The sequence below is a fragment of the Ruegeria sp. AI2 genome (assembly GCF_056541275.1).
On sequence record NZ_JBQFYB010000005.1, the window covers coordinates 1 to 55,026 of the forward strand.

A 55,026-nucleotide genomic window follows, 5' to 3' on the forward strand; every position below is an offset into this window, starting at 1 on the left:
AACCTCAACCTCAGATGCCCACCGTCTCTCCGGTGCGTCTCAACCGTCTTTCCAGTCCGTCAGGCCAACCTCAGCTGCGCCGGTGAAGGGGTATTTACGGATTAGGCTTCCGACCTGCAACCCCCATTTTGAAAAAACTTCACATTTCTCACTATTCTCTCATTTAAGTGTTGTAAAACAATAGTTTAATCAGATATTTCGCGATTCCCATCAGCCATTTCAGGTGCAGGCTCATCAGAAGAAGAGGGTGAAATCTGTACTTTGGCCGGAATCGTCGACCCCGTCAGCAAACGACGACATCGATATCCGTCTTGAGTCACTCGATCGACGCGGGCGTACCGTTTCGCTGAATGTCGAAGAACACTTGGAAACTGACTTCAGGTCACAATTGTTTTTTTACTCAATTGACGCAGTCTCAGGGAAGTCTGGCTCGGATGACGAACAGCGGACCGGCACAATAATGGTTCTGATAGTAGGGAAGCCAGCATGGAGTTCGACTATATCATCGTGGGCGGCGGTTCGGCAGGATCCGTTCTTGCAAACCGCCTCACCGAGAACCCGGCTTCACGCGTTTGCCTGCTCGAAGCAGGTGGGAACGGAAACGGCCTGACTGTCAGGGTGCCGGCAGCTGTCGTGGCAGCCCTTCCGGGACGACCCAAAATCAACAACTGGGCTTTTGAAACCATACCGCAACGCGGGCTGAACGGACGCCGGGGATATCAACCCCGCGGCAAAGCACTGGGTGGTTCGAGCGCGATCAACGCGATGCTTTATGTCCGGGGTCAGCGGCAGGATTACGATGGGTGGGCCGATCAGGGCTGCGACGGCTGGGATTGGGACAGTGTATTGCCTTATTTCAAACGGTCCGAGAACAATGAGCTTGGCGCAGACAGCTGGCATGGTGACAAGGGCCCGTTACAGGTGTCACAGCAAAAAGAACCTCGCCCGATCACCCGCGCGTTCATTGAAGCCGCGCGGCAACTCCAACACCGTCATACTGAAGATTTCAACCGAGGCGATAACGAAGGTGTCGGGCTGTATCAGGTAACGCAGTTTCATGATCCGGCAAAGAATGGAGAGCGGTGCTCAGCGGCTGCGGGTTACCTGTTCCCGATTGCCAACCGTCCGAACCTGACGATCATTACACATGCCCATGCGAAAGGGCTGGTCTTTCAGGGTAAGCGCGCAACTGGCGTTGTTTTCAGGGTCAAAGGCAAAGAGGCAGACACTACCGTTACCGCCACTCGCGAAGTTCTGCTGTGCGCGGGAGCATTAAAAACACCGCAGCTGCTGCAAATCTCTGGGATTGGAGCAAGCGCTGATCTTGAACCGCACGGGATCGCTGTTCTCAACGAACTACCGGGTGTAGGGCGGAACCTGCAGGACCACCTCGACTTTACTCTGACCTACCGGACCAAAGACACGAACAACTTTGGGATCGGCGCAACAGCGGCAGTGCGACTGCTGAAGCACATCCATCAGTGGCGCAAGACCGGTGTGTCAATGGCGGCCACTCCGTTTGCCGAAGGCGCGGCGTTTCTGAAAACCTCACCCGAGCTGGAGCGCCCGGATATCCAGCTGCATTTCACCATCGCAATGGTCGATGATCACGCCCGCAAACTGCATTACGGTTACGGGTACAGCTGTCATATCTGCAAGCTTCGCCCGGAAAGCCGGGGAACCGTTGGCCTGAGCTGCGCCGACCCAATGGCAATGCCTGTCATCGACCCGGGATTTCTTGCAGATGCACGCGATCTGGACACCATGATCAAAGGCGCGCGAATGACGCGAGACATCCTGCAAGCGCCAGCTTTGGCCAAATATCGGCATAAAGAGATGTTCGGAACCGATACGGCCAAATCTGACGCCGATTGGGAGGGGCATATCCGCGCCCGCGCCGATACGATCTATCACCCGGTCGGCACCTGCAAGATGGGTACCGACGATCTGGCGGTTGTGGATCCCGAACTTCGGGTGCGGGGGATTGAGGGGCTGCGTGTAGTTGATGCGTCGGTGATGCCAACGCTGGTGTCGGGAAACACAAACGCGCCAACAATAATGATCGCGGAAAAAGCCTCGGACATGATTAAGGCAGCCGCGCAGTAAAGAACCTACCGGTCCTTCATTAGCGCCTCCAACCCCACCCGGTAGTTCGGGTAGATCAATTCGACACCCAACTCATCCTTGATCCGGTCGTTTCGGACGCGTTTGTTCTCGTTATAAAAACTGCGCGCCATCGGTGTCAGATCGGCCTCGTCAAATGAAACCGCCGGGGGCAGAGGAAGCCCCTGCAACTCGGCGGCATACCCGATGACATCTTGTGGTGGGACAGGCTCATCGTCGCAGACATTGTAAACACTGCCCGGATTCGGCCTTGTCATCGAGGCTTGCAGAACCTGCGCAATGTCATCCACGTGGATACGCGAAAACACCTGCCCCGGCTTGATGATGCGCCGCAGCCCACCGCGTGTGAGTTTAGAGAACGGCCCACGACCCGGACCGTATATCCCTGCCAGACGGAAGATGTGAACAGGCAGGCCCGGCACAGCCGCCCATTGCTCTTCAGCCAGCATGCGCCACTTTCCACGCTTGGCGGTCGGTGTTGGCGGGGTGTCTTCGTCAACCCAGCCGCCCTGGTGATCGCCATAAACAGCTGTTGTCGATAAATAGCCCACCCAAGTGAACTGACTTGCTCGTTTTCGGATCTCGTCGCCAAGCGCCGCCAGTACCGGATCGCCCGCCTCGCCCGGTGCCGTTGAGATCAGCAAATGCGTCACCCCATCCAGATTTGGAACCTCGCCGGGCCAGATCAGCGGGTCCGCGCCAGAGGCACGTATCGCATCTGTGCCTTCGCCATCTCGTGTGGTGCCAAAAATCTGCCAGCCTTTCGGGGCAAGAATTCGGGAAAGGGCCTGCGCAGAATAGCCGTGGCCAAATGAGAAGAGTGTCTTGGTCATGCACCGTTGATGGGCTTCAGCGCATCGGGATGCAAGCGCCGCATGGACGCACTTGAATCGAATCTTCTGATGCGCCTTTCTGTGGATATGAGCAAAAAGAAACCAGACCTGCATTCTGCCTACGCGCTGAGCTCTCCGGACGAAAACAAACGCCTTTATGCGGAATGGGCCGGGGACTATGACGACAGCTTTGCCGTGCGTGAGGATTATCAGCTTCATATCCATACCGCGCGGGCGTTTGTGGGCGCGGGCGGTCAGGGGCCGGTTCTGGATGTCGGTGCGGGAACGGGCCTGTGCGGCGCGGTGTTGTCTGGGCTTGGTGTTGGGCCGATTGATGCCACTGATATCAGTTCAGAGATGCTGGAACAGGCTATGCGCAAGGATATCTACCGGGACGCGATCGAGGCTGACCTTACCCATGGCATCCCGGTTCCGCCAGACAGCTATTCCGGCATCGTGTCATCTGGCACGTTCACACACGGTCATCTGGGTCCCGAAGTGTTGCCTGCGCTGCTTCGCGTCGCACGGTCAGGCGCTACGTTCGCCCTGTCAATAAACGCCCGCCATTTCGAAAAGATGGGCTTCAAGGGCAAGCTGCACGAACTGGAACAGGATCAGATCCGCAACCTGACCCTGCCCGAGGTTCGCATCTATGGCGATCTTGCTGCAGGACCCAATAAGGATGACACGGCCTTCATTGCATTGTTCGAACGAGTTTAGTCCCCGGACAGAACCAGCCACTTCAGGTGTACATCTGCTTTTTGTAGGCCCTCGTGCGTGTCGTCGCTTCGGCTGAGCCATCGTGATAGGTGCCAAACCACTTGTCGAACGGAATTTCGGATGTGCCGTAGTTGCACTCGAAATACCTGTGGTGGAGCTGGTGAAAAAAGTCGCCCGCCCGCGCGGCTTCGGTCTCACCGGCCTTTAGCTTCTCGAACCCAGAATGGGACAGTATCGGGCTGACCTGCTGGAACGAGCTGTGAAACAACACATGCAGCGGATGGGAAGGCACGATCAGGTGGATGAAATACGTCGTGAAATACAGCATGTTTTCATACCAGTGATTCGAAATCCCTGACCATGGCCCGGTATTGACATTACGGTGATGGACCGCGTGCACATGTTTATAAAGCCTGGGATGATGTTCCAGCCGGTGCACCCAGTAAAAGTGCAGACCGGACCACATGGGAATAAACAACATCCAAACCACGAACCACACCAGCGAGCTGGCCCAGGTAATCGTCGGAACCCAGCCATTTGCCATCGCCCAGAAGATGACCCACTGGTAAATGGTCGCCACCGTCATGGCGCTGCCCAGCGTCCACCAGATGTTATCCCAGACCTGATTGCGGAATGTGAATGTTCCGTTGTCCCGTGTCAGGTCCCTGCGATCAAACTTTTTGTACATCCCCTGCCCTTTGCGCATGTACAGCCACCAGTGCAGGCTTCCTGCCACCAGAGTTTGCGGCACCATGTTCAGCAACCAGATCCTGAACATCCACCCGGGTGCAAAGCTTCTCATCGTCTCTAATGCGGGGAAAAAGAACGCATAGGCGATGACGGCCAAGGTCATGCACAGGGTCAAGGCGGTGATTTGCAACCACGCTCCGCCGTACCATTTCAGCACGGCCGCCGGACGTGGTGGCCAACTGAACAGCGGGTTGAGACCCACTGGCCCGTCGGGGTGGTAATGCCAGCGGGCAGCTTCGGGGTCCTGCGTGGAATCTCGCATGTCGGTCACTCTGTCTTGCATTTAGGTTGCGTAATCCGAGCCTTCTGCATCGAGTATTGCCTTGATCTCTCGCAGATGCGCTTCGGCCTGATCGGGGTAGTCGTCCAGTTCCTGTGCTGTTTTCTCGGCAATCTCATCCGACAGCACCCGCAGGGGCAGGCCTGTTTGCAGCGCCCGGATGTAAGTTTCGGCAGCGCGCTCGAAATAATAGAGCCTGTTAAACGTATCTGCAGGGTCGCTGCCAGTGATCAGAACCCCGTGGTTGCCCATGATCATGACTTTCTTCTTCGGATCAGCCAACATCCCGGCGCACCGCTCGCCTTCGCTTTCAAAAGCCAATCCGCCAAATTCTTCGTCAACAACGTAGCGGTTGTAGAAGGTCGCGGTGTTCTGGTCGATTGGCGGAAGTGTACTGTCGGCCAGTGACGCCAGAACAGTTGCGAAAATCGAATGCACATGCATGACGCAACGCGCGTGCGGGCAGTGGCGATGGATCGAGCCGTGCAGGCCCCAGGCCGTGGGATCAGGTGCGCCGGGCTGTGACATCACATCCGGATCGTTGGCGTTCAACAGCAACAGATCAGACGCGCGAATACGCGAGAAATGCGCCTGATTGGGGTTCATCAGGAACTGCGTCCCATCTTCGTTCACAGCAAGGCTGAAGTGGTTGGCGACGGCTTCGTGCATGTTCAGCCGGGCCGTCCAGCGAAAGGTTGCGGCCATGTCCACACGTTCTGACCAATGATCGATATTGGGACGAAGGTTGGTGAGACTCATGTGACGCGTCCTTTGGTATCTGCGAATGACCAAAGCCTGCATTTGGTCCGGCAATTTGACCAACGAAAAAAACGGAACTATCCCATTAGCTGAACTTATGCCGGAGTTATGTAGATGCAAAACAGGCTTCCCCCGCTTGGCTGGCTGCGCACTTTCGAAGCCGCAGCCCGCCATCTGTCATTCACCGGTGCGGCGCGGGATCTGAACATGACGCAAAGTGCGGTCAGTCAGCAGATCAAGTCGCTGGAAGGCCATCTGGGTCAGCCACTGTTCCTGCGACGCCCGAAGGCGCTTGAGCTGACAGAGGCCGGAATCACCTATTTGCCGGTGGTGCGCGAGGCGTTTCGGACACTGATACGGGGCACTCAGGCGGTAACTGGCGCGCAACAGAATGCGGTCCAGGTGCAGTGCAACATCAGTTTCGCCGTGAACTGGCTGGCCCCGCGTCTGCCATTATTTCAGGCTGAACACCCGGATGTTCAGCTGAACATCTTCACCGAGTTGTGGGAACCGCGCGAGATGGCTGAAGGCGCGGCAGTCGAGATCCGGTTTTCCCTTCGACCCTCAGATACAACCCGGACAGAGATGCTGCGCTCTGAATATTACTATCCCGTCTGCGCGCCGGGATATCAGGTGTGCCTGCAAGACCTTCAGGAAAAACCTCTGTTCGACTGTTCCAACCTGTTGACCAACTGGGCGACGTGGGCTGAAGATCAGGCTCTGAATTGGCAGAATCCGCCTATTACCTACGCGACAACCTATCTGGTTTGTTTGTCAGCTGCGATGGCCGGAGGTGGCCTGTGCCTGGCCCATGACACCATCGCAGGTCATTTGATCGATCAGGGACGACTAGCCGCACCATTTGAGCATCGCGCCCCGATGCCCGAGGCGTATTATCTGCTGCTCTCCCCTCAGGCCGAGGACACGCCCGGAGCGGTTACCTTTGCGAACTGGATACGACGAGAATTCGGGTCCGAAACGTAAACCCGGACGGGTTCCTGCGCGCTGTCGGCGCCTATGTCAGCTTTCGATGACCGGGTCTGGCAGATTTGCAGAATTGTGATCCGTCGGCAGTAGTAAAGAACCGGGGTTGCACCCGCGCGCGCATTCGTGAAAGTTGAGCCATGGAAAACACACCCTTCCCAACTTGGCCCGATGTCGCCCCCCGATTGATCGCAGTTGCTGCCGGACGTGAGGCAGCAGATATGGTAATAAAGGGTGGGACTTGGGTAAATGTGCACAGCCGCGAACTGCTGCCGAACCATTCAGTTGCAATCGCTGCAGGCCGTATTGCATTTGTCGGTCCCGACGCCTCGCATTGTACCGGACCAGAGACACAGGTTATCGACGCGCAAGGCCGCTTTATCCTGCCCGGCTTATGCGACGCGCATATGCACATCGAATCGGGGATGCTGACCCCTGCCGAGTTTGCCCGCGCAGTTATCCCCCATGGCACAACCAGTATGTTCACCGACCCGCACGAGATCGCCAATGTGTTGGGGCTGGACGGTGTGCGCATGATGCATGACGAAGCAATGATGCAGCCGGTCAACATCTTCACTCAGATGCCGTCCTGCGCGCCCTCTGCACCGGGGTTAGAGACGACAGGCTATGAAATCACCCCCGAAGACGTGGCCGAGGCGATGAATTGGCCCGGGATCATCGGCTTGGGGGAAATGATGAACTTCCCCGGCGTGATTCACGGAGATCCCAAAATGCTGGCCGAGATTGCGGCCACGCAGCGGGCAGGCAAGGTCGTCGGCGGACATTACGCATCCCCTGATTTAGGGCCTGATTTCGCGGCTTATGTGGCTGGTGGACCTGCCGATGACCACGAAGGCACCTGCGAAGCGGATGCCATCGCACGGGTCCGTCAGGGAATGCGGTCGATGATGCGGTTGGGTTCGGCCTGGTATGACATTGAAAGCCAGATTACCGCGGTCACCGAAAAAGGTCTGGATGCGCGCAATTTCATCCTGTGCACGGATGACTGCCACTCTGCCACACTAGTCAATGATGGGCATATGAACCGCGTCGTGCGCCACGCGATTGCCTGCGGTTGTGACCCGCTTGTGGCCGTGCAGATGGCGACGATCAACACCGCCACGCATTTCGGTCTGGAACGCGAGATCGGATCGGTCACGCCGGGACGACGGGCAGACATCATCCTCAGCTCTGACCTGACCGAATTGCCGGTCGAACTGGTCATAGCGCGCGGGAAGGTTGTTGCGGAAAATGGGGTGATCAAGGTTGATTGCCCCCATCTGAACTGGCCCGACAAGGCACGTCGCACCGTTCATCTGAAGCAGGAACTGGCCGCGTCCGATTTTGAGATCGCGGCGCCGAAGGGTGCAAACAAGGTAAGGGCCAACGTCATTGGCGTGGTAGAAAACCAGGCCCCCACTAAAGCCCTGAAAGCCGAATTGCCGATAATCGGCGGGCTTGTTGAAGGTGAGGGTGACGTATGCCAGATATCACTGGTCGAACGACACCAGGCGACAGGGGGCGTCACCAACGCCTTTGTCTCGGGGTTTGGATATCAGGGAAAAATGGCCATGGCCTCGACCGTGGCGCATGACAGTCACCACATGATCGTCGTCGGCACCGACCGTGAACAGATGGCGCTGGCCGCGAATCGACTGGCCGAAGTGGGTGGCGGCATCACGATCTTCCGGGACAGCCAGGAACTGGCGATGGTCGAACTTCCCATTGCCGGTCTGATGTCTGACAGCCCGGCCGCTGAAGTTGCGGCAAAGGCGGACAGGATGGTTCAGGCTATGCAGGAATGTGGCTGCAATCTGAACAACGCGTATATGCAACATTCGCTACTGGCGTTGGTCGTCATACCGGAACTCAGGATCTCTGATCTCGGGCTGGTTGACGTGCGCACATTCGAAAAAATTGATCTTCTGGAACCCTTGGCATGACGACACTCCTGACACCTGAAGCCCTTTCGCCAGAACAGTTCACCGATCCCGCAGCCGCAGTTGCGCGACTGGAGGAGCTTTACACTCAAGCAACGGAATTTCTGTGCGACAGCTTCTCGAAGGTACTGCAAGATGGTGCGCCAACTGCCAGATACAGAGCCTATTACCCAGAGATTCGCATAAAGACATCGACCTATGCACAAGTCGACAGCCGCCTGAGTTTTGGGCATGTGTCAGAGCCCGGCGTTCACGCTACAACCGTGACGCGCCCGGATTTGTTCCGATCCTACCTGACCCAGCAGATTGCCCTTTTGATCAAGAATCACGACCAACCGGTGACGATTGCAGCGTCGGACACACCGATTCCGGTGCATTTTGCCGTGGCAAATACGTCAGATCTGGTTGTGCCGCATCAGGGTGCGGCTGCTTTCACCCTGCGTGACGTGTTTGACGTGCCGGATCTGACCACCACGAATGACGACATCGTCAACGGTGTGCATGAAAATGAAGACGCCGTCGGGCCTTTGTCATTGTTTACTGCCCAGCGGGTCGATTATTCACTTGCGCGACTGGCACATTACACAGCGACAGATGCCCGGCATTTTCAGAATCACGTTCTGTTCACGAACTATCAGTTCTATGTCTCGGAATTCGAAAACTACGCTCGCGAACAGTTGGCTGATCCCAGCAGCGGGTATACCAGCTTTGTCTCGACCGGGAATGTCGAAATCACGCAGCCGGACGCAGAAATCGAGCAGCCGCTGAAACTGCCGCAAATGCCAACCTATCATCTGAAGCGTGAAGACGGTTCGGGTCTTACTTTGGTGAACATCGGTGTCGGCCCGTCGAATGCCAAAACAGCAACCGACCATATCGCGGTTCTGCGCCCGCACGCGTGGTTGATGGTTGGCCATTGCGCCGGGTTGCGCAACACGCAGGCATTGGGTGATTTCGTTCTGGCCCATGCATATCTACGTGATGACAAGGTTCTGGATGATGACCTGCCGGTCTGGGTGCCCATCCCGCCCCTGGCCGAGGTTCAGGTCGCGCTGGAACGCGCCGTGGCCGAAGTGACCGAGCTGGAAGGGTATGAACTGAAACGGATCATGCGGACGGGAACAGTTGCATCGGTCGACAATCGCAACTGGGAACTGCGCGATCAATCCGGACCGGTTCAGCGCCTCAGCCAGTCGCGGGCCATCGCGTTGGATATGGAAAGCGCCACAATCGCCGCGAACGGCTATCGCTTTCGCGTTCCTTACGGCACTTTGCTGTGCGTGTCGGACAAGCCCCTGCACGGCGAACTGAAGCTACCGGGCATGGCCTCGTCCTTTTATACCACTCAGGTCGGGCGTCATTTGATGATCGGGATACGCGCTATGGAGCACCTGCGCGGCATGCCGTTGGAGCGTCTGCACAGCCGGAAATTGCGTTCCTTCGACGAAACTGCCTTCCTCTGACGCAAAAAAGCAACGTTTTCCCCATATTTTTAGGGGTTTCTGCGCTACTATTCGTTGTGTTTGGCCACAATATCCCGTTACAGTTACGCGGTGAGGCCCTATAGATCGGGCACGTTAAGGAGACCAAGAAATGGCAAAACCTATGACAAAGACTCAGCTGGTTGCTGCTCTCGCTGAGGAAATGGGAACCGATAAGAAATCCGCGAACTCTGCGCTTGAGGCCATCACCGGCTTGATCACGCGCGAAGTTTCCGCAGGTGGTGCAGTGACCCTGCCCGGTGTCGGCAAAATCTACTGCCGCGAACGCCCCGAGCGTCAGGTCCGCAACCCGGCAACCGGTGAAACCTTCACCAAAGAAGCCGACAAGGTTGTGAAAATGACCATCGCGAAAGCACTGAAAGACAGCGTGAACGGCTGATCTCAAGCGCTTGGAACCATGTAAAGGGGTGGCGGTTACGCGGCCCCTTTTTTTGTGTCTAAACTTTACATCCTACGGCCCGCGCAATTATGTGATAAGGTATCAGGCTGTAACTAAAGGCTACAATCCAACACTGGATGTTCTTGGAACGTTTTTTACGGACAACCCTTTGATTTCCTGCTTGGCCCGCTAAATCCCAGTTCTATGGAACAGGATATAACCTTCACGCGACTGCCCCTCGTCTCAGCACCTGAGATACTGGCGCATATGAGAAATCCAATTCTTGCCGAACACATGCCTCTCCTGACGCAGGATTGGGATGAGGAAACAGTCGCCGGTTTCATTCACGCGAAAGAGTCGTGTTGGGCGCGGGACGGCCTAGGTCATTGGGCAATTCTGCACCGCGGGCAATATGTGGGATGGGGTGGTTTTCAAAAAGAAGGTGAAGAGTGGGATTTCGGGTTGGTCTTGAAGCCCGGTGCATTTGGACTGGGTGCCAAAATAGCACGTCGGGCCATCACATTCGCAAAGCAGGACAATCGTATTCCGTTCGTGACATTCTTGCTGCCGCCTTCACGCACGAAACTGCGCGCAATGACCAAACTCGGCGCTTATTTTGTTGGGCAAGTAGACTACGCTGGCCACAGTTTCCTCAAATATCGTCTCGACACGAACTGAAGTGAACGACAAGGAATGAGGGCCGGATCGGGCATTGTCCAAAAACGGCTGCGGGCCCCAATGTCGGGGCCCGCTTTTGGTTTGGTAGGTTCGAAACAATCAGTGAATCGTCTCAACCTTGTGGAAGTCCAGATCGCGATCTTCCGGCATGGCGTCGATACTCATCACCTCTTTGCGCTTGGTGACCAGGATATAGACCACGCAAGCTAGGTAGAGAGCGACTACGACGGCTCCGATCCACTGGATTTGCAACCACTGACTCTGGAACAGCAGCGTCAACACAAACAGCAGCGCGACGTTGCCAGCGACATAGGTCGCCTTGCCAAACCGCTCGGCGGTCATGTTCAGGTTGTCCGTATAGAGCCTAATCAGCGAGTCCAGCGAGTTGATAACAAAGGTCACGCCCACGATTACCATCGCGATATTGGTGATGCCTGCGGTGCTGATGCCGTTCAGGTGATAGTAGTAGAGAACGGTGAACCAAATCCCCAGCGGGATCGACGGGAAGATCAACAACGCCGCCAGCAGCTGCCAGGTCTTCAAACCGCCCACAAAGCGCGAAGTAAACTGGCCAATCATGATTGACCACGCAAACCACCAGAACAAGTAGAAGGCATGATAATCGGTCAGCGGCAGGACAAATTTGTGCACATTGGCGAAATAGGCACCAATGTTACTGCCGGTTTCGATAAACCCGGTCATTCCCATGCCAGCGGCCGCCCACATACCCAGAATCAGTGCAAGGAACAGAAAGGTCGAACCGACCGACAGGATGCGCACATATTTCAAATCGGTCGACGAGTATGCCGCCGCCAGAATGACCACAAACACGATGACGTAGAAGGTGGTAACGACAGATTCTCCATCTCCGACCTCTGGCAGGTAGCCAGGCAGGTAGATCAGGAACAGGCTGGCGGTAAAGGCGCAGGTACCGATGATGACGACGTTGTTGATCAGCTTGACCAGCGGAATCTCGAAGAAGTTCACGCGGGGTTCGATCACGCAGAAATAGAAGGCTGTCAGGAAGTAAAACGCCCAGATCAGAAATCCCCAGAAACCGAACTCGATCGCCAGTGGATTGGCAAAGGCATAGGCCGGATCTTCGGCATAGCCACCAAATTCTGTCAGCGGGAACATGATCAGGCCAACATCCAGACCGGACGTAAACAGGATCGCGATGAACGTGAAAAGGTGGACAGGTGTAACGCCAACGCAGCGCAGGTTCCACCACTTCACTACGAAGAACGCGACCAGGCCCAACGCCAGCAGAACGCCAAAAGATAGAATGTACTCCAGAAGCACCGACAACCCTCCCTTGATATGTCAGATCCCGGAGCCGATAACTTTAATTGTTCAGTCAATCAATAAAAACATCCTTGTGACTTTCGTTGCATCACGGATGTGTCTTTTTTGACGCGCAGCGCTTGCGACCCATCGGAAAATCGGGGACAGTCCGCGCAAAGTGACAGGGGGTCTCCATGGATCTGCGCGCCATAGCCATGGGGCTTACTTTTGCCCTGATCTGGTCGTCTGCCTTTACCTCGGCGCGGATCATCGTGGCAGACGCCTCTCCCTTGTTTTCGCTGGCTCTGCGGTTTTTGATCTCAGGGGGTCTGGGGGTTCTGATTGCCCGGGCGATGGGGCAAAGCTGGCACCTGACCCGGAACCAATGGCGGGCGACAATTCTGTTCGGTATCTGCCAAAATGCCCTGTATTTGGGTCTGAACTTTTACGCGATGCAAACGGTCGAGGCTTCGGTTGCGGCGATTATCGCGTCCACAATGCCCTTGTTGGTGGCGCTGGCAGGGTGGCTGATTTTTGGCGAGAAACTGCGTCCTCTCGGGATTTTGGGATTGTTTGCCGGATTCACTGGCGTCGCCCTGATCATGAGCAGCCGGATCAGTTCTGGTGTCGACATGTTCGGCATCGCGTTGTGCGGCATCGGAGCTTTGGCGCTGACCTTTGCCACCCTCGCGGTCCGCGGTGCGACTTCGGGCGGTAATTTCATGATGGTCGTCGGTCTACAGATGCTTGTAGGTTCAGCCATGTTGTTCGTGGCTGCTCCGATCTTTGAGGCCATCTACATCCACCCGACGCTGCCATTGGCATTGGCGTTCACTTACACAACCCTGTTTCCTGGGCTGCTGGCCACTCTGATCTGGTTCCTTCTTCTGGATCGCATCGGCGCGATCCGCGCAGCCACGTTCCACTTTTTGAATCCGGTATTCGGTGTCACGATTGCGGCCCTATTGTTGGGCGAAAAACTGGGCGCGATGGACGCAATTGGCGTTTCAATCACGACATTGGGTATTCTTGCTGTACAGCTTTCACGCCAACCTGCCAGCAAAACGACTTCGGCCTAACACAAGGACCTCAGTGTATGCGTCTGACCGACCACACGACTGTGAGAGCGCTTTGAAATATCGCTTTGCTTTCTGTACGGCAGCCCCCAGATAATGGCACAAACGTCAAATCAGCCGGAGGATCCATGACACGCTACACCAAAGACCCCACGGTTATTGCGGCGCTTTCGCCCGAAGAATTTCACGTCACCCAACGCAACGGCACCGAACGGCCGGGGACAGGCAAGTATTTGCGGAACAAGGAACCGGGTATCTACGTGGACATCGTGTCAGGCGAACCACTGTTTGCTTCGACCCACAAATACGAATCCGGATGTGGCTGGCCCAGCTTTACCAAGCCGATCATCCATGAGCATGTGGAAGAATTTCGCGATACGACATATGGTATGATCCGGACCGAGGTTCGATCGAAACACGGCGACAGCCATCTGGGACATGTCTTCCCCGACGGCCCGCGAGAACATGGCGGCCTGCGATATTGCATCAACTCGGCCTCGCTCAGGTTCATCCATCGGGATGAGATGGAGGCTGAAGGTTACGCCGAATTCCTGATCCACGTGGAGGAAATCCAATGACTGAACACCGTGCTGTACTGGCCGGAGGCTGCTTTTGGGGTATGCAGGACCTGATCCGCAAGCTGCCAGGCGTCTTGCGAACTCGGGTGGGCTATACCGGAGGCGATGTGCCCAACGCCACCTATCGCAACCACGGCACCCACGCCGAAGGGATCGAGATCTGGTTTGACCCATCGCAGATCAGTTTCCGCGACCTGCTGGAATTCTTCTTCCAGATTCACGACCCGACCACGGTGAATCGACAAGGCAACGACCGAGGCATGAGCTATCGTTCCGCGATTTACCACGTCGATGAAGCCCAAAGAGCAACCGCCCTGGATACAATCGCAGACGTGAATGCCAGCGGCTTGTGGCCGGGAAAAGTCATAACCGAAGTCGAACCCGTCGGCGATTTCTGGGAGGCCGAACCCGAGCATCAGGATTATCTTGAGCGTATCCCGAACGGATATACCTGCCACTTCCCGCGCCAGGATTGGGTTCTTCCCAAACGTGCCAGCGCCGCAGAATAATGCACCACCTGCCCGGCCCCTCTGAACGAGTCAGAGGGGCTAGCCCGCCGCAACCCGCGGTCGCCCGCTAGCCTCGACCGTGATCATTGCTTCGACAAACACATCATTGGCCTCGACCCGCGCGGTTTTGATGTCGCGATCCACGATCACCCGGATATCTTCTGCACCGGCTTCGCGCACCGCGCCTTCAGCTTCCGACCTCAGAACATTTTCCAGCAAAGCCAGCGCATCTTCTGATGCGGAAAAATCCTTGGGCCCGCCCTCGAGATGTACACGATACCGCCCTTCGGCAGGACTTGTCACGGTGCCCGTTCGCCGTAAGGTCAACCGCCCGACGACAGCGCCAATCGCATTGGCTACGCCCGCATGTTCCGGCAGTATCATCCGGCAGCGAAGCCGTTCACCAACCGCCGGGTAATAGCTGGGGGCAGATGCCCCAAGTCCCACAACATCAACGTTCAGGGCTGCGGTCAGCGACAACAAACCGCGATGCTGCGCCAATCCGCGCTGTGTCAGGATATGCCGCGCCAGCTCCTGTGGCGAAAGCCCGAAACTGTCTGGCTCCTCATCAAAAGCAGCCTCTAACAAGGTCAAACTGGTCTGTTCTGTCAACTGGTCCACGATCATCTTCGCCAGCGCTTCGGCGGAATTTGCCAACATATCTCCGGACCCGACCCGTTTGCGCGCGACCAGTTCAAGTGCCTTACGGGCGGCGTCCGCATCCCAGGCATCCACCCGCCCCAGTACATGGCTGGCATCCGACGGAGTCACGCCCGAGATCTGAATGATCCCGCGGTCCACCAACCGGGTCAATGCGCCGCTCTCCATTCGGGACCGAAGCAAGGAACCGATCGGCAGAACCTGATCTCCCAACCGCTCCAACAGGGCTTCTTCTCGCACATCTATACCGTCGTCACGTATTCCCGGCACGCGACGGGCAAAGCGCGTATCGTGCTCACCCACCGTCGTGGCCCGCAATTGATCGTCCAGAACGGCATGGACGATCTCGGGCGCTTCCGAGGCGATCAGGGACACCGGAAGAACGCGGCGCGGCCCCAGAAACACACCGCCCTGCAATCCCTCGGTCACGACATGCACCTGACTGTCACCTCCAAGGCCATGGGTGCGCATCGCCACCGCTTCGACCATGGTGCGGAACCCGCCAACCTGTGCCCCTGCCGAGTCTATCGCGGGCTTACCGTCTCGGATCAACGCCACGTCGGTTGTCGTACCGCCAATATCAGACACCAACGCATTCTCTGTGCCGGTCAACCAGCGCGCGCCTACAATTGACGCGGCTGGTCCGCTCAGGATCGTTTCAATGGGGCGTTCACGCGCCTGTTCAGCACTCATCAACGCCCCATCACCGCGCACGACCATCATCGGGGCCATTATCCCCAACTCGCGCAGCTGGTCCTGCGCCCGCCCGATCAAACGGTCGATCATCCCGATCAGCCGCGCATTCAACACGGCCGTCACGGCGCGTTTCGGCCCGTTCAGCTTTGCCGACAAGTGATGCGAACATGTGACCGGAGCCCCGGTTCTTTCCGAAACGATCCGTGCGGCTTCCAACTCGTGCGCGGGATTTCGTGTGGCAAACTGAGCGGCTATGGCAAAGCCTGATATGCCCTTATGAGAGCCTAAAAATTGCTCCAGCGCGGCAATATCCAATGGCGCAGCTTCGCTGCCTGAATGGGAATGCCCACCAGACATAACCAGGGCCGGGTCCCCTTTTAACGCGTCCTTCAAACCGTGCTTTTCAAGGTCGCTGTCTTTGAATCCGATATAGATCAACGCAACGCGCCCGCCCTGCCCTTCGACCAAGGCATTAGTCGCCAATGTTGTGGACAAAGACGCCATTGAAATCTGATCCGGCGCAACTTTTGCCTGCTCCAGAACGGCAGAAATCGCCTTGCCCACACCAATTGCCAAATCCGCGCGTGTGGTCAGGGACTTGGCCGAAGCTATCACCTCTTTTTCATCCCGGACCAGTACCGCATCGGTATAGGTTCCACCCGTATCCACCCCCAAAGCCAGCGCCATCGGGTTCTCCTTACTGTTCGCTGCAGATTGGTGTAGCGATTGGGGCCGACACGTCCAGCCTGTTTGCGGCAATTATGAAAGTTGTTCCACCGCCCAGCGCGCTGCGTCTGCCACGGTTTCATCCGGGTCATCTGTCAAACTCTGGGCCGCAGCCTTCAAATTCGGGCGCCCCGAGTTTCCAATGGCATAAAGCACGTTGCGCACAAACCGGTCGCGCCCAATCCGTTTGATGGGTGAGCCAGAGAACTTCGCTCGAAACGAAGTATCATCAAGCGCCACCAGCTCTTCCAGCGCAGGCGCTGCCAGATCTTCACGCGCGGCATAGCGTATGTCACTTGCGGCAACCGCAAACTTGTTCCACGGGCATGCTGCCAGGCAATCATCACAGCCGTAGATTCGATTGCCCAGCTTTCCGCGAAGTTCAGGCTCCACAGGGCCTTTATGTTCGATGGTCAGATAGGAAATGCACCGCCGTGCATCCAATTGATACGGGCCTGGAAAGGCGTCCGTGGGGCAGCTGTCCAAACAGGCCCGACAAGACCCGCAGCGATCAATCTCAGAAGAATCAGTGGGTATGTCCAATGTTGAAAAAACAGACCCTATAAAGGCCCAATTACCCCATTCCCGACTGACAAGATTTGTGTGTTTCCCCTGCCAGCCCAACCCGGCGGCCTGCCCCAAGGCTTTCTCTGGCACGGGTGCAGTGTCAACAAACACCTTAACCTCGCCGCCCGCCTCGGCAATCAGCCACCGCGCCAGACGCTTCAGTCGCTTTTTGACCAGATCATGATAGTCTTTGTTCTGCGCATAGACAGAAATCGCCCCGTGGCCGCGTTGCTTCAAGACGTCTGTCGGGTCATGTTCCGGCGTGTAACTCTCGGCCAGCATGATCACTGATCGCGCCTCGGGCCAAAGGGCCGCAGGATCACCGCGCCAATGCGTTCGTTCGGCCATCCATCCCATCTGCCCATGATACCCGGCGCCCAGGTACGCGGCCAGACGCTCGGGAACTTCTGGAACATCCCACGGGCGGCAGACACGGCACGCAACAAACCCTTCGTCAAGGGCCTGCTGTACCAGCTTTTCCTTCAAATCAGATCCGTTCTTCATCTGGCTAAAAATATCCTCGGGGGGAATCGCGCAGATGCGCGATGGGGGGCAGACAGCCCCCCGGGCGCACCCTATCAGAAATCCAGATCCGCGTAATGGGGCGGCGGCCGGAAACCCGGCACCTGATCCGCCAGAATAGAGCGAAACGCAGGGCGTGATTTGATTTTCGCATACCAGTCCTTGACCACCTGACTGCGGTTCCAATCCACGTCCGAGATATAGTCCAGCGAAGACAGGTGCGCCGCTGCCGCGAAGTCAGCCAGTGTCATCTGGTCACCGGCCAACCACCGGCGGTGATCCAGCAGCCATGCCATATAATCCAGGTGGTACTTGATGGCCTTGGCACCCTGTTTGACGTTCTTGCTGTCCGGATAGCCCTGACCCGTCACTTTTTTGTTTACCCGTTCGTACAGCAGCTTCGACGTCACCTCATGGTGGAATTTGTCGTCAAACCAACCAACAAGGCGCCGCACTTCGTATCGGGCTTCGGGGCTTTTTGGCATCAATGGCGGTTCGGGGCGGGTTTCTTCGATGTATTCACAGATCGCTGCGCTTTCCGACATCATTTGTCCGTCCAGACGCAATACTGGTACTTTACCCGCGGGGTTACGGCGCAAAAAGTCGGGGTCCTGTTCCCAGTATCGCTCTTCGACAAGCTCAACCTCGATCTTCTTTTCCGCCAGAGACAGCCGAACCTTGCGGCAATACGGAGAGAGGGGAACATGAAACAGACGCGCCATGGGCTTCCAATCGAACCAGTGAGTACCCGACAGATTTAGCCTTTGCAGGCGACGGGTTTCAATCCTCGAAACAATCTGCGCGACCATCTGCGCGGATGGTGGCCGCCCCATCCAGAATAGACGCCGCCCGCCTGCGCGTTTGCGCCGTCGGGTCAGTGACCGATCTGTTGCGCGGTGACGGCAGAATGGCGGCAATCCGCGCCGCCTGAACCGAGGTAAGCTTTGAGGCGCTGGTGTTGAAATACCGTTGCGCGGCAGCCTCGACCCCAAAAACGCCATTCCCGGTTTCAGCAACGTTCAGATAGACCTCGAGAATTCGCTGCTTGCTCCAGAAAATCTCGACCACAGGTGTGATCGAAGTTTCCAACGCCTTGCGTATCCAACTGCGCCCTTGCCAAAGAAATACGTTCTTCACAACTTGCTGTGTAATCGTCGAGGCGCCGCGATTCCCGCCATCCTCAAGCGCATCGCGAATGGCCTCTACGTCAAATCCCCAGTGCAGGCAGAAATTTGCATCCTCTGCTGCCACGACCGAACGCGCCATGATCGGAGCCATGTCCTCGATCGGCACCCATTCGCGCTCAACCTTTCCCAAACGGCGCCATTCCGACCAGATCGTATGGGTTACGGGTGGGTTCACAACCGAATACAACAGGATTATCGCAAGCAAAGCTCCGGCAATTGCCGTAACCGCACGAGTCAGCCAACGGCGAATGTAGCGCACCGTAGGTGTTTTTCTGCTGGATGCCTTGTTTTTCTTACCGCTTGATTTGCGGGCTGCTTTCTTCGCCATGCCTCAGCTATACGACGCGCCGTCCGGGTTTGAAACGGCCTAAATCGCGAAAGTGCGTGCCTCCCGTGGGTGAACAACCGGGCGCGCGGTTTCTACCGACATCGGATCATGACCTGCCAGTTCAGGGAACAAATGCAAGACCTCGCTCTGCGTCTCGCGGTCCGAGGCCGACAACGCATGCCCCGGATAATAGCTTTCGCTTTTGGCGCCATTGGCGATGACGATCTCGTGCTGCTTGAACAAAAGGTGGAAATACTCCACTTCACCGCCTTCCACCCGGGCCACCGTTTTTCCATTGACCAGAGCATGTGCCGGAATCAGCGCTTCAGCGTGCCCGGACAGGTACGAGGCCCGCCAGTCTTCAACCAGCATCCGATGCTGAGGCGAAACAAGCAGCGGACGATCCAGGTCGAACACTCCGGCCTCAAACCGGATCGGGGCCAGCTTTCCTTCGGCGGCCACCACTGTACGCCCAACCCAGATCAAAGGCTGGGGGCCATGATCTACGGTCGTGACCAGATCGCCGACTTTAAGATCTTCTACCGCACGTTCGCCTTCCGGGGTCGCTATCATGGTGCCCGGCGTGAAACAGGGCGGACCCAGATTGCCGACATTCAGCGGCCCCTGTGTGTTGACGAAGGTGGCTGAAACAAATGTTCCCGGCTGCAGGACCTGGCCGTCTGTCGGTGTGAAAACCCGAGATCCGTCAGCCAGATAGAACGTGGTGCCGGTATAGGTTACGTTCCCGACGCCCGCGACGTTGATCGTGACAGTGTCTCCCGGCCAGGAATTCGTGACGTCCTGACCGTTGACGGTATCGCCGCTCGGTGCATCAATTTCGTTGTCATCATCTGCATCGATCAAAGTGAAGCTGCTAACAGTGACTGCCGTTCCCGCAGGTGGCGGGTTTGCTGGATCGAAAGTATAAAACTGATCCTGATACGGTGTTGGCATCCAGTTGCCCCTGTTTGCTTATCATCTGGTGCCTAGATCGGCCCATGATTGTCGCCTGAGTGTGAAGAAAGATTGGCGATTTTCGGATAAACGGGCAAGACCTACACTGAAACGTCGTTAACATACGAACCCCGCGTGGTGCAAATGACACGCGGGGCTTTTAGAGACAATAGGTTTCGGCTTATTCCGCCGGAACTGCTTTGGCTTCAATACTCAGCGGGTGGCTGAGCTTGTTCAGCATTTCCTTCGGGCAAACCTGCAGGAAGCTGCCTTTTTCCACTTCCCAGTGCTGAAGAATGTCAGTGGCCTTGCGGCTTTGCGATTCAGCAGCATGGCGCATGATGAGCGTTTTCAACTGCTCTTCCCAGTGATCCACAGTGACCGGGCAAGTGACCAGCGTTTCCCTGTTCATCAGCGCCTCAGCCTTGCCTTCGGGATCATACAGATAGGCCATACCGCCTGTCATGCCTGCACCAAAGTTGGCTCCGATCGTTCCAAGGATAACGGCGACACCGCCGGTCATGTATTCACAGCCGTTGGAACCGCATCCCTCGACAACAACCTTGGCACCAGAGTTCCGGACCGCGAAGCGTTCACCGGCGCGACCGGCCGCGAACAGATACCCGTCGGTGGCGCCATAGAGCACCGTATTGCCAATGATCGTGTTGTCATCTGCTTTCAGCGGGCTGACCTGTGGTGGGCGTACGACGATCATGCCACCCGACAGGCCCTTACCGACATAGTCATTGGCATCGCCCGACACTTCCAGCTTCAGACCAGGGGCCGCAAAAGCTCCCAGCGATTGCCCGGCCGAGCCTTGCAGTTTCACATGCAGATGGTCGTCCTGAAAGGTGTTCCGCATCCCGAAATTCCGCACAATATGGCTGGACACTCGGGTTCCAACGGTCCGGTGTGTGTTCTGCACTGCATAAGACAGCTGCATCTTTTCACCATCCTTCAGGAACCGGGCCGCATCACGAACGATTTCGGCGTCCAGCGTATCCGGCACCGCGTTGCGCTCTTTGTCGCGGTTGTAGACGATGTTATGTGCCCCATCGACAGTGATCAGCAGCGGGTTGAGGTCCAGATCATCCAGATGAGCCGATCCCCGGCTGACCTGAGCTAACAGGTCGGCTCGGCCGATGATCTCGTCGATTGATCGCGCGCCGAGGCTGGCCAGCAACTCTCGCACTTCCTGCGCATAAAAGGTGATCAGGTTTACTACCTTGTCCGCATTACCGGTGAACTTGGCGCGCAGGGATTCATCCTGCGTACACACGCCCACCGGACAGGTGTTCGACTGACACTGACGCACCATAATACAGCCCATGGCGATCAGTGCGGCGGTACCGATGCCGTATTCCTCGGCCCCCATCATCGCGGCCATCACAATGTCGCGCCCCGTGCGCAGGCCACCGTCGGTCCGCAGGGTGACGCGGTCGCGCAGGTTGTTCATTGCCAGAACCTGATGCGCCTCGGTCAGGCCCATCTCCCACGGCAGACCGGCATATTTGATCGAGGTCGCAGGCGACGCGCCTGTACCGCCATTGTGACCCGAAATAAGGATAATATCCGCTTTCGCCTTGGCCACACCGGCGGCAATTGTGCCAACGCCCGACGACGCAACAAGCTTCACCGTCACCTTGCAGCGCGGGTTGATCTGCTTCAGGTCGTAGATCAGCTGCGCCAGGTCCTCGATCGAATAGATATCGTGGTGCGGCGGCGGTGAGATCAGCGTCACGCCCTTGGTCGAATGGCGCAGGCGCGCGATCAGGTCGGTAACCTTCATACCCGGCAACTGACCACCTTCGCCGGGTTTTGCACCCTGAGCGACCTTGATCTCAAGCTCCTCACACTGGTTGAGGTATTCCGCAGTCACACCAAACCGACCTGAAGCCACCTGTTTGATCTTGGCCGAAGGGTTGTCGCCATTGGGCTCAGGCACGAAATGAGCCGGATCTTCGCCACCTTCGCCGCTATCGGATTTCGCGCCGATTCGGTTCATCGCCACGTTCAGTGTCTTATGCGCTTCTGGCGACAATGCGCCCAGCGACATACCTGGTGTGACAAAGCGTTTGCGGATCGAGGTGATCGATTCCACCTCTTCGATCGGCACCGGTTTGCCCAATGGTTTGAAATCCATCAGGTCACGTAGATGAATTGGCGGGTTCGACTGCATCTTGGCCGAATACTGCTTCCACAACTCATACGAGGCCTTGTTGCAGGCCATCTGCATCATGTGCATCGAGGTCGCTTCCCACGCGTGGGTCTCGCCCGATTTACGCGCCTTGTAGAAACCACCGATGGGCAGCACATCCAGACCGCTGCTCCAGCCCTTGGCATGGATTTCCTCGGCCTTGGCCTGAATACCTTTGATGCCTATGCCCGAGATACGGCTGGTCATACCGGGGAAATACTCGGCCACCATGGCACGGCTGAGGCCAACGGCCTCAAAGTTCAGACCACCGCGATAAGACGAAATGACCGAGATGCCCATCTTGGCCATGATCTTCAGCAAGCCCTGATCGATCGCCTCGCGATAGCGCGCGACGTTTTCGGTCAGGCTTCCGTCCAGCAAACCGCGGTCGATACGGTCAGCCAAAGAATCCTCGGCCAGATAGGCGTTCACCACAGTCGCGCCACAGCCGATCAGAACGGCAAAGTAATGCGGGTCTACACATTCAGCCGAACGGACGTTCAACGAACAGAAGGTCCGCAAACCCTGACGCGTCAAATGGGAATGCACAGCGCTGGTCGCGAGGATCATTGGTATCGCAATCCGATCCTCGCCCGACCGCATATCAGACAAGACGATATGCCCGGCACCGGATCGCACCGCCTCTTCGGATTCGGCTCTGATACGGGTCAAAGCCGTGCTTAATGCGCCTTGACCAGCCTCGAAGGTACAGTCGATTTCCGCCAGCGGCGCATCAAAGTTCTCAACCAGCTTGTCCCATTGCGCGTTACCGACAAAGGGGCTTTCCAGAACCACGATCTCGGTCTGGCTGCTGTCTTCATCCAGCACGTTCTTGAGGTTGGCAAACCGGGTTTTCAGCGACATCACGCGGTATTCACGCAAGCTGTCGATCGGCGGGTTGGTCACTTGGCTGAAGTTCTGACGGAAAAAATGGCTGAGCGGGCGGTATTGTTTTGACAAAACAGCCGAGGGCGTATCATCACCCATCGATGCCAAGGCTTCCTTGCCGTCTTCCGCCATCGGAGCAAGGATTTGTTCCAGCTCTTCCACCGAGTATCCCGCAGCAATCTGGCGCTTTCGCAACTCGCCACCCGCAAAGATCGGCGCTTCAGCCACACCCGCAAGCGTTTCGTCCAGATCGTTTATCTTGCCAACCCATTCGCCAAATGGCAGCGCGCGGGCCAGTTTGTTCTTGATTTGGGTATCGCGGTACAGCTTGCCCTTTTTCATGTCGACCGCCAGCATCTGACCCGGCCCCAACGCGCCTTTTTCGGTCACGGTAGCTTCGTTGATCGGCACCATTCCGGCCTCGGATCCTGCGATGACAAGGCCATCGCCAGTCACAACGTACCGCATGGGGCGCAGCCCATTCCGGTCCAGGCCGGCGCAGACCCAGCGCCCATCCGTCATCGCCAGCGCGGCCGGGCCATCCCATGGCTCCATCACCGAGTTGCAGTAGGAATACATGTCGCGCCACGCTTGCGGAAGTTCGACCGCCTGCTTGGACCAGCTTTCCGGAACCAGCATGGTTTTCGCCATCGGGGCCGACCGTCCTGCGCGAACCAGAACCTCGAAAACCGAGTCTAATGCGGCAGAATCTGACGAACCACCTGCGATGATTGGCTTGATATCTTCAGCATAGTCACCAAAGGTTCCGCTGGCCATCCGGATCTCATGGCTTTTCATCCAGTTGACGTTGCCCTTGAGGGTGTTGATCTCGCCGTTGTGGGCCAGCATGCGGAATGGCTGCGCCAGCCACCATTGCGGAAACGTGTTGGTCGAATAACGCTGGTGGTAAATCGCGAATGCCGATTCAAAGCGTTCGTCCATGAGATCGGGATAGAATACAGCGACCTGTTCGGCCAACATCATACCCTTGTAGATGATCGACCGGCAGGACAGCGACGCAAGATAAAGACCCGAGATACCCGACACCAAAGCCGCTTTTTCGATGCGGCGACGGATGACATAGAGCTCGCGCTCGAAAGTTTCTTCGTCCACACCCTTGGAGTTCGAGATTAGGATCTGCTCAATCTCGGGGCGGGTTGCGTTGGCCTTTTCTCCCAGGCAAGTCACATCGACCGGCACGTGTCGCCAGCCATAGATGTAGTAACCCATACGCAGAACTTCGCTTTCGACGATGGTCCGGCACCGCTCCTGCGCGCCGAAATCGGTGCGGGGCAGGAAAACCTGACCAACAGCAATCAATTCATTCAGCTTGGGTTCATGACCCGTGCGGCGGACCTGATCATAGAAGAAGGGAACCGGAATCTGCACATGGATGCCCGCGCCATCGCCGGTCTTGCCATCCGCGTCAACGGCCCCGCGATGCCAGATCGCTTTCAAGGCGTCGATTCCGGCATCAACCACCTTGCGCGACCGTTTGCCATCCACGGACACAACAAGGCCCACACCGCACGAAGAATGCTCTTCTGCTTCGGAATAGAGACCATTTTCGGCCATCCACTTGCGTTTTGCTTCTTCTGCCCGCACCCAATCGGCATCATATTTGGTCATTGGCTGTCTCCTTCGTCAGAGGGGGAATACATGGCTTCGACCTCGGCTTTGGTCATTTGCCGACGTTCACCTGCGAACGCGTATCCCTCGGGCTTTTTGTCGATATAAAGTTCAAGTTTCAGCGGGTTACCTGCTGCATTTTCAAACAGGCCAGCCGCCATTTGTGTCTGTCCGTGCATCTCACCCGGCAGCGTGATCCGATACCAGAGTGAGGATCCGCAATCGCCGCAAAAAGCACGTTCTGCCCAGTCGGACGAGGTAAATGTCTTGACAGGGCCCAACGCGGCATAGCCTTCTTTCGCCTGAAAGGTCACCAGCATCGAACTGGTCCACCGACGGCATTGATCACAGTGACACGCCCCCAGAGCATCCCGCGCAGGGGTGGCGGTGACTGTGACCGCACCACACATGCATTGGCCTTGAAGTTCCGACATTTCGAACCCTCCTGAAAACTGGGGTTATTCCGCCGCCACGGCAGTTTTGGCGTTGAACCGGTCGATGATCGCGTCAGCGCAGTCGCGCCCGTCGCGGATCGCCCATACGACCAGAGAGGCACCGCGCACGATGTCCCCGATCGCGTACACACCATCCATTTCGGTTTCCCCGGTCTGGAATGCTGCCCTGACCGTTCCCCATCGGGTGACGGGCAAGTCGGGCTGCCCGAACAAGGTGGGCAGGTCTTCAGGCTCAAAACCCAATGCCTTGATCACCAGATCGGCGTCCTCGACATAATCCGCGCCTTCGATCACTTCGGGGGCCTGGCGACCAGATGCATCGGGCTGACCCAGACGCATCTTCTGCACCATCACGCCGGAAACCTTGTCGTCGCCCGTGAATCCCTTCGGTGCACTGAGCCATTCGAATACCACGCCTTCTTCCTCGGCGTTCTGTGTCTCGCGCTGCGAACCCGGCATGTTTGCCCGGTCACGACGGTACAGGCATTTGACCGATGTCGCGCCCTGACGGATCGACGTACGCACACAATCCATCGCGGTGTCACCACCACCGATCACGACAACCTTCTTGCCCTCGGCATTCAGCCGTCCGTTGTCGAAATCCTCAACAGTGTCACCAAAGCTTTTACGGTTTGATGCAGTCAGGAAATCGATTGCCTTCTCGATCCCGGCAAGACCACTGCCTGGCATGGACAGATCCCTCGACTTGTAAACGCCCGTTGCGATGATGATCGCGTCATGCTTGGCGTGAAGTTCAGCGAATGTTGCGGCGTCCACGTCGCAGTTCAATACGAACTCGACACCGCCGTCCGCCAACAGGTCGTTGCGCCGCTGGACGATTTCTTTTTCCAGCTTGAAGCCCGGAATGCCATACATCAGCAGACCACCCGCACGGTCGTAGCGGTCATAGACCGTGACCTGAACACCGGCCCGACGCAGCATGTCTGCCGCGGCAAGACCACCCGGCCCGCCACCGATGATGCCGACGCTTTCACGGCGCTCTGTCGCAGGGACCACTGGCTTGACCCAGCCTTTGTCCCACGCCGTGTCGGTAATGTACTTTTCGATCGTGCCGATGGTGACCGTTCCGTGGCCGGATTGTTCGATCACGCAATTTCCTTCACACAAACGGTCCTGCGGACAGATTCGGCCACAAATCTCGGGGAAGGTGTTTGTCGCCTGGCTGGTTTCGTAAGCCTCTTCCAGCCGTCCGGTTGCAGTCAGCCGCAACCAGTCGGGAATGTTGTTATGCAGCGGGCAGTGCGATTGACAGTAGGGCACACCGCATTGACTGCACCGGCTGGCCTGTTCTGCTGCTTTCTCGGCGGCGAATTCGGCATAGATCTCGTTAAAGTCTTCTCTGCGGTCATTGGCGGCACGCTTTTCCGGCATGACGCGGTCGATCTGCACAAATTTCAGCATCGGTTGCTTGGCCACGGGTCAGACTCCATGAATTGGCTTGGTTGGATTTCTTTATGCGATGCGCAAACGGATGAAAAGTCATATATACTGACATATTGTGGGAATTTTTTACCCTCCCACTCGAAATCTGCAATTCTTAAAGGAATTTTAGGTACGGTTCGGACCTATATGAAGACTTTCCTTTTCCCCACCACCCTTATAGCCATACACCACATAAAAAACGTGGCGGCAGCACGGCAGGGCAGATGAGTCTTTTCCACCTGATTCTCGTGGCAATCATTCAGGGAATAACTGAGTTTTTGCCCATTTCGTCTTCGGGTCACCTGATCCTGCTGCCGAACTTGTCGGGCCTTCAGGATCAGGGTCAGACCATAGACATCGCGGTGCACGTGGGAACTCTTGGTGCGGTCGTTCTGTATTTCTGGGCGGATGTGAAGCAGGCTCTTGCCGGGGTGCCGCGCGCCCTGACCGGCCGGACAGATACACCGCAGGCCCGTTTGGCTCTGGGCCTCATCATTGCGACACTTCCAACCGTGATTGCAGGTCTGATTCTGCATCTGACCGGGTTAAGCGAGGCCATGCGTTCGATCGCTGTAATCGGGTGGACGATGCTGGGCTTTGGCCTGCTGCTCTATTGGATTGACCAGAAAGGCCCCCAAAAGAAAGAGGCGTCTGATTGGGGTATTCGCGATGCTTTCGTCATGGGGCTGTGGCAGGTTCTTGCGCTGATCCCAGGAACATCGCGGTCCGGGATCACCATTACAGGGGCACGTCAACTGGGCTATACCAGAGAAGACGGCGCGCGGATTGCCATGCTGATGTCAATCCCAACCATTCTGGCCTCTGGCACACTGCTTGCACTGGATGTGATACGCGACGCTGATGCGCAACTGGCCCGGGATGGGGCCATTGCCGCGGCATTTGCTTTTGTCTCAGCACTATTGGCGCTTAGCCTTATGATGCGACTGCTGCGCAGTGTCAGCTTTACGCCCTATGTGATCTACCGCGTCATTCTGGGCGCGGCATTGTTGTTCATGGCCTACAGCTGATCAGATACGCAGGTTTTTCGCCGAGTTCTGAATGTCGTCATACTGCCCCGATGGGCGGAACTTCCACAGATATTCCGGCAGCACCGATTCCAGAGTGGTCGGCGCAATGCCTAGGTCCGCAAAGGACTTGGCCCCGTCAGATACCACGTTGTCATGACGCAGATTCCTGACCTGATCGCGGGTCAGAATGTTGTTTGGAAACAGCTGGAAGCTGACGAATTTCGCAATATCCAGCACGCCCGCCATAATCCGGGCAGCAAAAAACGGCAGACCGACAATGATGCGCCGCCGGTGGATCACTTCAAGCATCTGCTGCATCAGGGCGCGGAAGGTTTTCACTTCCGGCCCGCCGAGCTCGTACACTCCCGGCTCTGCCTGCCCCAGAATACCTTTGACCGCTGCCTGGGCCACGTCGTCCACGTAGACGGGTTGGAATTTGGTCTCGGCACCAACCACTGGCAGGAACGGACCCATGCGGGTCATCCCAGCAAATCGGTTAAAGAACTGATCCTCGGTACCGAAGATTACAGATGGGCGAAGGATCACCGCATCCGGTATGTGCTTCAGCACACCTGCCTCGCCCAGCGCTTTGGTCCGGGCATAATCGCTGGCCGCGTTTGCATCCGCACCGATGGCCGAAATATGCACCATTCGACCAATGCCCTGCTGTGCGGCCAGGCGTGCAATACGCTCGGCCCCTTCGGCCTGAACGACATCAAACGCGTTCTTGCCCAGTTCATTCAGCACACCTACGCAGTTCACCACGACATCGGCGCTCTGCATCGCCAGCGCGACCGAGGCGTCATCGCGGATATTGCACAGCACAGGCTCAACCTGTCCCACGACGCCATAGGGTTTCACGAACATGGCTTCGTTCGGGCGTCGTACAGCCACCCGCACACGCCACCCCTCACTCGCCATACGTCGCGCGATGTAGCGACCGACAAATCCCGATCCGCCATAAATCGTCACCAGTTTCGACATGAGAGGGCTCCTGCTGAGAAATTGCGCTCTAGAACTAACGCTCGCAGGCCAGCCAAACAAGGCACTAATTCGCCGCGCCGGTCATGAAATACTCAGGCCAAAATCTCAGTTCGAAAACCGAATTCAAAAAACTTTCAAAATTCATTCAGAATCCGGTTGACGCCCCCCGCCAGTCAGCTTAAACGCCGCTCCACGACACCTGCCCAGGTGGCGGAATTGGTAGACGCGCTAGCTTCAGGTGCTAGTGTCCGTATGGACGTGGAGGTTCGAGTCCTCTCCTGGGCACCATTTCTTCCTCAAAAATATATAAACTCTAAGAACTTAGCGGAATGCTCAGATCTGTAAAGGTGACACAAGAGGTGACGCAATGCCTCTAATCATCTTTGCAGCAGAAGCGATTCTGATCATGGCTAGATACATTGAACAAAAGAACTCCAATGGTGTTTGGTAATTTCGTAGGCGTGTTCCCCAAGACGTTCGAAAGCACTACCCCAAGCTAAGCAAGCGAAACGAACTCGATTTTCTCTCCAAACGAAAGACCCCAAGGAAGCGACTGTTCTGGCTCAGAGAAAAGTCACCGAACAAGATGGGTTCTGGAAAGTGTCAGAAGGGCCGAAAGAGTATTTCAGGTTGATGGGAAAAGACCCCGAAAGCAGGCAGGAAATGGTCGCGCTCGAATAGTCTGTCTGACGTCAGACAGAGGTTGAAAATGCCCAGTCCGAGAACAAAAGGCGGCACCATCATGGCGATGGCGGCGGGATTATCGATAAGGGCGGATATATCTTTGGTGGCAAATTGCGGAAACTTTCTTCTCCGTTGTTTTGCGACGGAAAAGTGTGCTCCTCAGCAACAGGTACTTTTGAGCACTGTCGTTGGAATGAATGCATACCCGGCAACATTGCAGATCGTTCAGACCTGAGTGGGTAACGCAGAGGTTCGAAATCTGGCAGGCGGTTGCCCGATCTCTTTCTTGAACGCGCGACTGAACGCTGCTTCCGAGGAATACCCACTCAGATCCGCGGCTTCGGCAACACTGACACCTTTCTCTACCAACGCGCTGCGGGCAATCTGCATACGCCATGCAGTCACATATTGCATCGGTGTGATCCCAAGCTTCTCGGAAAACCGCATTGCGAAACTTGTCCGAGACAATGCCGCCCTGTTGGCCAAAGAATCGACACTCCACTGCGCTGTCGGGTCATTGTGGAACGCCGTCAATGCGCGGGTAAGATGAACATCGGCGAAACCTGCGAGTTTTCCCCCTGTTCTGGCGGTATCTTCGATATGGCACCGGATAGCCTGCGCAAAAATCGCCTCTGACATCTTCAGCGCTATCAAATCACCTCCAAAACGGCCGAACCCTGCCTCGGACCCTATCACGCGCAACGTCGCTTCCAGCCAATCGCTGGCCTCGGCGCCATAATCCCGGATGACAATGCTTGGCGGCAATCGGTCAAGCAACAGATGTCTTGATCCTTCGGCTAGTGAAAAATGACCACAAATCAGCTGGTTCTCCATGTTGGGGTCGTTACCGCCATACACCAGAACACCCTTACCATCATAGCCGGACCTTTCCAGCACGTCATCTAGCGGCAAGGCGTCTTCCGGGCCCGAAACACGACAATTCAACGTATGCGCCGCCCCGTGTGGAACCAGGACAAGATCGCCTTTGGTAAGGCGTAGCGCCCGATCTTCTCCTGCGACGCGCACCACGCACTCACCGCGATGTACATAGTGGAACCGGGCCACGTTCTGAAACGCCGGCACCTGGATCCCCCAGGGCTGTTCGCTAAGGCTGGTGCGGAAATACAGTGTCCCCTTGAGCGACAGGCGGGTCAGAATATCACTTAGCAGATCAAGCATGGTTGCTGATATTACCAAGAGTTCGATACCTGTCCACATGTTCGAACGATAGGGCATGTCTTCTGGACGACAGGTAATTCAAAGACAAGGCAAACTGTACGCATATCAGGGCTTCAATCAACTTTGGAGATTCCAGATGAAAACCGCTTTCCTTTCTGCTGCTCTTGTCGTCGTCGGCTATGCTGCTGTTGCAGATGAGAACAAGATGAACGATCTTGAAATCGCGCATACAGCGTATACTGCCGGTGAAATCGACATCCGCTATGCGCATCTTGCTCTTGCTGTGTCCGACAATAACGACGTTCGGGATTTTGCAAACACAATGATCCGTGATCATGCGGCCGTGAACCAAGCTGCAGGGGCGTTGATCCAACAACTGAATGTAACGCCCCAGGACAACGCCCTCAGCCAGGCCTTGGTTAAAGGTTCGGTCGAGAAACGCGATGAGCTGAGCGGGCTGCGCGGCAAAGCCTTTGATTGCGCCTACGCTCAGAATGAGCTCGCCTATCATCAGATCGTGAACAAAACGGTTGAGGACGAGTTCATCCCCAACACCACCGTTGAGCCGCTCACCAACCTGCTGCAGGATGCTCTTGCAACATTCAAACAGCATGAAGGCCACGCCGAACAGATGGTGTCTGGGCTGGATTGCGGCTGATGGCTGTACTGTCACGCAGAAAGTTTGGTGCCGTACTGGGTGCGGCACCGCTTACTCTTCTGGCTGGTGCACAGGTTGCGTCCGCCGGGGCAACCAGCCATCAGGTTTCCATTCGCAAATTCAAGTTCGCGCCTGAGAAACTCGAAGTTTCGGTCGGTGATGAGGTGATCTGGACCAATCTGGACATCGCGCCTCACACCGCAACGGAACAAAAGATGCAAGACTGGGACACCGGACCGCTAGAGCGGAACGAAAAGGCAGCCGTGGTATTCGACAAACCCGGGGTTTATACCTATTTCTGCGTGTTTCACCCGCATATGAAGGGGACTATCATAGTGAAAGATTAATCGGCGGCTACACGCAGGGAACTGAGCGTCGCAGTGCTTTGATTTCTTCATCAGAGTCACCTCATTCATCCGTTAAAAAAACTACTTCCAAACGCCCCAATTTTTCGGTGAGATTACCAGCCCGCGCGTTTGGTGATACGATTACAACAACATCAGACCACACTCATCACTCAGCAATCAGACACCCGCAGAAACGTGCCAGGCAATTGAGTATTTCAATGGCTTTACACCCGGCGCGTCTGTTCAACCCGCGGCCGAATAATACGAAAATCACACCCGCAAGAACGAGGGAGTGTCAGAGGCAGAGTATACGCGCGAAGTTGTCGTGATATTCGGCGGCGGACCAATTCCATTCCTATGATCCTGCTGTTTTGTCACGTTTTCCTTTTGGATTGAAATAACGCGTCGCACCCGAAGAAATCGCACGCCATTATGCGCGGCGTTTTCAGTTGCACTGGTTGGTCACCGCAGGGCTATTGTGTTGAATTCGGGCCTTCAGGATGTTTTCTGCTTTGGCCTTCATAAGAGGATTACGGGTCTATTTCCCGGCGATCAGCTGGTGGGTGCGGTCTCTGAAATCACAGATTTGAATCGATTTTTCTGGATGCGTTTTTGCGAAAAACGGCCAAAAGTTCACGGTTGTTTACTCCACCAACGTGGAACGCGTTGCCGACTTTGGCCCCAAGATTGTGGCCGGAATTGAAGTAAATTTGGTTTATATCTGCGTTTATGCCTCAATTTTGGCGACGGAGAGCGGCCGCTATTCAACTTGTTGTTATATTGAAGAGAAATGTCGATCACAAAGGCGTTATATTTCCGATTTCCGTGGCGGCACCCTTGGTACCTTACGCCCTGTTCAGTGATGTGAATTGTGGCACGGCTTTGAAGCCCAAGCCGTCTATGGCATTTGCCAAGCGAATCCCTATGCCGCCCGCATTCCGAGGAGTGATGGTGTTCGCAAAAGGGCCATTACGGTTCATTCGCCGCAGTTACGTCAGATGGGCCATAAATGCCTCGACCACACGCTCATACACATCGCGCTTGAAGGGCACGATTTCCGCGATCAACCGGTCGGGCTCTTGCCATTTCCAGCGGGTAAATTCCGGGTGATCAGTTTCAATGTTGATCTGATCGTCGGCACCGGTGAAGCGCAGCAGGAACCATTTCTGTTCCTGCCCGCGATAGCGACCTTTCCAAATGTGGGGCACGATGTCATGGGGCAGGTCATAGGGCAGCCAGCCGTTGGTTTCGGCGATGATTTCGACCAGATCAGCCGTGACCCCGGTTTCTTCCCACAGCTCGCGCAGGGCTGCGTCGCGGGGATCTTCGCCCTTGTCCACACCGCCCTGCGGCATTTGCCAGGCGTCCGCATGGCGGTCATTGCGCTGGCCCACGAAGATCTTGCCCTCGGCATTCATCAGCATCAGCCCGACGCAGGGGCGATAGGGCAGTTTGGCGATTTCTTCGGGGGTCATGCGCGGCCTCATCGGGTTGTTCCGCCCACCTCTAGCAATCACCGGCACCACAGCAAAGAGGGTGACGTGGGGTTTCGCGTGACAAAGTTGACGCGAACGTCAATCTAGCGGGCAAATTCAGGAGGGAGAGTTCCGCCATGACTGCGTACCCGAATATGCTGGCCCCGCTGGATCTGGGCTTTACCACGTTGAAAAACCGCGTGCTGATGGGCTCGATGCATACGGGGCTTGAGGAAACCGGCGACTGGAACCGGGTGGCCGAGTTCTATGCGGATCGGGCGCGGGGCGGCGTGGCCCTGATGGTGACGGGCGGGATTGGTCCGAACCTTGAAGGCTCGGTTTTGCCGGGGGCCTCGATGATGGTGAGCGACAAGGACGTGGCGCACCATTCCATCGTGACGCAGCGCGTACATGAAGCGGGCGGCAAGATCGCAATGCAGATCCTGCACGCAGGTCGTTATGCCTATGGGCCGAAATGCGTGGCACCCAGCCCGGTGAAATCGCCGATCTCTCCGTTCCCGCCCACTGAGCTGGATGAAGAGGGCATCGAGAAGCAGATCAGCGATATCGTCAACGCCGCCGTACTGGCGCAAAAGGCAGGTTATGACGGGGTCGAGATCATGGGGTCGGAAGGGTACTTCCTGAACCAGTTCCTTGTGACCCATACCAACAAGCGCACCGACCGCTGGGGCGGGTCTTATGAGAACCGGATGCGTCTGCCGATCGAAGTTGTGCGCCGCACGCGCGAGGCGGTGGGCACCGATTTCATCATCATCTACCGGCTGTCGATGATCGATCTGGTACCCAACGGATCGACCCATGACGAGGTGGTGCAACTGGCGCAGGAGATCGAAAAAGCCGGGGCCACGATCATCAACACCGGCATTGGCTGGCACGAGGCGCGAATCCCGACCATTGCCACCAGCGTGCCGCGCGCGGCCTTTGCCTGGGTGACCAAGAAGCTGATGGGCAAGGTGGGGATACCGGTGATCACATCGAACCGGATCAACACCCCCGAGGTGGCCGAAGAGGTTCTGTCGACCGGTTGCGCCGACATGGTCTCGCTGGCCCGCCCGATGCTGGCGGATGCGGATTTCGTGGCCAAGGCGATTGCGGGTGAGGCCGCCAAGATCGCTCCCTGCATTGCCTGCAACCAGGCCTGTCTGGATCACACGTTCAGCGGCAAGCTGACCTCGTGCCTCGTGAACCCGCGCGCCTGTCATGAGACCGAACTGGTGATTGAACCGGCCAAAACGCGCAAATCCATTGCCATTGTGGGCGCAGGTCCTGCCGGACTATCGACCGCAATGATTGCGGCCCAGCGCGGCCACGATGTTACCCTGTTCGACCGCGCTGATGAGGTCGGCGGGCAGCTGAACATGGCCAAGCAGGTGCCGGGGAAAGAGGAATTCTGGGGCCTTGTCGACTGGTACCGTACCATGATGGATGATCTGGGCGTGACTGTCGAACTGAACCGCGAGGTAGGCGCAGATGACCTGACCGGCTTTGACGAGGTGGTCATCGCCACCGGTGTCAGCCCGCGTGATCCGCAGATACTGGGGCAGGATCGGGACAACGTCCTGAGTTACATCGACGTGCTGCGCGGCAAGGCCGTGGTTGGCAAGTCTGCTGCCGTGATCGGGGCCGGTGGCATCGGCTTTGATGTGTCCGAGTTCCTTCTGGAAGAGGGTCACAGCGCCACGACCGACCTGCCGCTATGGATGAAGGAATGGGGCGTGACGGACCCGGCTGAACACCGCGCAGGGTTAGCGCCCGAGGGGCCGCAACCCAGCGCACCCGCGCGGCAGGTCACCCTGTTGCAGCGCAAGAAGCAGGCACATGGCAAGGGTTTGGGCAAAACCACTGGCTGGATTCACCGGGCAACACTAAAGATGAAGAACGTCAATTTCGTGGGCGGCGTGAATTATGAGCGCATCGACGATGACGGTCTGCATGTCAGCTTTGGCGAAGAGCGCGCAGACCCGACGGTGATCGCGGCCGATACCATCGTGTTGTGTGCCGGTCAGGTGTCCGAACGGTCACTGGCGGACGCGCTGATCGAGCGGGGCATCACCCCCCATGTGATTGGGGGTGCGGACGTCGCCGCCGAGCTGGACGCCAAGCGCGCGATCAATCAGGGCACGCGGCTGGCGGCGGAATTCTGATCGCCAAGTTTAGCGTTTCCTAGTCGGACAGCGCGAGTTTTGCACCCAGTGCGCCAAAGGCCGTTGCAAAACTCCGCCTGATCCACTTCATCACCGTTGGACGGCTGATCACATAGTCGCGGGCCAGCGCTGCGCAGGCCCCGTATCCGACGAAGACAACAAAGGTCATGGCCATAAAGGCCAGGGCCAGCTGGATCAGCGCACCTCCTGCGTTCGCCGTGTCGGCTGGCAGAAACTGCGGCAGAAACGCCAGAAAGAACAGCGACAGCTTGGGGTTCAGCACGTTGATGAGCGTTCCGGTGATGGCAATCTTGAAACTGCTTTTCGCGGTCTTGTCGGCGGTGACATCCAAGGCGCCGCCACTCCTTAGAATGCCCCACGCCATGTAGAAAAGGTAAATGACACCCAGGTATTTCACGAGCTGAAACGCCACGGCACTGGTGTGCAGCAATGCGGCAAGCCCGACGATACTGGCCACGGCAGCGGGAACGATTCCCACTGTGCATCCGACCGCGGCGGCAACGCTGGCCCGGAAACCGCGGCCCAGGCCAACGGCCAGTGTGTAGATGACACCGGTGCCCGGCAGCAGCACGACGATCATGGAAGTGATGAAGAATTCCAGTGACATTCAAACCCCCTGCAAATGCGCGCAGGGTCGCGAACATCCGCAAAGATGTAAATACCGATCGGTCAGGGAACAGGGGTTACGGCCCGGTGTTGCCGTCGGACGGGGTGGTGAAACTTGGCTTTGCAAAGGGCTTTCGGGGTTCCGCGCCCCCGGCCAAAAGACCGACAAGGACGGAGACGGAGAAAACGGATTTCCTGACCCCTTCTGTGGTCACAAAAATGCCATTCTAAGATGAACAGAAACGAAGGATTGCGCGGAAAACGCAGTATCGCAGGGTTCGGGGCCGGTTTGGAAACCACTGTTTCTGCGTTTCTCATACGCAAACGATCCGATTCAAATCCCTGATATTATCCCATGTATGCCCCGATTCCGCCCAGATTCAGAGCGATAGTCGGGTTGGAAATCAAGATCTGGGGAACGAGAATGGACCGACTGACCGAAATGGAAGCCTTCGCCAATGTGGTGGACCAGGGTGGCTTCACCGATGCGGCCAAGAAGATGGGCATCTCCAAATCGGCCGTGTCCAAACACGTCTCGAGCCTCGAAGCGCGTCTGGGAGCTCGGCTGCTGAACCGCACCACGCGCCGGGTGTCGCCGACGGAAATCGGCCTGGCCTATTATGACCGCGCGCGTCGCGTTCTGAATGATGCGGGTGAAGCGGATTCGCTGGTCACATCGATGCAATCGGCCCCGTCCGGTCTGCTGCGCATCAGCGTAGCCACGGATTTCGGCGTCAATCACCTGTCGCCGGTCCTGTCTGATTTCCTGGCCGTCTACCCCGACATCACCGTGAACATGGTGCTGAACAACCGCTATGTCGAACTGATTTCCGAAGGATTTGACGTGGCCGTGCGCATCGGTGAGCTGGAAGACAGCACGTTGCGCGCCCGCAAGCTGACCGAAACGGTCAAACGCATGGTTGCCGCGCCCAGCTATATCGAACGGTTCGGGCGCCCGCAGAAGATCGACGATCTGAACGAACACAAGCTGCTGCACTATTCCAGCCAGTCGTCAGGCAATGTCTGGAAGCTGACCGCACCGTCCGGTGAAAAGCGTCAGGTGCGCACCGCGGGCTGGCTAAGCGTGAATGACGGCCAGTCGCTGCTGAACGCAGCCATCTCGGGGCTGGGGATCGCATATCTGCCCAGCTATCTTTATGCCGAAGCGTTGAAATCGGGGCGGGTTGTCGATGCCATGCCGTCCCTGCCGGACGAGGTACAGGGCATTTACGCAGTTTATCCGCCCGGCCGCTTCACACAACCCAAAGTACGGGCCTTCATCGATTTTCTGGTCGATGCATTCGAAGACAAAAGCCCGATGGATTGGTAGTTTCTCCCTGAAGACCAACCTTTGGCCCGCATGTCAAAGTGCGGGCCTTTTTTATGAACCGATCACCGTCAGGCCGATGGATCGCGCGGAAGAGCGTAGGCTTTCCATCAACACGTTCTGACCCGGCGGCGGCGTTTCGGCATTGCGCGCCAGCAATGCGATATCGCGATTGGCATTGGGAATGGACAGCGGGCGCAGCCGCACTTCGTCGCGGTAAATGCCCTGTCTGCGGGCAAACAGATCCGGCAGAACCGCAACCCCAACCCCCGAGGCCGCCATCAGGACAATGGAATCAAGCGTTGTGCCTTCATATTCATCCGAAACCACACCGCCGCATTCCGCTGCCAGCGCATAGACGATGCGCGACAGGCGGTGGCTTTGGTCAAGGGTCAGGAACAGCCGGTTCTGCAAGTCGGCGGCACTGACGCCTTGTGGGTCCTGCGCCAGAACGTCGTCAACGGCCACCGCGACCCAGAGGGGTTCGTTGAACAAGCGGTGCTGCACGGTATTGGGGTGATCCTCGGGCGTTGACAGGATCAGGTCAAACCGACCGGATTTCAGGCCCTGTTCCAGATCGCGGGTGTTTTCCTCGCGCACGACAATGCGTAATCCGGGGCGCAGGCGGTGCACCTCTTTGATGGCTTGCGGCAAGAGGTACGGCCCGATCGAAGGCAAAACGCCCAGTCGCAACCTTCCTCCGACAGGCATATCGTTGGTCATGGCGTGGCGCAGGTCCTTGACCTCGGCAAGGATCTTTTGCGCGCGCGAGATGAACTCTTCCCCCTTTGTCGTCACCTGAATTCCGCCGCGGTTGCGGTCAAAGATCCGAACGCCAAGCTCTTGTTCTACGGTTGCAATTTGCGCCGACAGGCTGGGTTGGCTGACATTCAGCACCTCGGCGGCCAAACTGAACCGCCCGAGGCGGCTGACCGTGACGATGTATTCCAATTGGCGCAAGGTTGGACGCATTTCATAGCCTGAAACTATATTAAACTTAAAAAGATAGTATTTGGCCAAATCTATTTTGCAAGGCACCTAGCCCTGAAACGAGGGATCAGGAGTCAAGTATGCCCGGAGTGATCGAGACGCTGTCCAGCAACCTGCTGGTGCCCACCATATTGTTTTTTGCCCTAGGGCTTCTGGCGGCTTTTGTGCGCAGTGATTTGTCTATCCCGGCGGGCGCGGCCAAGTTCATGTCGCTCTACCTGCTGCTGGCCATCGGGTTCAAAGGCGGTGCCAGCCTGGCCGCGCATGGCATCCACCTGCAATTGTTCCTGACCCTGCTGGGCGGCGTGGCCCTGTCCTTTACCATCCCCTTCGTGGCCTTTGCCCTGCTGAGGATGATGACACGGTTGGATGCGTTGAACGCTGCGGCGGTAGCGGGGCATTACGGCTCGATTTCGATTGTCACCTTTGTCACCGCCACCAGCCTGCTGGATCTGATGGGATTGACCCATGACGGGTTCATGGTGGCGGTTGCGGCAGCGATGGAGGTGCCGGCCATTCTGTCGGCGCTGTGGCTGGCGCACAAGACCGGCGGCAATGGCGTCAAGGATGACAAGCTGTGGCGTGATCTGCTGGCCAATGGATCAATCGTGCTGCTGACCGGGGCGTTCCTGATCGGGGCCATTACCGGGGGTGAAGGCATGCAGATGATCGCGCCTTTCATCGTCACGCCTTTCACCGGCATCCTGTGCCTGTTCCTGCTGGATATGGGGCTTTCGGCGGGGCGCAGCCTGATCAGCAATCGCGACAAACTGTCGGTTGGCCTGTTCGCCTTTGGTGTATTGATGCCCCTGATCGGCGCGCTCATGGCATGGGCCGTCGGTGCGGTGATCGGATTGCCGCAAGGCAGCCTGTTCCTGTTCATGGTGCTGTCGGCCTCGGCGTCTTATATCGCGGTTCCGGCTGCCATGAAAATTGCACTGCCGAAGGCCGAAGCCGGGATTTATCTGACCCTGTCGCTGGGTGTGTCGTTTCCGTTCAACATCACGGTCGGACTGCCGCTCTACCTGTGGTGGGTCAGTTGACGAGCAAGACCGCCTCGACCCGGCGGTTCAGCTCGCGCCCTTCGGGGGTTGCGTTCGAGGTAAGCGGGGACAGATAGCCGACGCCCTGCGCCTCGATCCGGTCGGCGGCCACGCCATGCGCATCAATCAGACGGGTGCGGACCGACTCGGCCCGGCTTTTGCTGACCGCGATATTGGCCTGCAACGCGCCGGTGTCATCGGTATGCCCCACCAGCGCCAGGCGCATCTTTGGATTTTCGGCCAGATACCCGGCCAGCAGGGTCAGTGAGGCATATGTCCCCTCGTCCAGCGCAACCTCACCGGTTGGAAAATGCAGATCGTCCAGTATCACGTGACCCGATGTTGCCAGCGCCTCAAGCAGCCCGCCCGACCCTTCGACTGCCTGTTCGATCACGACCGGAACAGGGTCCGGTGCATTCTGGGGTGTGACGCGGATCATCTGAACATACCCGTCCGGGGGGTTGCGGCTGACCAGCAGGCTGAGGGCAACAGGCCCCTTGGTGGCCGACAGGAAACGGTAATCCTGAATGGCGACATACATGTCCGGGGTCGGAACGACCTCGGTGCCAAAGCGGAAATCGAAGCCGCCACAGGCGCGGGCATCACATTCGAACAGAATCTTGTAGCCCTGCGCCTCGATCTGGTCGCGCAGCGGGGTCAGAAGCTGAAGGGTTGTGCTTGAGCCCGCCTGAAGCCGCCACGTGTAGCGTTCAACCCGACCTTCGAGGGTGTCAGCAGGCACCGCGCCATTCGCATAAGGCCCCGTTGGCAGGTCATAGCTGTCCAGCGGCGAGGTACGGTCGCTGATCTGGCGGGCGCTGGCTGGAAGGGTCAGGTCCTGCGCCAGAACCGGCCCCGCCAGCAGCGTGGCAATGAGGGCGGCTGATCGGATCATCGAAACTGCGCGTGATACTCGGAGTTGGGTACCATTGCCGTGGCACTGGCCACCCGGTTGGACATGTTGAAGAACCCGGCAACATTGGCGATGTCCCAGATGTCGCGGTCGGAAAAGCCTGCGTCGCGCAGACGCTGGCGGTCGGGCTCTTCGATCTCGGCGCTGGCGGTTGTCATTTTGGCGGCAAAGTCCAGCATTGCGCGCTGCCGGGGCTCGATCGGGGCAACACGGTAATTCATCACCAGCATCTCGCCCAGTTGCGGGTTGCCCGAAAGCTGCCGGACCGCCGCGCCGTGTGCGACCAGACAGTAGAAGCACTTGTTGATCGACGATACGACCACGGCAATCATCTCGCGCTCCAGCTTGGACAGGCCGCTGTTGGCCAGCATCAGATCATTATACATCGCCGTGAACGTGTTCAGCTTGTCGATATCGAAGGCGTTTGCCTTTAGCACATTCGGCACCATGCCCAGCTTTTCGACACAGATATCGAAATATTTCTGCGTTTCCGGCGGCAGTGGATCGACCATGGGCAGGTTCAGCGCGGTGGGCATGTCTTTCTGTGTCATGGCGACCCCTTTTGTTCAGACAAGGTGACGGTAATGGTATTCACTGGCGATCTCCATCCCGAGGGCGCAATAGAGACCGTTGGCACCTTCATTGGCCTTGGTGCAGATCACACTGAAGGTTTGAGCACCGTTGTCACCTGCCCAAATCGCCGCGGCGCGCATGGTCCACTGACCCAGCCCCTGACGGCGGTGCGCGGGCAGGATTTCAAGCGCATGCAGCATCGCGACATCGCCATGCATCGCCACGAAGGCTGCCCCGCTGGGTTGGTCGTTGTGGCGCAGCAGCAGACCGGTTTTGGGACCCTTCGCGCGCTCCATCACCGCCAGACGTTCGGGCCCGATCCCACCAGCCGCCCAGATTTCGCGCATGATTTCAAGCGGCTCCCAGACCGAAAACACCATGACCGGAGGGATCGGCTGATCGGTGAGGTGAGAGACGGGGCACGTATAGATGTTGACCGGATCAAGGATGTCATATCCCCGTTGCGCCAGCTTTGCATCCAGCGCCTCATCACCCGGGCGCAGGCAGAAGATGGATTTCTGCCCCATGGCCTGCATCGCGGCCTCGGCCGCGTCGATATCTGCATCGCTGGCCGGGGCCAGCGCATTGGCCGCAGAAACACGCGAGCCGCCGCCCTGCCCTTCGCGCAGCTGAAACGGCCCCAGCCTGCGATACCGCGCGGCAGGCCATGTGCCGTCGACGATGTCCGCCCAATCGCCGCTCAAAGCCCAAGCTCTTTCGCCAGACGGGTCATGGCCGCGTCAATCCGACTGCCATCGGTGCCGCGCACCACCACGTTGGCCCCGAAGGCCCCGTTGATCTGAAACGGATAGCAGCCGATGGACAGATCGCTGAAATCCTCGGCCAGCGCGGACAGGTTTGCGGCGATATCGCCTTCGCCCCGGTCCACGCGCAGGGTTTGCGACAACAGGGGGCTGCCACCGGTCAGTGTGGGCAGGACGCTGGCGACCATGGCCTGAAACACCAGCGGCACCCCGGCCATCACATGTACGTTCTTCAGGGTGAAACCCGGCGCTGTCGAGACCGGATTGTCGATCAATGTCGCGCCCTCCGGGATACGCGCCATGCGCAGGCGGGCGGCGTTCAGTTCCAGCCCGGATTTGTCGTAATGCGCCTGCAACAGCGCGCGCGCGTCGTCGCGAATGTCAATCGGGGCGTCGAAGGCGTGCGCAATGCAATCGGCGGTGATATCGTCATGGGTCGGGCCGATGCCGCCGCTGGTAAAGACGGTGTCGTGGCTGTCAGACAGCGCTTTGACCGCCGCTTCGATGGCGGGGGCGTCATCGCTGACGATGCGGATCTCTTTCAGATCGATGCCGTGTTTTGCCAGCTCCTGCGCCAGATAATGCATGTTTGCATCGCGGGTGCGGCCCGACAGGATTTCATCCCCGATCACCAGCATTGCTGCGGTTGGATTGGCCATGGCGCGGACTCCTCTTGATCGTCTTCAGGGGCAGGTATAGGCCGTGAGACATGCGTTTTGGAACCCCTCTTGTCCCCGCCCGCCTGATCCGTCGCTACAAACGCTTTCTGGCCGATTGCCGTTTGGAAGACGGGCGCGAAGTGACCGCCCATTGCGCCAATCCGGGATCCATGATGGGGCTGGCCGAACCGGGCCATTTGATCTGGCTTGAGCCCAATGACGACCCGAAGAAAAAGCTGAAATTCGGCTGGCGGCTGGTGGATCACGAAAACGGGCATTTCACCGGGGTCGATACTTCCGTCCCGAACCGCGCCCTGCGGGCAGCGCTTGCGGCGTGCGAGATCCCCGAGCTGGCCGCTTATGACACCGTCCGGCCCGAGGTGAAATACGGGCAAAACAGCCGTATCGATTTCCTGCTGAGCGGCCCCGGCCTGCCAGATGCCTATATCGAGGTCAAAAGCGTGACGCTGTCCCGCCAGCCCGGTCTGGCCGAGTTCCCCGACAGCGTCACCGCCCGCGGCACCAAACATCTGGGCGAGCTGGCACAGATGGCAGCGCAGGGGCACCGGGCGATCATGCTGTACCTGGTGCAACGCACCGATTGCGACCGGTTCGCGCTGGCCACGGATATTGACCCGGCCTATGCGGCAGCGTTCGAGGCGGCGCAGGCGATGGGGGTGGAACGGTTGGTGTATGGGACAGAGATTTCACCAGAGGGGATCGCAGTCTTACCCAAACCGATCTAAAGGCTATTCAGCAGCACGTACCAGAATCAAGAAAGCCTGGCATCTCGGGTCAAACCTAAAGCTAACTATAAATATTCTTAAAGTATTATTTGTTGATTCATATCAATGTTAATCAGCACATAAAAAGCTTTGCTATTCAGCACGATAATTTCGGGGGGGGGGAGATTTGTCATGCTATACAAAACAATCGGTATAACCGTTCTGTGCGCCGCACTCCTGTACACGGCCTCTTGCTCGGGCATGAGTTACGCGATGAAGACATATGGCGACGTCGACCCAATAAACTTCGAAGCGTATGGCAGAACCTGGCGCGTCTTCGACAAGCCTGAAAGCGGCTTGATTATGCTGACGCCCAGCCTGGGAGATTCCGCCTTGGCCGGTGCAGCCGAAGGTGCAACATTCGGCTTGGCTGGCAGTATGGACCCCACGCAGTTGGTCTTTCAATCGGCGGCGACAGAATACCTGAAGTCAACCGGCAGAACATGTGACATCCGTTCTGCCAGACTGGTCCTCGACCCTCAGTGGGAGTTCACCTATACCTGCTGAGCCTCCGCGAAACTGTCGCCTTATGTCAGAAGCCACGGAGTTCAGCATGCCAAAAATTCTAATCACATTGGCCGCCATTCTCGCCGTCACAGCATGTGCGGAACAACCAAGTTCGATCGCACCGGTTCCAATCGGGGATGTCTATAGCAACGTATCCTGCGCAAAGGCACGACAACTCTACCAACAAGAGGTCGCCAGAGTGCCCGCCTTGATTTCCGCCCAGAAACAAGCAGTTGCCGGTGACGCTGTCGGCGTGCTATTGATCGGAGTTCCTGTATCCAGTTTATCAGGGGATGATCTGGAGGGCGAAATAGCCGCAACCAAGGGCAAATTGATTGCACTGTCCGCTCGTTTGGAAGTTTGCGGTATTCCGCCCCCCAGAATAGCGTGGGATTGAGCCTGTTTCGGCATAGGGTCGTAGTGCCAGCATGAGAGAGCGGCTGTTGAAAGTTATGAGCCGTCGAACTACTTCGCTGAGTGAGTGTAACCCCGCACCCTCTGGTACTTTCTGCACAAGCAGCGTAAAAGAAGTGCCGCGTGTAACAATTGGAGCTTTGCGTCGATGAAAGAGCATCGTGGCCGTCTGACCAAGGACGGTATCCGCATCTATGAACAGGGTGATTTTGCCGGGATGCAAGCGGCGGGCGCTCTGGCGGCGCGGATATTGGATGATATCGCCGCGCATGTCTTTCCCGGTCAGACCACGGGTGCGCTTGACGGGCTGATCACGCAGATGGTCGAGGATGCGGGCGCGACCTCGGCCACGATCGGCTATAAGGGATATGAACACGCCAGCTGCATCAGTGTGAACCATGTGGTCTGCCACGGTATTCCCGGTGACAAGAAGCTGAAGGATGGCGATATCCTGAACATCGATGTGACCGTCATCGTGGATGGCTGGTTCGGTGACACCTCGCGCATGTATGTGGCGGGCAAACTGCCGCGCAAGGCCGAGCGTCTGATCCAGGTAACCCATGACGCACTGTTCAAGGGCATCGAGATGGTCAAGCCGGGCAACACGTTCGGCGATATCGGCCATGCCATTCAGGCCTATGTCGAAGCGCACCGGATGAGTGTTGTTCGCGACTTTTGCGGGCACGGTCTGGGCCGCGTGTTCCACGCGCCGCCGAATGTGCTGCATTATGGCCGCCCCGGCACAGGCGCGGTTCTTGAGGAAGGCATGTTCTTTACCATCGAGCCGATGGTCAATCTGGGCCGCCCGGAAACCAAGACACTGGCCGATGACTGGACCGCCGTGACCCGCGACAAGTCGCTGTCGGCACAGTTCGAGCATTCGGTGGGCGTAACGGCGAATGGGGTCGATATCTTTACCCTGTCACCGGGCGGCAAGTTTCACCCGACCTATTCGTCCTGATCGGCGGCCTGTTCGCGCAGGAGTTTCAGCAGCATCGTCTCAGCCCCCCAAGGGGTAACCGCATCGTGGATGAACACGGATGAGCGCAGCGGTTTGCGCTCGGGTCCTTGGGTGGTCTCTGCATCCTGATTGAGTGCCCAGAACGGGGCGGTCAAGGCGTGGTCCATTGGGACAATCTAGCACAATCGGTTCAAAAACCCAAAAGTGCAGGCACGTCGGCCATGTCATGGAAAACTTCGGCCCCCAGTGCCGCAAGCGCTTTACCTTCGTCATGAGGCGCGAAGCCAAGGCAGCGAATGTTGGCGCGGATCGCGGCCGTGACACCGCTCTGGCTGTCTTCAATGACAACCGGGGCCGAAGCGCCGAACCGCGCGACCGCCATTTGAAACAGGGTCGGGTCAGGTTTCGCCACCCCCAGCACATGGGCCGAGAACACAACATCTCGAAAGCGCTCCCACAGTCCGTTCTGCCCCAGAGTGATCTCCATCTTGTCTGGGCTGCCATTCGAAGCCACGCAGAAAGGGATGCCCTTATCGTCCAGCATCGCCAGCAAGTCGGGAATACCCTGCATCAGATCGACACCCTGACGCAGACGCTCAAAGGTTTCGGCGTAGACCTCATCAACCCAGTCATCCGGCAAATCCGCGCCCAGAGCTCGCGCTTTGTCCTGGACCCCGGTCATAGTTCCGCCCAGAAAGAACCCGACGCTGTCCTCAAGTGTCAGGTTCAGCCCATAACGACCGAGGTTGTCGACCAGCACTTGATTGGACAAAGGTTCGCTGTCGACCAGAACGCCATCGCAATCGAAAATGACCAGATCATGCACTTTGATCACCGTTCCGCATCAATGAGATATACGTGTCGCCATATTTGCGGCTGTCGTGCAACGTGAACCCGGCCGGAGCCTGCATCCGTGAGTTTTCTTCCCAAACCAGCAGCGCATCATCCGCGATCCAGCCATTGGACAGCGCGGCGATGGCTTTCTGTCCCATGGCCTTGCCATAGGGCGGGTCCAGAAAGATCAGATCGTAGGGCGCCCCCGGATTTTCGCCCAACCGGGTTGCATCACGGCGGATCAGCTCGGTGCGCCCGGCACTGCGGGTCAGGTCGATATTCTTGCGGATCAAACCCTGCGCCACGCGCCCGTCATCAACGAAGGTGACATGTGCCGCACCGCGTGACAGTGCTTCGAGCCCGAGCGCCCCGGTGCCAGCAAACAGGTCCAGCACGCGCAGGCCGTCGAAATCGATCTGATGGGCCAGCACGTTGAACAGGCTTTCGCGAACCCGGTCGGTGGTCGGGCGCAGATGTGCGCCCGCATCGCCCTTGCCGATGGGGGTCAGGGCGCGACCGCGGAACTCTCCGGCGATGATCCTCATGCCTTGAGCAACGGCTTAAGGTCTGCATCCGGGTCGGCCACGACGGCCGGGTCGGCCGTTTTTCCCATCTCGATCAGGCGCTTGCCAACCATATAGGCGCGCGGATCGTTCATCGCGTCGACCGCAATCAGCTTGTCACCGTTGTAATACCAGAAGGATACGGTCTGCCCTTCGCCCTGCCGCGTCACCACGCGGTCATATCCGGTGTTCAGGCCCGCGATCTGAAGCTTGACGTCGTATTGATCCGACCAGAACCACGGGGTTGCCACATAATCCTTGGCCGCGCCCAGCATGTTCTGGGCCACGATCTCGGCCTGATCAATGGCGTTGGGGACGCTTTCCAGACGGATGCGGCCTTCGCCATGGGGAAAGGAGGCGCAATCGCCAGCCGCCCAGATCGACGGGTCAGATGTGCGACCATGGGCGTCGGTCCTGATGCCGTTGTCCAGGTCCAGCCCCGCCATCTCAGCCAGTTGGGTTGCGGGTGCAATACCGACGCCAACCACGACGAAATCGACCTCGAGTTTTGTACCGTCAGTCAGAACCGCGCCGGTGACCTTGCCGTTTTCGCCGATCAGATGATCCAGCCCGACGCCTTCGCGGATGTCAGCGCCGTATGCACTGTGCAACGCGCGGAAATAATCGCTGGTCTCGGGCGCTGCGACCCGTTGCAGGATACGGTCGGCCATTTCAACCAGAGTGACCTTGACGCCACGCTTGGCACAGACGGCGGCGGCCTCAAGCCCGATATACCCGCCGCCGACGATCAGCGCGCGGGCACCTTCGGTCACTTTGGGCTCCATCTCGTCGATATGGGCCAGATCGCGCACCACATGCACACCGTCCAGATCGCCACCAATCGCGGCGGGCAGGCGGCGCGGGTCCGATCCGGTGGTCAGCGCCAGTTCGTCGTAAGAGATAACCTCATTCCCCAGCGTGACCGTTTTGGCCTTGGGGTCGATACCGGTGACGCGCTGACCCAGACGCAGGGTGATGTTGTTTTCCGTATAAAAACTTTCAGGCCGCAGGAACAGACGCTCAAGCTCCATCTCGCCCAGCAGATAGGCTTTGGACAGGGGCGGGCGCTGATAAGGCAGATGCGGCTCGGCCCCGACCAGAGTGATCTCACCCGCAAACCCGTCCTTGCGCAGACGGGCCACCAAAGACGCGCCTGCCTGTCCCGCGCCGATCACGACAATATGGCTCATGCTTTGCCTACCCCGCAGTTTTCAAGTGGTCACCGTGTTCAGACCACCTATATTGCGGCTAAGCCCATTTCTGCAAATCCAAACGACAGGAGCTGAATAATGATTTCAACAGGAGATACCCTGCCCGAAGCAACGCTGATCCAGATGGGTGCGAACGGGCCGGAAGAGGTGCGGATTTCAGACAAGACCAAAGGCCGCAAGGTGGTGATCTTTGCCGTGCCGGGGGCCTATACCGGCACCTGCACGACCGCCCATGTGCCCAGTTTTATCCGCACGAAGAAACAGTTTGATGCCAAGGGTGTGGACGAGATCCTGTGCCTTTCGGTCAATGATCCGTTTGTGATGCAGGCGTGGGGGCAATCCACGGGTGCGACCGAGGCAGGGCTGACCATGGTATCGGATGCGGCGGCAGAGTTCACCAAGGCCATCGGCATGGATTTCGATGCGCCGCCCGTGGGGCTTTTCACGCGGTCCAAGCGATATGCAATGCTGGTCGAGGATGGCAAGGTCACGGTGCTGAATATGGAAGAAAACCCCGGCGCCTGCGAAATTTCCGCCGGAGAAGGCCTGCTGGATGTGATCTGATTTTGATCTGCCCCGGTCCGACCGGGGCCTTTCGCCGCCAATTTAACTTGAAGCACCGCCCCAGAGCGCGAATACTTGGCGTATTCATACGGGGAGTTTTTTCATGAAACTTAACGCGTTCTACCTATTACTGTCCGGCGCGGCCCTTTTGGCGGCCTGCGGACCGGCCCCGACCCCGCAACAGCAAGCCGCACGCCAGCACGAAATCGCCTGTCTGGGCGGAACGTTGGGCGGGGCGCTGATCGGGGGTGCAATCGGCAACCAGTTTGGTGGCGGATCGGGCAAGACGATCCTGACCGCAGCGGGCGCTGCCGCTGGCGGCATCGAAGGTCAGAGATTCGCGTGCTGAGGAGGTCGATATGAAACAGTTAAGCCTGGTGATATTCATGGTGGCTTTGGCCGGTTCGGGTCACGCCGAAAGCGTGGCTGAGCTGCACGAAAACGAGTTGAGGGCCATCGACGCCAACAATGACGGGTTCCTGTCCAAAGACGAGTTCGATGCTTTCTCGGATTACGCCTTTCAGACGATGGACGAAGACAGGAACGGCACTCTGGGTCAGGCCGAGGCCAAACCGTTCATGGACATCAAACTGTTCCGCAACGCTGACCGAAACGGCGACAATGTAATCTCAAGACCTGAATTTGACACCCAGATGGGCGAGGATTTCCTGTCTGCCGATCAGGACAGGAATGGTCAGCTTGATTAATGGCAGGAGCATGAGATGAACAAATGGCTCGGTTTGACAGCGCTGGCGCTGGTTGCGGCCTGTGACGTGCCGCAGGCCCCGTTGGTGACAGGCCCGGACGGACAGGCCCGCATTCAGATCAACCTGTCTGGCCTGACCTGCTATGAAACCAAGTGTTTGGATATCAACCCGGCCGCGCGCAGTGTGCGCCAGATCGGAAACAAGACCACGGGTATTCCAAGGGCGATTGACGTCAGCGACGGCACTGTCACGCCTGCCGAGTTCCGGCAGATGGGCACTGCCGCATCGCTGGCTGGCGGTGAAGGGTCAGGCCGCAACGACCGCTAGCACAGACTGTCCATCTTGCGGGCCAGTTTGGCATCCAGCGAGGACAGGCCGCCCACATCATGGGTGGACAAGACAACCTCGACCGTGCGGTAGACATTGAACCATTCGGGGTGATGGTTCCACTTCTCGGCCCAGATTGCCACCTGTGTCATCCAGCCGAAGGCATGGACGAAATTGTCGAAAATGAAAGTCTTGGTGATCGCATCGCGGCCTTCAACCATGGTCCAACCGTTTTTGAACAGCGGATCCAGCAGCGGGCCACGGGTTTCGGTCGACAAGAGTTCGGTCATTGCTGTTCCTCCGGGTTCGATTTCCTGAACGGGCCGTAATCCGTCAGAACCTCGATCTCTTCTTCCACTGCGTGGCCTTCGGCGTCCAGATATTTCTTGACCGCATCAGCAAAACCCGGATCGCCGACCCAATGCAAGCTATGCGTGCGTGTTGGCAGGTACCCTCGCGCCAGCTTATGTTCGCCCTGTGCGCCTGCCTCGACCCGGGCCAGACCGTGAGCAATGGCAAAGTCGATTGCCCTATAATAGCACAGTTCGAAATGCAGGCAGGGATGATGTTCGATGCAACCCCAATAGCGCCCAAAAAGGGTTTCCCGGCCGATAAAGTTCAACGCACCCGCAATGGGAAAGCCATTCCGTTCTGCCATCACAAGGGCCATGTCATCTGCCATTGTGTCCTGTGCAATATCAAAGAACTTCCGCGTCAGGTAGGGTGAGCCCCATTTGCGCGATCCGGTGTCCTGATAGAACCGCCAGAACGCGTCCCAGTGTTCGGGGCGCAGCTGGTCACCGGTCAGAGTGCGGATCTCGCCGCCAAACCCACAGGCCTGCGCGCGTTCTTTCCGGATAGTTTTGCGCTTGCGCGACGACAACGCGCTCAGGAAGTCGTCGAAATCTGAATAGTTATCGTTCAGCCAGTGAAACTGCTGCGATCGGCGCAGCATCAGGCCCATCTGTTCGCCAGCAAGGGCTTCGTCTTCGGTACAGAAGGTCGCGTGAAGGGACGAGACCCGGTTGTCAGCTGCAAGCTGCACCGCCCCCTGAACCAGCGCCGACGTTCCGATCCGCTCATAGCCCGGACGCACCAGAAACCGCCGCCCGGTTGCCGGGGTGAACGGCACCGCGATTTGCAGCTTGGGGTAATACCGCCCGCCCGCGCTTTCATAGGCATGGGCCCAGCTGTGATCGAAGATATATTCACCCTGGCTGTGCGATTTGGCATACATCGGGGCTGCCGCGATCAGCATCCCGTCAAGATAGGCGGTCAGGTATTGCGGCTGCCAGCCGGTACCCCGCCCGACCGAGCCGCTGTCTTCCAGCGCAAGCAAAAAGCGATGCGTGGTAAAGGGATCAAGCGGCCGCCCGCCATCGGCAGCTTCGGGGCAGGCGCAGGCATCCCACTCTGCCTCTGAAATCTGCGACAGAGCGCCCAGTACCTGAATCTCGATCTGTGCCTGATCCATATGTCCTCCGCGCCTGTCCTTTATCTGTGACCGCACGGAGGGGGTTCAAGTCGAATACGCGGCCAAATAGCCTTCGAAGGTCACATTGTCGGCAACCTTGCGGGCTTCTGCCTCTTGTTCGGGCGACCGGATTGTCCAACACAGGATCGGCACGCCCCGCGCCTTGAGTTCCGCCACGCGGGGGCGCGACAGGTCTGCGGCTTCGTGGCTGATGAAACTGGCGCCGACACGGTCGAAATCCGGGATATCGCGCAGGTGATCGCAGACGCTTTGCGGCAAAAGCTCGACACTGGGTTCATAGGCGCAGGTCGTGATCCCGCGCGGCAGATGCGGCGCCAGCCGCGCCAGTTCAGCGACCGAGTTGGGATTGAAGGACATCAGCGCCACCGGGCCTTTGTAGCCCTGCAACGCGCGCACGGTGTCGCGTTCAAGCGCGCCCACATTCGTGCCCATCGCCCCGTCCTGATCCTTTAATTCGATCAGCAACGGCACCCGGCCCGCGACAATGTCCAGCACATCATCCAGTGTCGGAATGCCGTCATCCCCATGCAGAAGCGGCGTGCCAGAGGCGGCAAGTGCCGTGACCTGCTGAATGGGCCCCGACTGCCCGGTCAGGCGGGTCATGTCATAATCGTGAAAGACCATTGCCTGGTCATCCGATGTCAGCTGAAGATCGATCTCGATCCCGTATCCAGCTTCAATCGCAGCACGAATGGCCGCCCGGCTGTTTTCCGGGCGGTTCTTGGTAATGTCATGCAGCGCCCGATGCGCAATCGGGGCCTGCAAAAACACATCTGGTAGGGGCGGCGTCATTCGATTTCGAAGATGCCTTCGATCTCGACCGTAACACCCAGCGGAAGCGACGCCGCGCTGACGGCGGAACGCGAGTGGCGACCGGCATCGCCCAGCGCCTCGACCAGAAAATCGGACGCGCCGTTGATTACCTGGGGCTGTGCCGTGAAATCAGCGGTCGAGTTCACGAATCCGGTCAGTTTGATCACGCGGACCAGCTTTTCGATATCTCCGCCGCAGGCCGCCTTGACCTGTGCCAGCAGGTTGATCGCGCAGACACGCGCCGCAGCAGCCCCGGCTTCGACATCCAAGTCATCGCCCAGTTTACCGGTAATCAGCTTATCAGTCTTCGAGATCTGGCCGGATACATACAGGATATTGCCGACACGCACGAAAGGCACATAGTTAGCCGCAGGCGCGGGCGCTTCTTCCAGCGTTACACCGAGGCTTTCAAGTTTGGCAGCGATGCTCATTGCGAGGGTCCTTCCCTAAATTCAACTCTGCGGGACGCTAACCGGGAAGCACGGATTGGGAAAGACGGAAACCGGCAAATTTCGGCCTTCCTGCGATCTGAGCGTATCTTTACTGAAAATTCACTGTTGATCGACGGTCACTTTACCCCACCGTGATGAACAGGTTACACGCAAGGTGTTTCATTTAAGACCTGAAACGACTATGTGACTGCAACTTGTGCCGCCCCGGCACGTGGATTTTGGTGGATTATTGATTGAATGTCCGGCAGGCGCATGTGCCGGGCCATTTAGGAGAGACAAAGATCGTGTCGAGCAGATTTCGCCTGAAACACCTTGTTTTACTGTCGCTCATGGCCGTTGTGTCCGCCTGTGCAACCACGCCACCCGAGGGTGCCTCGCGCACTGACGTGTTTGATCCGTATGAAAATGCGAACCGGGGAATTCACAAGTTCAATCTGGGTGTTGACCGGTTTCTGTTCCGGCCGGCCTCGAAAGGCTATGTCAAAATCGTTCCTGACCCGATGGTCACCAGTTTCAGCACTTTTGCCGAAAACATCTCACTGCCCGGTCAGGCTGTTGACTACCTGCTTCAGGGCAACCCGAAACAGATGGGCAACGCCCTGCTGCGCTTTGTGATCAACATGACCGTAGGTGGCTTTGGCCTGTCTTCGCCCGCTGATGAGCTGAACCTGCCACCGGTGGACACGGATTTCGGTGAGACCCTGCATGTCTGGGGAGTGGGTGAAGGCGCTTATATCGAGCTGCCATTCTATGGCCCGTCAACCCAAAGGGATGCAATTGGGGTTGTGGTCAACCTGTTCTCGAACCCGATCAATTTCAGCCCGACCCGACCCGCCGACAACCTTGGCGTCTACGCCGAAATCGTGCGGCGCATGGGGGATCGGGGCCGGTTCTCAGATACTGTCGATTCCATTCTTTACGAAAGTGCCGACAGCTATGCGCAGGCTCGCCTGATCTATCTGCAAAACCGCCGCTTCGAACTGGCAGGAGATGACGAAGACGCCTATCTGGACTTGTATTCTGACCCCTATGCCGAAACCGGGACGGACCCGGTCAGGGACCCCTATCTTGACCCCTACGAGGACCCCTATGCTGAATAACGCGCTGAACCGTCGTCATTTTATCGCAGCCGGACTTGCGCTGGCAGTGCTGCCCGTACCTGCCTTTTCCCAGACCGAGGCCGCCGCCAAGGCGCTTGTGACCAGCGTGGTTACCGACATCAACCGGGTGATCGAGTCGGGCAAGTCCGAAAAAGCGATGCTGCGCGATTTCGAAAAGATCTTCGCTCAATATGCCGACGTGCCGATCATGGCGCGCTATGCGCTGGGTGCGGATGCCCGCTCAGCCAGCCCGACCCAGCTGAAACAGTTCACCGCTGCCTTTCAGGGTTATATCTCGCGCAAATACGGCCGCCGTTTCCGCGAGTTCATCGGCGGTGAGGTCGATGTTCGCAATGCCCGCAAGATCAAGGCCGGGTTCGAGGTTCGCACGATGGTCAAGCTGCGCGGATCAGCCCCGTTCGATGTGACGTTCCTTGTTTCCGACAAATCCGGCCGCGACAAGTTCTACAACATGTTCATCGAAGGCGTGAATCTGTTGCTGACCGAACGCACCGAGATTGGCGCAATGCTGGATGCCCGCAAAGGCAACCTGAATCAGCTGATCACGGACCTGAAAAAGACGGGTTAAGCCGTTTCCGGCGCAAATGAGCTCGGAAAACGCGTTTTCTGTGCAAATCTGAAGGGCCAGGCTTGTCTGGCCCTTTTTCGTGAGGGTCCCTTTGGAGAGATCTAGGGCATATAGCTGCGCACCAGCGCGCCTGCGATCAAGGCCCACCCGTCAGCGATCACGAAAAACGCCAGCTTGAACGGCAAAGACACAATAGCAGGTGGCACCATCATCATGCCCATCGACATCAATACCGCCGCAACCACAAGATCGATGATCAGAAAGGGCAGGAAGATCAGGAACCCGATCTGAAAAGCACGCGCGATCTCGGACAGCATGAAAGAGGGCATCAACACCGATAACGGGGCCTGGGCGGACAGCTCGATCGCGTCACCGCCGGGGCGCAGGGCCGCCATTGCATAAAACGTATCTGAATCCAGCCGGTTGGCCATGAAGGCGCGAAACGGCTCTAACGCGCGTTCCAGCGCGGGCTCGACCGCCATGGTTTCTTCCATCATCGGGCGTATTCCTGCGGTCCAGGCCTCGGTGAACACCGGGTCCATGATGAAATAGGTCAGAAACAGCGCAAGACTGACCAAAAGCATATTCGGCGGCGATTGCTGCAGGCCGACACCCTGCCGCAGGATCGACAGAACGGTGATCAAAAACGGGAAACAGGTGATCATGATCGCCAGACCCGGAGCAACGCTGAGCACCGTGATCAACAGGATCAGCTGGATGGTGCGGGCCGAGATCGAACCGCCTTCGCCCAGCGACAGGGTCACATCCTGAGCCGCCGCCATTGACGGCAGTGACACCACTACAGCCAGACCCAGCCAGATCACATAGCGCATCAGCCGATTCCGTTTTGCAGATCCGCAATCTCGGTCAGGCGCACGGCCAGTTGCCCCGCCTGATCGCCCTCCATCTCCTCAAGCACCCCGCGTGCCACCAGCTGATCCCCGACATACAGGTCGACCGGGTCCTCGATCCGCTTGTCCAGGGTCAGAACCGCGTTCTCACCCATGTTCAGCAAGTCCCGGATCAACGGGCGGGCGCGGCCAACCGAAACGGTCACTTCAATCGGAACCGTTTCGAAAGGATTGGGTTTTTCGGTTTTCGGGAACTGGGTGTCATTCATTGGACAAAGCCTTTCTTGCCTCAAATACGTATGCGTCAAATGCCTGTGCAATGGTGGACAGCAGGGCCGCGCAATCAATCTCACGCCGGCTTGTGCCGACCTGCAATCGCGCCTGTCCGGGGGCCAGGTCAGGGTCTTCGATGACGCGCGGTGCGGAGTTCAGGGTCTGCGGCAGCAGGGATTGCACGGCTTGCGCGCACCTTTCCGGCACCATGATCTGCATCGGTTGTTCGATTTCGACGCGCGCCATCTCGCAAAGCTGTTCGACGATCCGGGCGGCCAACCCGCGTTCGACCATGTCAGGCAATACGGTCTGAACCAGGCTTTCGAACATCGGTTCCAGAGACAATGTCATCCGGTTAAGCGCCTCGTGATAGGTGAAGGACATATCCTCAAGCGAACCCGCCAGTTCAGCCGAAACGCGGCCGCGGTTCTGTTCCTGCGCCTGCGCGGCATCCTCCCAACCGGCGCCGTACCCGCTTTCGAACGCGGCAAGGCGTTGTTCCTCAAGCGCTTCCTC

At 57.7% G+C, this 55,026-nt stretch carries 58 protein-coding genes, 1 tRNA gene and 1 pseudogene (1 of these 60 only partly in view); 28 read left to right on the plus strand and 32 right to left on the minus strand.

From position 1 onward, the window contains the following. Positions 1–486 precede the first annotated feature (486 nt). Positions 487–2,106, plus strand: a complete 1,620-nt coding sequence (locus ACR0LL_RS11455; protein ID WP_480586730.1) for a GMC family oxidoreductase — start codon at positions 487–489, stop codon at positions 2,104–2,106. 5 nt (positions 2,107–2,111) lie between these two features. Here ACR0LL_RS11455 and ACR0LL_RS11460 read toward each other — a convergent pair whose 3' ends face one another. Then, a complete protein-coding gene (locus ACR0LL_RS11460; RefSeq protein WP_480586733.1) occupies positions 2,112–2,957 on the minus strand; it encodes an SDR family oxidoreductase in 846 nt (281 codons plus the stop codon). An 87-nt stretch (positions 2,958–3,044) separates the two neighbouring features. On the opposite strand from ACR0LL_RS11460, the gene ACR0LL_RS11465 reads away from it, so the two are divergent. Beyond that, positions 3,045–3,677, plus strand: a complete 633-nt coding sequence (locus ACR0LL_RS11465; protein ID WP_480586736.1) for a class I SAM-dependent DNA methyltransferase — start codon at positions 3,045–3,047, stop codon at positions 3,675–3,677. Between the two features lie 22 nt (positions 3,678–3,699). Here the strand turns inward: ACR0LL_RS11465 and ACR0LL_RS11470 are convergent, their stop codons facing one another. Together ACR0LL_RS11470 and ACR0LL_RS11475 are read right to left on the minus strand one after the other, a co-directional pair. Next, entirely contained in the window at positions 3,700–4,689 is a 990-nt protein-coding gene (locus ACR0LL_RS11470) for a sterol desaturase family protein (RefSeq protein WP_480586738.1), read from the minus strand. A 21-nt stretch (positions 4,690–4,710) separates the two neighbouring features. After that, a complete protein-coding gene (locus ACR0LL_RS11475) occupies positions 4,711–5,466 on the minus strand; it encodes a class II aldolase and adducin N-terminal domain-containing protein (protein WP_480586741.1) in 756 nt (251 codons plus the stop codon). 114 nt (positions 5,467–5,580) lie between these two features. Here ACR0LL_RS11475 and ACR0LL_RS11480 point away from each other — a divergent pair, with 114 nt between their 5' ends. The 5 genes from ACR0LL_RS11480 (at position 5,581) to ACR0LL_RS11500 (ending at position 10,949) form a co-directional block, all read left to right on the plus strand. Beyond that, positions 5,581–6,450 (plus strand): LysR family transcriptional regulator, encoded by an 870-nt coding sequence (locus tag ACR0LL_RS11480; protein WP_480586744.1) that lies wholly within the window; start codon positions 5,581–5,583, stop codon positions 6,448–6,450. Positions 6,451–6,590: 140 nt separating this feature from the next. Continuing rightward, positions 6,591–8,393, plus strand: a complete 1,803-nt coding sequence (ade, locus tag ACR0LL_RS11485; RefSeq protein WP_480586747.1) for an adenine deaminase — start codon at positions 6,591–6,593, stop codon at positions 8,391–8,393. Continuing rightward, the gene (locus tag ACR0LL_RS11490) at positions 8,390–9,853 is read left to right on the plus strand and encodes an AMP nucleosidase (RefSeq protein WP_480586749.1); all 1,464 of its coding nucleotides are present in this window, start codon (positions 8,390–8,392) and stop codon (positions 9,851–9,853) included. The genes ade and ACR0LL_RS11490 overlap by 4 nt, the downstream gene beginning before the upstream one ends. 130 nt (positions 9,854–9,983) lie before the next feature. Continuing rightward, entirely contained in the window at positions 9,984–10,271 is a 288-nt protein-coding gene (locus ACR0LL_RS11495) for an HU family DNA-binding protein (protein ID WP_117871130.1), read from the plus strand. Positions 10,272–10,475: 204 nt separating this feature from the next. Then, the gene (locus tag ACR0LL_RS11500) at positions 10,476–10,949 is read left to right on the plus strand and encodes a GNAT family N-acetyltransferase (RefSeq protein WP_480586752.1); all 474 of its coding nucleotides are present in this window, start codon (positions 10,476–10,478) and stop codon (positions 10,947–10,949) included. Between the two features lie 99 nt (positions 10,950–11,048). Here the strand turns inward: ACR0LL_RS11500 and ACR0LL_RS11505 are convergent, their stop codons facing one another. After that, positions 11,049–12,245, minus strand: a complete 1,197-nt coding sequence (locus tag ACR0LL_RS11505) for a BCCT family transporter (RefSeq protein ID WP_480587078.1) — start codon at positions 12,243–12,245, stop codon at positions 11,049–11,051. A gap of 182 nt (positions 12,246–12,427) precedes the next feature. Between ACR0LL_RS11505 and ACR0LL_RS11510 the strand changes: the two genes are divergently transcribed. The 3 genes from ACR0LL_RS11510 (at position 12,428) to msrA (ending at position 14,396) form a co-directional block, all read left to right on the plus strand. Next, on the plus strand, positions 12,428–13,312 hold the full coding sequence (locus ACR0LL_RS11510) for a DMT family transporter (protein ID WP_480586755.1): 885 nt from the start codon (positions 12,428–12,430) through the stop codon (positions 13,310–13,312). Between the two features lie 125 nt (positions 13,313–13,437). Continuing rightward, entirely contained in the window at positions 13,438–13,887 is a 450-nt protein-coding gene (msrB, locus tag ACR0LL_RS11515; protein ID WP_480586758.1) for a peptide-methionine (R)-S-oxide reductase MsrB, read from the plus strand. Next, on the plus strand, positions 13,884–14,396 hold the full coding sequence (gene msrA / locus ACR0LL_RS11520; RefSeq protein WP_480586760.1) for a peptide-methionine (S)-S-oxide reductase MsrA: 513 nt from the start codon (positions 13,884–13,886) through the stop codon (positions 14,394–14,396). Before msrB ends, msrA begins: the two co-directional genes overlap by 4 nt. Positions 14,397–14,435: 39 nt before the next feature. On the opposite strand, the gene ACR0LL_RS11525 is transcribed toward msrA, so the two are convergent. The 8 genes from ACR0LL_RS11525 to ACR0LL_RS11560 all read right to left on the minus strand — a co-directional run bounded on the left by ACR0LL_RS11525 (position 14,436) and on the right by ACR0LL_RS11560 (position 26,642). Beyond that, positions 14,436–16,439: a hydantoinase/oxoprolinase family protein gene (locus ACR0LL_RS11525; RefSeq protein ID WP_480586763.1), complete on the minus strand. Its 2,004-nt coding sequence runs from the start codon at positions 16,437–16,439 to the stop codon at positions 14,436–14,438. Positions 16,440–16,511: 72 nt separating this feature from the next. Next, a complete protein-coding gene (gene queG, locus ACR0LL_RS11530; protein ID WP_480586766.1) occupies positions 16,512–17,549 on the minus strand; it encodes a tRNA epoxyqueuosine(34) reductase QueG in 1,038 nt (345 codons plus the stop codon). Positions 17,550–17,623: 74 nt separating this feature from the next. Continuing rightward, entirely contained in the window at positions 17,624–18,289 is a 666-nt protein-coding gene (gene fzlA, locus ACR0LL_RS11535) for an FtsZ-binding protein FzlA (protein WP_267363152.1), read from the minus strand. A 58-nt stretch (positions 18,290–18,347) separates the two neighbouring features. After that, positions 18,348–19,082, minus strand: coding sequence for a monofunctional biosynthetic peptidoglycan transglycosylase (mtgA, locus tag ACR0LL_RS11540; RefSeq protein ID WP_480586768.1), 735 nt, complete (start codon positions 19,080–19,082; stop codon positions 18,348–18,350). Positions 19,083–19,121: 39 nt separating this feature from the next. Continuing rightward, on the minus strand, positions 19,122–20,036 hold the full coding sequence (locus ACR0LL_RS11545; protein WP_480586771.1) for a Hint domain-containing protein: 915 nt from the start codon (positions 20,034–20,036) through the stop codon (positions 19,122–19,124). Positions 20,037–20,217: 181 nt separating this feature from the next. Next, the gene (gene gltB, locus ACR0LL_RS11550) at positions 20,218–24,750 is read right to left on the minus strand and encodes a glutamate synthase large subunit (protein WP_480586774.1); all 4,533 of its coding nucleotides are present in this window, start codon (positions 24,748–24,750) and stop codon (positions 20,218–20,220) included. Further along, positions 24,747–25,184: a GFA family protein gene (locus ACR0LL_RS11555; RefSeq protein ID WP_267363158.1), complete on the minus strand. Its 438-nt coding sequence runs from the start codon at positions 25,182–25,184 to the stop codon at positions 24,747–24,749. The genes gltB and ACR0LL_RS11555 overlap by 4 nt, the downstream gene beginning before the upstream one ends. Before the next feature lie 24 nt (positions 25,185–25,208). After that, a complete protein-coding gene (locus ACR0LL_RS11560; RefSeq protein ID WP_480586777.1) occupies positions 25,209–26,642 on the minus strand; it encodes an NAD(P)-dependent oxidoreductase in 1,434 nt (477 codons plus the stop codon). A gap of 230 nt (positions 26,643–26,872) precedes the next feature. On the opposite strand from ACR0LL_RS11560, the gene ACR0LL_RS11565 reads away from it, so the two are divergent. Next, entirely contained in the window at positions 26,873–27,676 is an 804-nt protein-coding gene (locus ACR0LL_RS11565) for an undecaprenyl-diphosphate phosphatase (protein WP_480586780.1), read from the plus strand. Here ACR0LL_RS11565 and ACR0LL_RS11570 read toward each other — a convergent pair whose 3' ends face one another. Then, positions 27,677–28,660: a complex I NDUFA9 subunit family protein gene (locus ACR0LL_RS11570; protein ID WP_480586783.1), complete on the minus strand. Its 984-nt coding sequence runs from the start codon at positions 28,658–28,660 to the stop codon at positions 27,677–27,679. Positions 28,661–28,861: 201 nt separating this feature from the next. Between ACR0LL_RS11570 and ACR0LL_RS11575 the strand changes: the two genes are divergently transcribed. Continuing rightward, positions 28,862–28,948 (plus strand) — tRNA-Leu (locus ACR0LL_RS11575). Between the two features lie 621 nt (positions 28,949–29,569). On the opposite strand, the gene ACR0LL_RS11580 is transcribed toward ACR0LL_RS11575, so the two are convergent. Next, positions 29,570–30,580, minus strand: a complete 1,011-nt coding sequence (locus tag ACR0LL_RS11580; RefSeq protein WP_480586785.1) for an AraC family transcriptional regulator — start codon at positions 30,578–30,580, stop codon at positions 29,570–29,572. Between the two features lie 79 nt (positions 30,581–30,659). Here ACR0LL_RS11580 and ACR0LL_RS11585 point away from each other — a divergent pair, with 79 nt between their 5' ends. From ACR0LL_RS11585 to ACR0LL_RS11595, 3 genes and pseudogenes are all read left to right on the plus strand, one after another. Continuing rightward, positions 30,660–31,181, plus strand: a complete 522-nt coding sequence (locus tag ACR0LL_RS11585) for a DUF4142 domain-containing protein (protein ID WP_480556396.1) — start codon at positions 30,660–30,662, stop codon at positions 31,179–31,181. Beyond that, positions 31,181–31,528 (plus strand): cupredoxin domain-containing protein, encoded by a 348-nt coding sequence (locus ACR0LL_RS11590; RefSeq protein WP_480487070.1) that lies wholly within the window; start codon positions 31,181–31,183, stop codon positions 31,526–31,528. Before ACR0LL_RS11585 ends, ACR0LL_RS11590 begins: the two co-directional genes overlap by 1 nt. A gap of 136 nt (positions 31,529–31,664) precedes the next feature. Further along, positions 31,665–31,790, plus strand: a pseudogene (locus tag ACR0LL_RS11595) (IS3 family transposase); the annotation flags it as partial. A 727-nt stretch (positions 31,791–32,517) separates the two neighbouring features. Here ACR0LL_RS11595 and ACR0LL_RS11600 read toward each other — a convergent pair. Further along, positions 32,518–33,003 carry an RNA pyrophosphohydrolase gene (locus ACR0LL_RS11600; protein ID WP_480586788.1) on the minus strand — a complete coding sequence of 162 codons (486 nt, stop codon included), beginning with the start codon at positions 33,001–33,003 and terminating at the stop codon, positions 32,518–32,520. Between the two features lie 137 nt (positions 33,004–33,140). Between ACR0LL_RS11600 and ACR0LL_RS11605 the strand changes: the two genes are divergently transcribed. Then, positions 33,141–35,168, plus strand: a complete 2,028-nt coding sequence (locus tag ACR0LL_RS11605) for an FAD-dependent oxidoreductase (RefSeq protein WP_480586791.1) — start codon at positions 33,141–33,143, stop codon at positions 35,166–35,168. Positions 35,169–35,187: 19 nt separating this feature from the next. Here ACR0LL_RS11605 and ACR0LL_RS11610 read toward each other — a convergent pair whose 3' ends face one another. After that, positions 35,188–35,796 (minus strand): LysE family translocator, encoded by a 609-nt coding sequence (locus ACR0LL_RS11610; RefSeq protein ID WP_480586794.1) that lies wholly within the window; start codon positions 35,794–35,796, stop codon positions 35,188–35,190. 423 nt (positions 35,797–36,219) lie between these two features. On the opposite strand from ACR0LL_RS11610, the gene ACR0LL_RS11615 reads away from it, so the two are divergent. Next, on the plus strand, positions 36,220–37,125 hold the full coding sequence (locus tag ACR0LL_RS11615; protein WP_209505110.1) for a LysR family transcriptional regulator: 906 nt from the start codon (positions 36,220–36,222) through the stop codon (positions 37,123–37,125). A gap of 51 nt (positions 37,126–37,176) precedes the next feature. Here ACR0LL_RS11615 and ACR0LL_RS11620 read toward each other — a convergent pair whose 3' ends face one another. After that, the gene (locus ACR0LL_RS11620; RefSeq protein WP_267365933.1) at positions 37,177–38,094 is read right to left on the minus strand and encodes a LysR family transcriptional regulator; all 918 of its coding nucleotides are present in this window, start codon (positions 38,092–38,094) and stop codon (positions 37,177–37,179) included. Between the two features lie 98 nt (positions 38,095–38,192). Between ACR0LL_RS11620 and ACR0LL_RS11625 the strand changes: the two genes are divergently transcribed. Continuing rightward, complete coding sequence (locus tag ACR0LL_RS11625; RefSeq protein WP_480586796.1) at positions 38,193–39,155, plus strand: sodium-dependent bicarbonate transport family permease; 963 nt, start codon at positions 38,193–38,195, stop codon at positions 39,153–39,155. Here ACR0LL_RS11625 and ACR0LL_RS11630 read toward each other — a convergent pair. The 4 genes from ACR0LL_RS11630 to ACR0LL_RS11645 are packed head-to-tail and all read right to left on the minus strand — an operon-like array spanning position 39,148 to position 42,064. Continuing rightward, complete coding sequence (locus ACR0LL_RS11630) at positions 39,148–40,050, minus strand: OmpA family protein (RefSeq protein ID WP_480586799.1); 903 nt, start codon at positions 40,048–40,050, stop codon at positions 39,148–39,150. The two genes, ACR0LL_RS11625 and ACR0LL_RS11630, sit on opposite strands and share 8 nt — an antisense overlap. After that, positions 40,047–40,619 (minus strand): peroxidase-related enzyme, encoded by a 573-nt coding sequence (locus ACR0LL_RS11635; protein WP_480586802.1) that lies wholly within the window; start codon positions 40,617–40,619, stop codon positions 40,047–40,049. Before ACR0LL_RS11635 ends, ACR0LL_RS11630 begins: the two co-directional genes overlap by 4 nt. A gap of 15 nt (positions 40,620–40,634) precedes the next feature. Next, on the minus strand, positions 40,635–41,345 hold the full coding sequence (locus ACR0LL_RS11640; RefSeq protein WP_480484573.1) for a GNAT family N-acetyltransferase: 711 nt from the start codon (positions 41,343–41,345) through the stop codon (positions 40,635–40,637). After that, the gene (locus tag ACR0LL_RS11645) at positions 41,342–42,064 is read right to left on the minus strand and encodes a competence/damage-inducible protein A (protein ID WP_480586805.1); all 723 of its coding nucleotides are present in this window, start codon (positions 42,062–42,064) and stop codon (positions 41,342–41,344) included. Before ACR0LL_RS11645 ends, ACR0LL_RS11640 begins: the two co-directional genes overlap by 4 nt. A 50-nt stretch (positions 42,065–42,114) precedes the next feature. Here ACR0LL_RS11645 and sfsA point away from each other — a divergent pair, with 50 nt between their 5' ends. The 4 genes from sfsA to map all read left to right on the plus strand — a co-directional run bounded on the left by sfsA (position 42,115) and on the right by map (position 44,731). Further along, positions 42,115–42,810, plus strand: coding sequence for a DNA/RNA nuclease SfsA (gene sfsA, locus ACR0LL_RS11650; RefSeq protein WP_480586808.1), 696 nt, complete (start codon positions 42,115–42,117; stop codon positions 42,808–42,810). A gap of 171 nt (positions 42,811–42,981) precedes the next feature. Continuing rightward, positions 42,982–43,356, plus strand: a complete 375-nt coding sequence (locus ACR0LL_RS11655; RefSeq protein ID WP_480586810.1) for a hypothetical protein — start codon at positions 42,982–42,984, stop codon at positions 43,354–43,356. A gap of 22 nt (positions 43,357–43,378) precedes the next feature. Then, positions 43,379–43,753: a hypothetical protein gene (locus ACR0LL_RS11660; protein WP_480586814.1), complete on the plus strand. Its 375-nt coding sequence runs from the start codon at positions 43,379–43,381 to the stop codon at positions 43,751–43,753. A gap of 165 nt (positions 43,754–43,918) precedes the next feature. Next, positions 43,919–44,731: a type I methionyl aminopeptidase gene (map, locus tag ACR0LL_RS11665; protein WP_480586817.1), complete on the plus strand. Its 813-nt coding sequence runs from the start codon at positions 43,919–43,921 to the stop codon at positions 44,729–44,731. Here map and ACR0LL_RS11670 read toward each other — a convergent pair. The 4 genes from ACR0LL_RS11670 to ACR0LL_RS11685 are packed head-to-tail and all read right to left on the minus strand — an operon-like array spanning position 44,719 to position 47,318. Further along, positions 44,719–44,898 (minus strand): hypothetical protein, encoded by a 180-nt coding sequence (locus ACR0LL_RS11670; protein ID WP_480586819.1) that lies wholly within the window; start codon positions 44,896–44,898, stop codon positions 44,719–44,721. The genes map and ACR0LL_RS11670 overlap by 13 nt on opposite strands. Before the next feature lie 23 nt (positions 44,899–44,921). Further along, positions 44,922–45,557, minus strand: coding sequence for an HAD family hydrolase (locus ACR0LL_RS11675; protein ID WP_480586822.1), 636 nt, complete (start codon positions 45,555–45,557; stop codon positions 44,922–44,924). Continuing rightward, positions 45,550–46,110, minus strand: a complete 561-nt coding sequence (gene rsmD, locus ACR0LL_RS11680) for a 16S rRNA (guanine(966)-N(2))-methyltransferase RsmD (protein ID WP_480586825.1) — start codon at positions 46,108–46,110, stop codon at positions 45,550–45,552. Before rsmD ends, ACR0LL_RS11675 begins: the two co-directional genes overlap by 8 nt. Beyond that, positions 46,107–47,318: an NAD(P)/FAD-dependent oxidoreductase gene (locus ACR0LL_RS11685; RefSeq protein ID WP_480586828.1), complete on the minus strand. Its 1,212-nt coding sequence runs from the start codon at positions 47,316–47,318 to the stop codon at positions 46,107–46,109. The genes rsmD and ACR0LL_RS11685 overlap by 4 nt, the downstream gene beginning before the upstream one ends. 99 nt (positions 47,319–47,417) lie before the next feature. On the opposite strand from ACR0LL_RS11685, the gene ACR0LL_RS11690 reads away from it, so the two are divergent. The 4 genes from ACR0LL_RS11690 (at position 47,418) to ACR0LL_RS11705 (ending at position 48,937) form a co-directional block, all read left to right on the plus strand. Beyond that, complete coding sequence (locus ACR0LL_RS11690; RefSeq protein WP_480586831.1) at positions 47,418–47,903, plus strand: redoxin family protein; 486 nt, start codon at positions 47,418–47,420, stop codon at positions 47,901–47,903. Positions 47,904–48,006: 103 nt separating this feature from the next. After that, positions 48,007–48,252 carry a glycine zipper 2TM domain-containing protein gene (locus ACR0LL_RS11695; RefSeq protein WP_209598444.1) on the plus strand — a complete coding sequence of 82 codons (246 nt, stop codon included), beginning with the start codon at positions 48,007–48,009 and terminating at the stop codon, positions 48,250–48,252. Between the two features lie 10 nt (positions 48,253–48,262). Then, the gene (locus tag ACR0LL_RS11700; RefSeq protein ID WP_480586834.1) at positions 48,263–48,610 is read left to right on the plus strand and encodes an EF-hand domain-containing protein; all 348 of its coding nucleotides are present in this window, start codon (positions 48,263–48,265) and stop codon (positions 48,608–48,610) included. A 15-nt stretch (positions 48,611–48,625) separates the two neighbouring features. Next, positions 48,626–48,937 (plus strand): hypothetical protein, encoded by a 312-nt coding sequence (locus ACR0LL_RS11705; protein ID WP_480538291.1) that lies wholly within the window; start codon positions 48,626–48,628, stop codon positions 48,935–48,937. On the opposite strand, the gene ACR0LL_RS11710 is transcribed toward ACR0LL_RS11705, so the two are convergent. From ACR0LL_RS11710 to ACR0LL_RS11725, 4 genes are read right to left on the minus strand one after another with little or no spacing between them, the layout of a single operon-like run. Beyond that, the gene (locus ACR0LL_RS11710; protein ID WP_209505128.1) at positions 48,934–49,227 is read right to left on the minus strand and encodes a 4a-hydroxytetrahydrobiopterin dehydratase; all 294 of its coding nucleotides are present in this window, start codon (positions 49,225–49,227) and stop codon (positions 48,934–48,936) included. The two genes, ACR0LL_RS11705 and ACR0LL_RS11710, sit on opposite strands and share 4 nt — an antisense overlap. After that, positions 49,224–50,411 carry a GNAT family N-acetyltransferase gene (locus tag ACR0LL_RS11715; protein ID WP_480586836.1) on the minus strand — a complete coding sequence of 396 codons (1,188 nt, stop codon included), beginning with the start codon at positions 50,409–50,411 and terminating at the stop codon, positions 49,224–49,226. The genes ACR0LL_RS11710 and ACR0LL_RS11715 overlap by 4 nt, the downstream gene beginning before the upstream one ends. 45 nt (positions 50,412–50,456) lie before the next feature. Continuing rightward, entirely contained in the window at positions 50,457–51,224 is a 768-nt protein-coding gene (locus ACR0LL_RS11720; protein WP_480586839.1) for a glycerophosphodiester phosphodiesterase family protein, read from the minus strand. Next, positions 51,221–51,676: a RidA family protein gene (locus tag ACR0LL_RS11725; RefSeq protein WP_480586841.1), complete on the minus strand. Its 456-nt coding sequence runs from the start codon at positions 51,674–51,676 to the stop codon at positions 51,221–51,223. The genes ACR0LL_RS11720 and ACR0LL_RS11725 overlap by 4 nt, the downstream gene beginning before the upstream one ends. Positions 51,677–52,026: 350 nt before the next feature. Between ACR0LL_RS11725 and ACR0LL_RS11730 the strand changes: the two genes are divergently transcribed. Continuing rightward, entirely contained in the window at positions 52,027–52,797 is a 771-nt protein-coding gene (locus tag ACR0LL_RS11730) for an MlaA family lipoprotein (protein WP_480587081.1), read from the plus strand. Further along, positions 52,787–53,386 carry an MlaC/ttg2D family ABC transporter substrate-binding protein gene (locus ACR0LL_RS11735; protein WP_267364620.1) on the plus strand — a complete coding sequence of 200 codons (600 nt, stop codon included), beginning with the start codon at positions 52,787–52,789 and terminating at the stop codon, positions 53,384–53,386. The genes ACR0LL_RS11730 and ACR0LL_RS11735 overlap by 11 nt, the downstream gene beginning before the upstream one ends. A 101-nt stretch (positions 53,387–53,487) precedes the next feature. Here ACR0LL_RS11735 and fliP read toward each other — a convergent pair whose 3' ends face one another. The 3 genes in view from fliP to ACR0LL_RS11750 are tightly spaced (each overlapping or abutting the next) and all read right to left on the minus strand, a layout consistent with a single transcriptional unit that may run on beyond the window. Continuing rightward, a complete protein-coding gene (fliP, locus tag ACR0LL_RS11740) occupies positions 53,488–54,219 on the minus strand; it encodes a flagellar type III secretion system pore protein FliP (RefSeq protein WP_480586844.1) in 732 nt (243 codons plus the stop codon). Further along, complete coding sequence (locus tag ACR0LL_RS11745; protein ID WP_267364617.1) at positions 54,219–54,506, minus strand: FliM/FliN family flagellar motor C-terminal domain-containing protein; 288 nt, start codon at positions 54,504–54,506, stop codon at positions 54,219–54,221. The genes fliP and ACR0LL_RS11745 overlap by 1 nt, the downstream gene beginning before the upstream one ends. Continuing rightward, on the minus strand, positions 54,499–55,026 hold the 3' portion of the coding sequence (locus ACR0LL_RS11750) for a FliH/SctL family protein (RefSeq protein WP_480586847.1). The gene runs 69 nt beyond the window's last position; only the last 528 of its 597 coding nucleotides appear in the window; the start codon falls outside the window, past its right edge; the stop codon is at positions 54,499–54,501. Before ACR0LL_RS11750 ends, ACR0LL_RS11745 begins: the two co-directional genes overlap by 8 nt.

Bases quoted from the DNA above. Each gene is read 5' to 3' on its own strand.
- ACR0LL_RS11455 (WP_480586730.1), top strand. From the start codon at position 487: ATGGAGTTCGACTATATCATCGTGGGCGGCGGTTCGGCAGGATCCGTT.
- ACR0LL_RS11460 (WP_480586733.1), bottom strand. From the start codon at position 2,957: ATGACCAAGACACTCTTCTCATTTGGCCACGGCTATTCTGCGCAGGCC.
- ACR0LL_RS11465 (WP_480586736.1), top strand. From the start codon at position 3,045: ATGAGCAAAAAGAAACCAGACCTGCATTCTGCCTACGCGCTGAGCTCT.
- ACR0LL_RS11470 (WP_480586738.1), bottom strand. From the start codon at position 4,689: ATGCGAGATTCCACGCAGGACCCCGAAGCTGCCCGCTGGCATTACCAC.
- ACR0LL_RS11475 (WP_480586741.1), bottom strand. From the start codon at position 5,466: ATGAGTCTCACCAACCTTCGTCCCAATATCGATCATTGGTCAGAACGT.
- ACR0LL_RS11480 (WP_480586744.1), top strand. From the start codon at position 5,581: ATGCAAAACAGGCTTCCCCCGCTTGGCTGGCTGCGCACTTTCGAAGCC.
- ade (WP_480586747.1), top strand. From the start codon at position 6,591: ATGGAAAACACACCCTTCCCAACTTGGCCCGATGTCGCCCCCCGATTG.
- ACR0LL_RS11490 (WP_480586749.1), top strand. From the start codon at position 8,390: ATGACGACACTCCTGACACCTGAAGCCCTTTCGCCAGAACAGTTCACC.
- ACR0LL_RS11495 (WP_117871130.1), top strand. From the start codon at position 9,984: ATGGCAAAACCTATGACAAAGACTCAGCTGGTTGCTGCTCTCGCTGAG.
- ACR0LL_RS11500 (WP_480586752.1), top strand. From the start codon at position 10,476: ATGGAACAGGATATAACCTTCACGCGACTGCCCCTCGTCTCAGCACCT.
- ACR0LL_RS11510 (WP_480586755.1), top strand. From the start codon at position 12,428: ATGGATCTGCGCGCCATAGCCATGGGGCTTACTTTTGCCCTGATCTGG.
- msrB (WP_480586758.1), top strand. From the start codon at position 13,438: ATGACACGCTACACCAAAGACCCCACGGTTATTGCGGCGCTTTCGCCC.
- msrA (WP_480586760.1), top strand. From the start codon at position 13,884: ATGACTGAACACCGTGCTGTACTGGCCGGAGGCTGCTTTTGGGGTATG.
- ACR0LL_RS11525 (WP_480586763.1), bottom strand. From the start codon at position 16,439: ATGGCGCTGGCTTTGGGGGTGGATACGGGTGGAACCTATACCGATGCG.
- queG (WP_480586766.1), bottom strand. From the start codon at position 17,549: ATGAAGAACGGATCTGATTTGAAGGAAAAGCTGGTACAGCAGGCCCTT.
- fzlA (WP_267363152.1), bottom strand. From the start codon at position 18,289: ATGGCGCGTCTGTTTCATGTTCCCCTCTCTCCGTATTGCCGCAAGGTT.
- mtgA (WP_480586768.1), bottom strand. From the start codon at position 19,082: ATGGCGAAGAAAGCAGCCCGCAAATCAAGCGGTAAGAAAAACAAGGCA.
- ACR0LL_RS11545 (WP_480586771.1), bottom strand. From the start codon at position 20,036: ATGCCAACACCGTATCAGGATCAGTTTTATACTTTCGATCCAGCAAAC.
- gltB (WP_480586774.1), bottom strand. From the start codon at position 24,750: ATGACCAAATATGATGCCGATTGGGTGCGGGCAGAAGAAGCAAAACGC.
- ACR0LL_RS11555 (WP_267363158.1), bottom strand. From the start codon at position 25,184: ATGTCGGAACTTCAAGGCCAATGCATGTGTGGTGCGGTCACAGTCACC.
- ACR0LL_RS11565 (WP_480586780.1), top strand. From the start codon at position 26,873: ATGAGTCTTTTCCACCTGATTCTCGTGGCAATCATTCAGGGAATAACT.
- ACR0LL_RS11570 (WP_480586783.1), bottom strand. From the start codon at position 28,660: ATGTCGAAACTGGTGACGATTTATGGCGGATCGGGATTTGTCGGTCGC.
- ACR0LL_RS11580 (WP_480586785.1), bottom strand. From the start codon at position 30,580: ATGCCCTATCGTTCGAACATGTGGACAGGTATCGAACTCTTGGTAATA.
- ACR0LL_RS11585 (WP_480556396.1), top strand. From the start codon at position 30,660: ATGAAAACCGCTTTCCTTTCTGCTGCTCTTGTCGTCGTCGGCTATGCT.
- ACR0LL_RS11590 (WP_480487070.1), top strand. From the start codon at position 31,181: ATGGCTGTACTGTCACGCAGAAAGTTTGGTGCCGTACTGGGTGCGGCA.
- ACR0LL_RS11600 (WP_480586788.1), bottom strand. From the start codon at position 33,003: ATGACCCCCGAAGAAATCGCCAAACTGCCCTATCGCCCCTGCGTCGGG.
- ACR0LL_RS11605 (WP_480586791.1), top strand. From the start codon at position 33,141: ATGACTGCGTACCCGAATATGCTGGCCCCGCTGGATCTGGGCTTTACC.
- ACR0LL_RS11610 (WP_480586794.1), bottom strand. From the start codon at position 35,796: ATGTCACTGGAATTCTTCATCACTTCCATGATCGTCGTGCTGCTGCCG.
- ACR0LL_RS11615 (WP_209505110.1), top strand. From the start codon at position 36,220: ATGGACCGACTGACCGAAATGGAAGCCTTCGCCAATGTGGTGGACCAG.
- ACR0LL_RS11620 (WP_267365933.1), bottom strand. From the start codon at position 38,094: ATGCGTCCAACCTTGCGCCAATTGGAATACATCGTCACGGTCAGCCGC.
- ACR0LL_RS11625 (WP_480586796.1), top strand. From the start codon at position 38,193: ATGCCCGGAGTGATCGAGACGCTGTCCAGCAACCTGCTGGTGCCCACC.
- ACR0LL_RS11630 (WP_480586799.1), bottom strand. From the start codon at position 40,050: ATGATCCGATCAGCCGCCCTCATTGCCACGCTGCTGGCGGGGCCGGTT.
- ACR0LL_RS11635 (WP_480586802.1), bottom strand. From the start codon at position 40,619: ATGACACAGAAAGACATGCCCACCGCGCTGAACCTGCCCATGGTCGAT.
- ACR0LL_RS11645 (WP_480586805.1), bottom strand. From the start codon at position 42,064: ATGGCCAATCCAACCGCAGCAATGCTGGTGATCGGGGATGAAATCCTG.
- sfsA (WP_480586808.1), top strand. From the start codon at position 42,115: ATGCGTTTTGGAACCCCTCTTGTCCCCGCCCGCCTGATCCGTCGCTAC.
- ACR0LL_RS11655 (WP_480586810.1), top strand. From the start codon at position 42,982: ATGCTATACAAAACAATCGGTATAACCGTTCTGTGCGCCGCACTCCTG.
- ACR0LL_RS11660 (WP_480586814.1), top strand. From the start codon at position 43,379: ATGTCAGAAGCCACGGAGTTCAGCATGCCAAAAATTCTAATCACATTG.
- map (WP_480586817.1), top strand. From the start codon at position 43,919: ATGAAAGAGCATCGTGGCCGTCTGACCAAGGACGGTATCCGCATCTAT.
- ACR0LL_RS11670 (WP_480586819.1), bottom strand. From the start codon at position 44,898: ATGGACCACGCCTTGACCGCCCCGTTCTGGGCACTCAATCAGGATGCA.
- rsmD (WP_480586825.1), bottom strand. From the start codon at position 46,110: ATGAGGATCATCGCCGGAGAGTTCCGCGGTCGCGCCCTGACCCCCATC.
- ACR0LL_RS11685 (WP_480586828.1), bottom strand. From the start codon at position 47,318: ATGAGCCATATTGTCGTGATCGGCGCGGGACAGGCAGGCGCGTCTTTG.
- ACR0LL_RS11690 (WP_480586831.1), top strand. From the start codon at position 47,418: ATGATTTCAACAGGAGATACCCTGCCCGAAGCAACGCTGATCCAGATG.
- ACR0LL_RS11695 (WP_209598444.1), top strand. From the start codon at position 48,007: ATGAAACTTAACGCGTTCTACCTATTACTGTCCGGCGCGGCCCTTTTG.
- ACR0LL_RS11700 (WP_480586834.1), top strand. From the start codon at position 48,263: ATGAAACAGTTAAGCCTGGTGATATTCATGGTGGCTTTGGCCGGTTCG.
- ACR0LL_RS11705 (WP_480538291.1), top strand. From the start codon at position 48,626: ATGAACAAATGGCTCGGTTTGACAGCGCTGGCGCTGGTTGCGGCCTGT.
- ACR0LL_RS11710 (WP_209505128.1), bottom strand. From the start codon at position 49,227: ATGACCGAACTCTTGTCGACCGAAACCCGTGGCCCGCTGCTGGATCCG.
- ACR0LL_RS11715 (WP_480586836.1), bottom strand. From the start codon at position 50,411: ATGGATCAGGCACAGATCGAGATTCAGGTACTGGGCGCTCTGTCGCAG.
- ACR0LL_RS11720 (WP_480586839.1), bottom strand. From the start codon at position 51,224: ATGACGCCGCCCCTACCAGATGTGTTTTTGCAGGCCCCGATTGCGCAT.
- ACR0LL_RS11725 (WP_480586841.1), bottom strand. From the start codon at position 51,676: ATGAGCATCGCTGCCAAACTTGAAAGCCTCGGTGTAACGCTGGAAGAA.
- ACR0LL_RS11730 (WP_480587081.1), top strand. From the start codon at position 52,027: ATGGCCGTTGTGTCCGCCTGTGCAACCACGCCACCCGAGGGTGCCTCG.
- ACR0LL_RS11735 (WP_267364620.1), top strand. From the start codon at position 52,787: ATGCTGAATAACGCGCTGAACCGTCGTCATTTTATCGCAGCCGGACTT.
- fliP (WP_480586844.1), bottom strand. From the start codon at position 54,219: ATGCGCTATGTGATCTGGCTGGGTCTGGCTGTAGTGGTGTCACTGCCG.
- ACR0LL_RS11745 (WP_267364617.1), bottom strand. From the start codon at position 54,506: ATGAATGACACCCAGTTCCCGAAAACCGAAAAACCCAATCCTTTCGAA.